Origin of the sequence: Microbacterium sp. LWH13-1.2 (genome assembly GCF_038397735.1) — a bacterium.
In the GTDB taxonomy this organism is placed as follows: domain Bacteria; phylum Actinomycetota; class Actinomycetes; order Actinomycetales; family Microbacteriaceae; genus Microbacterium.
Window position 1 is genome coordinate 3,315,910 of record NZ_CP151635.1, and the last position, 56,398, is coordinate 3,372,307.

Consider the following 56,398-nt stretch of genomic DNA (forward strand, 5'->3'; position numbering starts at 1 on the left):
CTCTTCTCCGAGGCGACGGCTGCGCTGACCGCTCAGGGTGCGACCGTGGTGACCGTGACGCCTCCGGCGGAGTTCGCCGCAGTGCTGAATGAGGGATCCGGATCGACGAACGAGTTCCTGCACGACCTCGACGAGTACATCGCCACGCACCTCGGGCCCGCGGTCGAGGCGCGGACGCTGACCGACATCCTCGCCACGAACAGCTTCGTGACCTCGCGGCGATCGATCTATGAGGCGCGCAACGCCGTCACCGATGCGACGTACGAGGCATGGGCCGGCGAGACCGGCTCGCACACCGTGCAGATCGCAGCGGGCAAGACCCTTGTGACGCAGATGATGGAGGATCTCGACCTCGACGCGATCATCTACCCGAGTACGAACGCATACGGAACCCAGGGCACCAACATGAGGTTGAGCCCGAACACCGGAATGCCGTCCGTCACCGTTCCGATGGGTCAGACGATCGCGGGCGAGAGCGTTCCCGGCAGCGGAGTGAACCTGGAGTTCCTCGGACGCGACTTCGACGAGGGCACGCTGCTCGGTCTGGCCTACGCATTCGAGCAGACGACGGATGCTCGCACGTCGCCGTCGCTCTACGGGCCGCTTCCGTGAGCCAAGGCCGGCGACTGTTCGACGAACTCGGACAGTCGCCGGCCCGCCCGGGCTCGGGCGGAGGGAGATGTCAGACCCCGAAGGTAGGCTGACAGCGTGATTGTGGAACACCTGAGCCTGGTCGATTTCCGCAATTACGCGACCGCTGAACTCGCCCTGCACAAGGGACCGAACGTCCTCGTCGGCCGAAACGGCCAGGGGAAGACGAATCTCGCGGAGGCCGTCGTCTTCCTCGCGACACTGGGTTCGCACCGGGTCTCCTCCGATGCGCCGATGGTCCGCGAGGGACAGGATTTCGCGATCATCCGCGCGCGACTGTCACACGGTGAGCGTCGAGTGCTCGTCGAGGTGCAGCTCAACAAGCAGGGGTCGAACAAGGCCCGCATCAACGGCTCGCCGTCGAAGACCAACGAACTCCCCCGTTACGCGCACGTCGTGCTCTTCGCTCCAGAAGACCTGCAGATCGTCCGCGGCGACCCGTCGGCGCGGCGACGCTTCGTCGACCAGCTGCTCATCCAGCGCACCCCGCGTATGTCGTCGGTGCTCGCGGACTACGACAGAGTGCTCAAGCAGCGCAATGCGCTGCTCAAGTCGGCCCGTGCTCGCGGCATCAAAGGCGAGGGACTCAGCACGCTCGACGTGTGGGACGACAAGCTTGTGTCGCTCGGGGCCGAGATCATCACCGCGCGTCAGCGTCTGGCCGCCGATCTGCAGCAGCCGGTGGCCGAGGCCTATGCGGCTATCGCCGGTGAAGACCACCGCCCGCAGCTCGACTGGGCGCTCTCGGTGCGCGGAGCGGATCCCGAAGAGGGAGTGGATGCTCCGGCCGAGACCTCGGGCGACATCGCCGAGATGTTCCACGCCGCACTGCTCGCGAAGCGGTCGAACGAGCTCGACCGCGGCCTCACTCTCACCGGTCCGCATCGTGACGACCTGGTGCTGCGTGTTCGCGGTCTTCCGGTCAAGGGATACGCCTCCCACGGGGAATCCTGGTCGGTGGCGCTCGCCCTGCGCCTCGCCTCCGCCGAGCTGCTGCGCAGCGAATCCCCGGCCGGCGACCCTGTGCTGATCCTCGACGACGTGTTCGCCGAGCTCGACGCCGATCGCCGGCAGCGCCTCGCGGCGTTGACGGCCGGGTACGAGCAGGTGGTGGTGACCGCGGCGGTGGAGGAGGATATCCCCGAGGTGCTTCACGCCCACGTGGTGCGGATCTCTGCGGGAACCATCAGCGACGAGAGGGAGGTGGACGATGACTGATATCGCAGCCGTTCCGGCCCCCGAGACCCCGGAGACCGTCGCCACGTACCTGCGTCTGCGGGGCCTCGCGCCGAGTTCGAAGTCGTGGAAGCGCAAGCGGCGCATCGTCACGGATGACGACAACGCCCCTTTCACCCCTGGGCGCGATCCCGGAGCCCTCGGCGCAGTGCTCGACAAGCTCAGCCGGGACTCCGGCTGGCAGAAGACTCTGGCCCGCGAAGACCTGGTGCGTCAGTGGGCGGACCTGGCCGGATCCGACACCGCGAAGCACTCCGAGCCGGTCTCGCTCGAGCGCGGAGTGCTCACCGTGAAGTGCGATTCGACGGCGTGGGCGAAGAATCTCCAGTACATGCGCGGAACGATCCTCACCGAGATCGGTCGGCGGTATCCCGACGCCGGTGTCGAGAACCTCCGCTTCATCGGACCGGACGTACCCTCCTGGAAATGGGGCCCCAGAGTCGTTCCAGGACGGGGCCCACGCGATACCTACGGGTAGGACACCACAGATGGGGTCCGAAACGCTCAGAGGGCCACAGGTGGCCGCTGAGCCGCATATCGACACGAAAAGCCGCTAGACTGGGAGTTCGTGATATCGATGTGGAGAATGCCCTCTGATGACGCCTGAATCCCCTGCTGACGAGACGGAATCCACCACCGGGGAGACCCCGGGCACCGAGAACAAGATCTCACCCAAGGTGAAGCAGCCCGGTGAGTACGGTGCCGACTCCATCCAGATCCTCGAGGGTCTCGAAGCAGTCCGCAAGCGCCCGGGTATGTACATCGGATCCACGGGGCCGCGTGGTCTGCACCACCTCGTGTACGAGATCGTCGACAACTCCGTCGACGAGGCCCTTGCCGGGTACGCCGACACGATCTTCGTGACGCTGCTCGAAGACGGCGGCGTCCGCGTGATCGACAACGGCCGCGGCATCCCCGTCGACCCGCACTCCTCCGACCCCACGAAGTCGACCGTCGAGGTCGTGCTGACGATCCTGCACGCCGGGGGAAAGTTCGGCGGCGGCGCCTACGCCGTCTCGGGTGGACTGCACGGCGTCGGCTCCTCGGTCGTGAACGCCCTGTCGACCCGGTTCGACGTCGAGGTCAAGCAGAAGGGCTTCGTCTGGCGGCACAGTTTCGCCGACGGCGGCGCGCCCCAGCAGCAGCTGGAGAAGGGCGAGCCCACCGACGAGACCGGAACGGCGATCACCTTCTGGCCGGATGCCGAGATCTTCACCGAGACCACGGATTTCGACTACGACACGCTGCGCACGCGCTTCCAGCAGATGGCGTTCCTCAACAAGGGACTCCGCATCGAGCTGTCCGACGAGCGCCCTGCCTCGGCCTACGAGGTCGAGGTCGAGGGTCAGGCGACCCTCACGCAGCCGAACGACGTGTTCTTCTACGAGCGCGGTCTCGTCGACTACGTCGAGTACCTCAACAAGGTGCGCCACGCCGAGGTCGTCAACGACGAGATCATCGCGTTCGAGTCCGAGGACACCGAGCGCAAGATCTCGCTCGAGGTCGCGATGCAGTGGACGACCTCGTACACCGAGAACGTCTTCACCTACGCGAACACCATCAACACGCATGAGGGCGGCACGCACGAAGAGGGCTTCCGTGCCGCACTCACCACGCTGGTGAACAAGTACGCCAGGGCGAACAACCTTCTCAAGGAGAAGGACGACAACCTCTCGGGCGACGACGTGCGCGAGGGACTCACCGCCGTCATCTCGATCAAGCTCGGCGAGCCCCAGTTCGAGGGGCAGACCAAGACGAAGCTGGGCAACACCGAGGCGAAGACCTTCGTGCAGAAGGTCGTCGGAGATCAGCTCGGCGACTGGTTCGGTCGCAACCCGATCCAGGCCAAGAACGTGATCCGCAAGGCGATCGACGCCGCGACCGCTCGTCTCGCAGCCCGCAAGGCGCGCGAGACCGCTCGCCGTAAGAGCGTGTTCGAGTCCGCCGCGATGCCCGACAAGCTCAAGGACTGCACCAGCAAGGACCCCTCGATCAGCGAGATCTTCCTCGTCGAGGGTGACTCGGCAGGTGGCTCCGCGGTGCAGGGCCGCGACCCGCACACGCAGGCGATCCTGGCTCTCCGAGGCAAGATCCTCAACGTCGAGCGCGCACGCCTCGACAAGGCCCTCGGCAACAAAGAGGTCCAGGCGATGATCCAGGCCTTCGGCACGGGCATCGGCGAAGAGTTCGACATCGTGAAGGCGCGCTATCACAAGATCGTGCTGATGGCCGATGCCGACGTCGACGGTCAGCACATCACGACGCTGCTGCTGACCCTGCTGTTCCGCTACATGCGCGGGCTCATCGAGGCCGGTTTCGTCTACCTCGCCATGCCGCCGCTGTACCGCCTCAAGTGGACCAACCAGCCCCACGAGTACGTGTTCAGCGACGCCGAGCGCGATGCGCTGCTCAAGCACGGACTCGAGAACGGCAAGCGGATCCCGAAGGACGCCGGCATCCAGCGCTACAAGGGTCTCGGCGAGATGAACGCCAAGGAGCTGTGGGAGACCACGATGGACCACACCACGCGGACGCTCCGCCAGGTGACCATCGAGGACGCCGCCGCCGCGGACGAGATCTTCAGCGTGCTGATGGGTGAAGACGTCGAGTCGCGACGCAGCTTCATCCAGCGCAACGCCAAGGACGTCCGCTTCCTCGACATCTGACGCGTCCCCCGCGCCTGCATTCGTTCGACAACGACCGGAATCGACAACACACATGACTGACGAAGTACGCCCCGAGCCGGCACACGACCACGGCAAGATCGATCAGGTCGACCTGCAGTCGGAGATGCAGCGCAGCTACCTCGATTACGCGATGGCCGTCATCGTCGGCCGCGCGCTGCCCGACGTGCGCGACGGGCTCAAGCCCGTGCACCGCCGCGTGATCTACGGCATGTACGACGGCGGATTCCGCCCCGACAAGTCGTTCTCGAAGTGCGCCCGCGTCGTCGGCGAGGTCATGGGTCAGTATCACCCGCACGGCGACTCGGCGATCTACGACGCCCTGGTCCGCCTGGTGCAGCCGTGGTCGCTGCGCTACCCGCTGGCCCTCGGCCAGGGCAACTTCGGCTCCCCCGGCAACATGGGCGCCGCTGCTCCTCGATACACCGAGACCAAGATGGCCCCGCTCGCGCTCGAGATGGTGCGCGACATCGAAGAGGACACGGTCGACTTCACCGACAACTACGACGGTCAGACCCAGGAGCCGACGGTCCTGCCGGCGCGTTTCCCGAACCTGCTCGTCAACGGATCGGTCGGCATCGCGGTCGGCATGGCGACGAACATCCCCCCGCACAACCTGCGTGAGATATCCGCCGCTGCACTGTGGGCTCTCGACAACCCCGGTCTCCCCCGCGAGGAGCTGCTCGAGGGACTGATCCAGCGCATCCCCGGTCCTGACTTCCCGACCGGTGCGCAGATCCTCGGCACCAAGGGTGTGCAGGAGGCGTACCGCACCGGACGCGGATCGATCACGATGCGCGCGGTCGTCAACGTCGAGGAGATCCAGGGCCGCACGTGCCTCGTGATCACCGAGCTGCCGTATCAGGTGAACCCCGACAACGTCGCGGTGAAGATCGGCGACCTCGCCCGCGACGGCAAAATCACCGGCATCGCCGACATCCGCGACGAGTCGTCCGACCGCACGGGTCAGCGTCTCGTGGTCGTGCTCAAGCGCGATGCGGTCGCGAAGGTCGTGCTGAACAACCTGTACAAGCACACGCAGCTGCAGGAGAACTTCGGCGCGAACATGCTCGCGATCGTCGACGGCGTGCCGCGCACGCTCGCGATCGACGGCTTCGTGACCCACTGGATCACGCATCAGCTCGAGGTGATCGTCCGTCGTACGCGCTTCCGCCTCGCCAAGGCAGAGGCGCGCATGCACATCCTGCGCGCCTACCTCAAGGCGCTCGACGCGCTCGACGAGGTCATCGCTCTCATCCGTCGATCGCAGACCACGCAGGACGCGAACGAGGGACTGCAGAAGCTCCTCGACATCGATGACATCCAGGCCCAGGCGATCCTCGACATGCAGCTGCGCCGACTGGCCGCGCTCGAGCGTCAGAAGATCCTCGACGAGGCTGCGGAGCTCGAGCGCCTCATCGGCGAGTACCAGGCGATCCTCGCCGACGAGTCGCTGCAGCGCGACATCATCCGTGACGAGCTCACCGGCATCGTGGAGCGCTTCGGCGACGACCGTCGCACGCACATCCTGCACGGCTTCGACGGCGACGTCTCGATGGAAGACCTCATCGCCGAAGAGGAGATGGTCGTCACCATCACCCGCGCCGGATACATCAAGCGCACGCGCAGCGACAACTACCGGTCGCAGCACCGCGGTGGCAAGGGCATCAAGGGCGCGCAGCTGCGGGCCGATGACATCGTCGAGCACTTCTTCGTGACGACCACGCACCACTGGCTGCTGTTCTTCACCGACAAGGGCCGGGTCTATCGCTCGAAGACCTACGAGGTCCCCGAGGCCGGCCGAGACGCGAAGGGCACGCACGTCGCGAACCTCCTCGCTCTGCAGCCGGACGAGAACATCGCGCAGGTGCTCGACATCCGCGATTACGCGGTCGCCGACTACCTCGTGCTCGCGACCCGCGACGGACTCGTCAAGAAGACGCGCCTCGACACCTACGACACCAACCGTCAGGGCGGCGTCATCGCGATCCGCCTGAACGACGAGGACGAACTGGTCTCGGCGTTGATGGTCAACGCCGAGGACGACATCCTCCTCATCAGCCGCCGGGGCATGTCGGTGAGGTTCAGCGCGACCGACGATGCGCTGCGCCCGATGGGACGCGCGACCGCCGGAGTGAAGGGCATGAAGTTCCGTGAGGGCGACAGCCTGCTGTCGGCATCCGTCGCGGCTCCCGGTCAGTTCGTGTTCGTCGTGACGGACGGCGGCTACGCGAAGCGCACCGCCGTCGAGGAATATCGCGTCCAGGGACGTGGTGGTTTCGGCATCAAGGTGGCCAAGCTCCACGACGATCGGGGCACTCTCGCGGGTGGTCTGATGGTCTCGGCCGACGACGAGGTCCTTGTGGTTCTGTCCAGCGGCAAGGTGGTACGCTCTGCCGTGGCCGAGGTGCCCGCCAAGGGCCGAGACACCATGGGAGTGGTTTTCGCACGGACGACGGAAGCCGACCGGATCCTCGCCATCGCCCGCAACGGTGAGCGCGGCCTCACCGACGAAGACGAATCGGATGAGGCTGAGGTGGACTCCGAGACCACCGCCCCCGAGACGAACGAGAACCCTGAGGAAGCAGACGCATGAGCACAGTAGCCGACAAGCTGGCGAAGAAGTCCACGCGCAAGACCGGCGGCAAGCAGGTTCGCCTGCGCCTCGTCTACGTCGACTTCTGGTCGGCCGTGAAGCTCTCGTTCCTGGGAGCCGTCGCGCTCGCCATCGTCACGATGGTGTCGTTCTTCCTGATCTACCTCGTGCTGCAGGCGACCGGAATCCTCACGCAGGCCGACGAGTTCATCGGCACGATCACCGACAACTCGGTGCGCATCTCCGAGGTGGCGGGTCTTCCGCAGGTGATGGCCTTCGCGGCTGTCGTCTCGATCCTGAACCTCATCGTGTTCACCGTGCTCGGCGCGGTCATCGCCGGTATCTACAACGTCGCCGTGAAGGTGACGGGCGGACTGCTCGTCGGGTTCATGTCGAACTGATCGACCGGATTCGACGAGGGGCGGATGCGAATCGCATCCGCCCCTCGTCCGTCTATACGACGCCTGTCGTCCCGAGCAGTGTTCCGATCAGCCAGGTCGCGAACAGCGCGAGCCCGCCGCCGATGACGAGTCGGACGGCCGCGCGTACGGGCGGAGATCCGCCGATCTTCGCAGCCACTGTGCCGGTGACGGCCAGTGCGAGCAACACCACGACGAACGTGACCGGCACCCGCCACGCCGGCGGCGGGAGCAGGATGGCGAGCAGCGGGAGCAGAGCGCCGAGGGTGAAGGCGACCGCAGACGAGAGCGCCGCATGCCACGGGTTCACGAGGTCGTCCTGGTCGATGCCGAGCTCGACCTCGAGGTGCGCGGCGAGGGCGTCGTGCGCGGTGAGCTCCTCGGCGACCGTGCGCGCGGTCTCCTCGCTGAGTCCGCGTTCGCGGTAAAGGGTGGTGAGCTCGGTGAGCTCCGTCTCGGGCATCGTGCGCAGCTCCTCGCGCTCCTTCGAGATCAACGCCCGCTCGCTGTCCCGTTGGCTGCTCACCGAGACGTACTCACCGAGCGCCATGGATATGGCCCCGCCGACGAGCCCCGCGAGGCCCGCCGTGAGCAGGGCGGCGTTGTCGGTCGTGGCGCCGGCGACGCCCACGACCAGCGACGCGATCGAGACGATGCCGTCGTTCGCGCCCAGGACCCCGGCGCGCAGCCAGTTCAGCCGCTGTCCGACCCCGGCTCCGTGCGGTTCGCCCTCGTGTGCACTCATGGGCTCAGTGAATCAGATCGGTCGGTATCCGCGCGCCCCCCTCTGGTAGCGCGGCCGCAGCACGTTCGGGAAAACCCGAAGCCGGGTCTCCGGTTGGCTCGGTGTCGGCGCCATCGGGGCCGCCGTACCTTTGAACCATGACGACACAGACTGCCACGCCACCACCGGCGACGGCCTCGAAGCCGCCGCTGCGCATCTTCCTCTCGATCCTGCATCTGGCGGGCATCGGGGTCATCGGCGGCTTCATCTTCGCGACTCTCTCCGGACTCCTCGGCACAGGCCTCGGGCTGCTCTTCGCCGCCGGCGTCGGGGTCGTGCTCCTCGTCGGATTGGTCTACGCCCTCTTCGGCGTCGGCTGGTTCGAGGTGGCACGCGTCGGTGCGCTCTACAAGACGCCGATCGCCCCGCTGCGCTGGCGGCCTCGTGATCGGCCGGGCTTCGCCGGATGGCTGCGCGCACTCGGACGTCAGGCCATCGACGGCCGCATGTGGCGGGCGCTGGCGAACTTCGCGATCACCGCGGTGCTGGGCTGGATCGTGCTGCGTCTCGCCTGGGGCGTCGTCTGGTCGATCGTGATCTGCTTCGCTCCCCTTGCGGGAACGGACGCCGTGATGGGCCCCTTCGGGGGCGGCGGGATCGACGCCGCGTGGGCTCCGCTCATCGGCATCCTCGGCATCGCCGCATCCCTCGGCGGCATGATCGGTCTCGCTCTCCTGCACCGGGTGCTCTCACTGTCCATCGTGATCCGCAGCCGCGAGGCAGAGCTCACGGAGCGTGTGCGCACCAGCACCGCACAGCGGGAGGGGGCGGTGCGCGCCGCCGACGTGGAGCGCACCCGCATCGAACGCGACCTGCACGACGGCGTCCAGCCGAGGCTCGTCTCGGTCGGCATGACGCTGGGACTCGCCCAGCAGAAGATCGACAACGACCCGGATGCCGCGAAGGAGCTGATAGCCGAGGCGCACACGTCGACCAAGGCAGCGATCACTGAGCTGCGACAGCTCGCCCGCGGCATCCACGCCTCCGTGCTCGGCGACCGTGGCCTCGATGCGGCACTTTCTGCGCTGGCGGGTCGGTCGCACATCCCCGTGAACCTCGATGTGCGGATGGATGGACGCTGCAGCCGTGAGGCAGAGGCAGCGGTCTACTTCTCGATCGCCGAGTCGCTCACCAACGCCGCGAAGCACTCTCGTGCCAGTGAGGCCAGGGTGACCGTGCGACTGCGTGACGGCGGGCTGCTGTGGGCCCGCGTCGAAGACAACGGAATGGGCGGCGCTCAGGTGCAGCCCGGTGGCGGTCTCGACGGCATCGCGAACCGCATCCTCGCCGCCGGCGGAACCTTCCGCCTCGAGAGCCCTGTGGGCGGCCCGACCAGTCTGGAAGTGAACGTGCCATGCGCATCCTGATCTGCGAGGACTCGGTCCTGCTGCGCGAGGGTCTCGTGCGACTGCTCGAGGATGCCGGCCACACCGTGGTCGCAGCCCTCCCCGACACCGAGGGCCTGGTCGAGGCGGTCGCCGAGACCGACCCTGAACTCTGCATCCTCGATGTGCGGCTCCCACCGACGTTCACCGACGAGGGGATCCGTGCCGCGCTCGGACTCCGCGCCACGAACCCCGCGCTTGCGCTGCTCGTGCTCTCGCAGTACGTCGAGGAGCGGTACGCCTCGGACCTCATCGCGGCCCAGGGCGGCCCGCTCGGCTACCTGTTGAAGGACCGGGTGGCCGATGTCTCGGAGTTCCTCGGTTCCGTGCAGCGGATCTCCGAGGGCGCGACCGTGCTCGACCCGGAGGTCGTGGCGCAGCTGCTCACGCGACGGAACAAGGACGATCGGATGCAGCGGCTCACCGAACGCGAGCGCACCGTGCTGGCGCTCATCGCCGAAGGCAAATCGAATCAGGCGATCGCCGGACTGCTCTTCCTCTCGGAGGCCAGTGTCGAGAAGCACATCACCGCGATCTTCCAGAAGCTCGGCTTCGAACAGGGCGAATCAGGCAACCGGCGCGTGCTGGCGGCGCTCGCGCACATCGAGAACACGGGCGGCACGACGCCGACCGGACAGACAGGAGTGGGACGATGACCACGAACGACGACTTCCAGGGCGGGCACACCCCGCTCACTCCCCCGCCGGCCTCCGCGCCGGAGGCGCCGGCGCCCCCGCAGGCCCAGGCACCCACAGCTTCCGGAGACGGCGACACAGGTCGCTCGTCGGGGGCGACCGCGGTGATGATCCTCACAGCGGTGGTGGGCGGCATGGCACTGCTCGGCTCGGGAGCGACCGCTGCGGTCGCCGCGACCGGCAGCCTGGTCGCATCCTCGACAGAGGGCACCGACTCGGTGCTGTCCGAGGATGCCTCGGGCATCCAGGACATCGACCTCGACGTGGATGCGGGCAACATGCGCATCGAGTTCGGCGATGTCGATGACGCGGAACTCGCGGTCACCAACAGTCGCGGACCGGCATGGACCCTCGAAAGGGACGGTGACTCGCTGGTCGTGCGCAGCCCCGAGTTCGAGTTCGGCTGGTGGTTCGGCAGTTGGTTCGGCGACGATCAGTCGGCCGTCCTCACCCTCCCCGAGAGCCTGCGGGAGAGTGCGCTCGATGCCGACCTGACCCTCGACGCCGGGAGCCTCGATGTCGTCGGCGACTTCGGTGACCTCGACATCACCGTCAATGCGGGCGCGCTGGATGTCGAAGGTGCCGCGAGCAGCCTGACCATCGACATGAGCGCCGGTCGTGCGGACGCGACACTCGACGGCGTCGACGAGGCCGATCTCACCGTCGCGGCCGGAGATCTCAACGTCGAGCTGACGGGCCCTGCACCATCGCAGACGACCATCGACGTGAGTGCCGGATCCCTCGATCTCACGGTCCCCGACGAGTCGTACTCGATCACCCAGGACGTCAGCGCGGGCTCGCTGGACGCGAAGGTCGACCAGTCCTCGGGCACTCGCCGCGTGATCGACGTGTCGCTCTCCGCGGGCAGCGTGACGATCCGTCCGGGCCGATGATCGCGATCGAGGGCGGGGATCCGTGGGGGTCCCCGCCCTCGATTGGGTAATTCCGGAAATCTCCGGTAAAGTTTCGGAGGTTGACGGGCCCATAGCTCAGGCGGTTAGAGCGCTTCACTGATAATGAAGAGGTCCCAGGTTCAAGTCCTGGTGGGCCCACTCCTCAACTCAATATTTCCCTCACGGGGCCTTAGCTCAGTTGGTAGAGCGCCTGCTTTGCAAGCAGGATGTCAGGAGTTCGAATCTCCTAGGCTCCACACTGTGTTGAGACAGTTCGAGAAGGCCCCGCTTCGTGCGGGGCCTTCTCGTTTCTGCCGAGGTTCTTGTTCGGTCGATCTCGCGGGGCGCACTCTCTTCCACAGGTGTTAACAACCCTGTTAACAACCCCGGATCGCCTCTCGGCACCGGTCATCAGGGGTGTCAATAACGACGCGGCGGCACCGGATCCGTCGACTCCGGGTTCCCTGGATGCGTGACGGTACGATCGCGGCATGAGCTCATCGGTGCGCACGACGGAATCCTCCACCCGCCGAAAGCGGTGGGTCGTGCGTCGCCGCGCCGTGCTGCTCATGAGCCTGTTCGTGATCCCGTTCGCGATCTCGGCGCTGCTCAACAGCTACGGACCGCTCACTGCCGACAGCGCGATCCGGATGGCATTCGCGACCGTCGCTGGGCAGACGGTAGCGATCGGCGGCGCGGTGGCCGCCCTCGTGATCACGGTGGTCTCTCGCCGCAGCATCCCCGGCGTCATCTTCTTCGCCCTCGTCGCGGTCGTCGTGACGATGTACGCACTCACGGTCATGGGCAGCGCCGGCGAGCTGCTGCTCGATCGGCTCGACCTGGTGGCCGAGACCGCGCGACTGAACTGACCCCTGATTCCACAGGTGTGGATGGATCTGTTAACAACTCGGAAGGCCTAAGAAAAGCAAGGGCCCCCGATGTTCAGGGCCGGTATGTCGACCTCTGTGCCATGGCGGCGGCCGGTTCGCAACCCCCCTTCTCAGGTCGGCAGGCCCGGCGTAGCGTGCCCGGCATGAGCGACGCGAAGACGATGATCCAGACAGAGGTGGTCTTCGACGGGACGAGTTATCTGCTCGCCCAGGACCAGGATGTCGGAGACCTCCGACATCGCATCGAAGACGCCGCGAGGATCGGCGGCACCTTCGTGGATGTCGTCGTCGTCGGCAACCGGGCAGTGAGTGTTCTGATCACGCCCACGACCCGAGTCGCCATCAGCGTGTCGACCGTGGCGTACGACCCCCGCGACACGGGGGACATCGACTTCCCCTACAGCGGGTACTACGACGTGCTCTGAGATCCGCGACTCAGGCGTGCCGCGCGGCCGCGAGGGCCTCAGCCGCGTCGTGGAGGCACTCGATGAACGCCGCGCAGATCGTGTTCTCATCTGCGCGGATCGGTCTGGCGGCCATGAGGCTGGTGGTCGGCGACCCGGCGAGTGGGATCACGGCGATCGACGGCGGAACCACCTGTCGCACGGACTCGGGCAGGATGCTCGCGCCGACGCCGGCCGCGACGAAACCGAGCGCCGTCTCCTGATGCACGACCTCCTCGGCGATGCGCATCGCACCCGGGTCGAGACCCAGAACCTCGTGCACCCGGTCGACGTAGCCCGGCATGAGAGATCGGGGATAGGCGACCATCGGCACGTCGAGCACTTCCTCGGCAGTCACCTCCGTGCGCGATGCGAGGGGATGAGAGAACGGCACGCATATGACGAGCCTCTCCTCGAACACGACCTCGGTGACCAGCTCGGATGAGTTCGGGTTCGTTCGCGGGAACGCGTCTCGCACGAGGCCCACGTCGAGAGTCCCGTCGTGCAGGCGGTCGATCTGCTCGCCGGACGTGAGCGGCACGAGAGACAGCGCGACGCGGTCGCGACGCGACCGGAACAGCCTCACCACCTCGGGGAGCACCGTATAGTTCGCCGAGCTCACGAAACCGGCGGTGAGTTGGCCGGCGAAACCGTCGACGTAATCGCGCATCTCGGTACGCACGGCGTCGACCTCGTCGAGGATCCTCCGTGCGCGCTCCTGCAGGTGCCGCCCGGCCGGTGTCAGAGTGACGCGTCGGGTGCTGCGGTCGAAGAGCGGCAGACCGACCTCTCGCTCGAGACGACCGATCTGCACGCTCAGAGGCGGCTGCGACATGTGCAGCCGGCGGGCCGCGCGTCCGAAGTGGAGCTCGTCCGCGACCGCCATGAAGTAGCGCAGCTGACGGAGTTCCATCTCGGAACGATACGTGCGGTGTATTACCGCGGCGTTACGCGCGCATTGCGAGCAAATCGCTATCAATTCGGGGAGGAAAACGTATTTGACCTGGGTTTGTCCTCGGGCGTTATCTGGACGAAGTACGTGATGGAGGGATCAGCACCATGACCGCACCCCGGGTCGCAGCATGAGCGTGCATGTCGCCCTGTTCCACGTGCGCACCCGCCGTCAGGCGCCCGCAGCCGACTACCAGATGCTTCTGGACAGCCTCAACGCCTCAGCCGTCGCGGCGATCGAGCGGTCGGGCTGGACGGCGTCCCTGCACGCCGCCGGCGAAGCGCCGGAAGCGCAGTTGCGGCGGGCATCCCGCGAGGCGGATGTCCTCGTGCTTCTGGGAGGAGACGACATCGAGCCGTTGCTCTACGGTCAGTCCGACCGGCGTCCGCAGCGCACGGCCTACCAGCGTCGCGCCGACCGAACGCAGATAGCTGTCGTCATGGAGGCGGTTCGATCGAGGCGCCCCCTGCTCGGGGTGTGCCGGGGGATGCAGCTGATGAACGTCGCGCTGGGCGGAACGCTCCACCAGCACGTCGGGGGACACCGCAGTGCGGGACCGGACCCTTTCGTCGCGACTGACCTGAACGACCTCCGTGCCGTGTCACCGCGGCTTCGGCAGCCTCTGCTCTGCACCCACCATCAGGCGGTGGACGAGCTCGGGCGAGGGCTGCGCGCCATCGCCCATTCCCGCAACGGCGTCGTCGAGGCGGTCGAGCACGAGTCGCTTCCGTTCCTGGGCGTCCAGTGGCATCCGGAGCATCCGTCCATTCCCTCGGATCAGTTCACCGAGCTGTTGCGGATCGTCCATACGAGAGGGGCGACGCTCGAACCGGTTGCCGCAGCGCACGCTGCCGGGCCCCTGGAGGTCACGCGACCGATCTTGCCGTCCATTCGCAGGCGGGGCGCAGCCGTGCGGCACTGATGACGCTGCGGAGACGATGCTGCGGACGCGTACGGGGGATAGCGCTCAGATCTTCGGTCCGCGGATGATCCGCACCGGTCCGCGGGCCTCGCGGATGCTCACGGGTCGGCCCTTCTGAGTGACCACGATCTCGTCATGGTCGGCGAGCTCGGCCGCCACTCGACGCACGTCAGGCATGAGCGAGCGCCAGATCTCGCCGCCGACGGTGCGGGCGACGTCGCTCGGACAGATCGATGACTGCTCGCGCTTTCGAGTGAGAGATCGGATCGTCGCCGCGATGCGTTCGTCGAACGCGCCGCCCGTGCGGTCCTCCCACCACGGTGCTCCACGCTCGCCGAGCGCCGTCTTCGCGTCATGCACCCGACGCCTCGCGTCGACCTCGGAGGACTTCACCGCTCGTCGCGCCGCCATCAGCTCGTCGACCAACTCCTGACGGAACCCTTCGGGGATCGAGGGATCGGTGGCCCGCCAGCGTCGGCCGTCGATGATGAGGTGGTGACCGTCGGGTGTGCGCTCGGGAGCAGGCTTCTCGTCGGGTGGTGTGCTGCTGTCGGATGCCATGCGAGCAGTCTGCCTCCGCCGACCCGACCGCCCCAGGGTCTTGACGAAGTCGGATGGGGCGGGCAGGTCAGGCGCTGCGGGGCCTGACCGGTGATGGATTCCCGGTCGAGCGCCGCTCGATGAGCCGCATCGGAAGCACGACGTTCTCGACCGGCCGCGAGCGATCGCTCAGTCGGGCGACCGCGAGCCGCGCGGCCTGCCTTCCGAGAGATTCGACATCGCCGGTCACGACGCTGACGCCGAGCACCCGAGCCCACTCGGGTTCGTCGAAGCCGATCACCGAGGGCCGCGGGGCATCGTCACCGGGAGCGACCTCCTCCATCACACCGAGCAGGATGCGGTTGTTCCCCGCGACGACCGCGGTGGGCGGGTCATCGAGCGTCAGAAGCTCACGCATGCACTCGCGTGACGACGGCACGTCGTGCGCATCGGTGCGCAGCAGATCGCGCCATTGCGCCCCTTCGCCGTCGAGCACGTCGCCCATGCCGGCGAGACGCTGTCGGTACGTGGGAAGCCACGCGTAGTCTCCGATGAACGCGATGCGGCGGTGACCGGCGTCGATCAGGTGCCGCGCCGCGAGTCGTCCGCCCTCGCGGTTGTCGAAGACGACGGAGTCGGCCGCGAGATTCTCGGCAGGTCGATCGACGAAGACGACCGGGATTCCCCTCGCCTGCAGCTGCGAGTACTCGGAGTGGTCGGGCATCGCCGAGACGGTGATGACCGCCTTGGTCTGCCTGTCGGCGAGGTCATGGGCGACGCGCTGCTCCTGTTCGGCGGACTCGCGGGAGTTCGCGACCGACAGGTGCATGCCGTGCGTGCGGATCTCGTCTTCGATCGCGTGGGCGAGGGCCGAGTAGAACGGGTTCGTGAAGTCTCCGGTGATGAGCCCGATCGAGTCGGCGAGCCGGCCGCTCGCCAGCAGACTCGCGGCGGCATTGCGCTGGTAGTCGAGTTCGGATGCGGCGGCGAGCACGCTGGCGAGGGTCTTCGCGCTGACGTAGGACTCGCCGCCGAGCGCACGCGACGCCGTCTTCAGGCTCACGCCCGCACGCGCGGCGACCTGAGCGAGGGTCGGGCGGGGCGCGGCGGCGCCTGCGTCGGTTCGGTTCATGCGTCCCCTCATCCCCTTCCCGTTCGGCCGGATAGCTCATTATCGCCGGTACGTCTTCGCCCACGACTCTTCCCTGCATCCCGCACGCTGTGATAGCGTCCTCATCATATGACAGCGATGTCATATCGTCACGCGGTCCGAGACGGCCCGCGACAGACAGACGACACACTGCAGTGGAGTTCAGAGGAGCAACCATGAGGGTCCCCAGCCCCAGGAACGCACGATCCGCCCGCCGCTCGTGGGCGGCAGCCGGCGTCGCCGCCACGGTCGGCCTGGCCATGCTGACGCCGATCTCGGCAACGGCAGCGGCAGGCGAGACGACGTTCGCGTCGTCGTTCGAAGCCGCTGACACGGCTCCCGCTCTCGTGGGTACGGGCGAGGCCCTCAACGTCACCGGAAGCCGCTTCACGCCGGGCAGCGTGCTCGGCAACGTGACCGCCGTGACCGCCTCGGCACAGAACACGCCCAACGAGGCCGCCGCATTCGTCGCAGACGGCAACTCGTCGTCGAAGTGGCTGGCGTTCACGAACACGGCATGGGTGCAGTACCAGCTCGCAGCGCCCCAGCCGATGACGAGCTACACGCTCACCTCGGGCAACGACGAGCCCGACCGCGACCCGAAGGACTTCCGGGTGCAGGGGTCGACGAACGGCACCGACTGGGTGACCGTCGACGAGCGCAGCGGAGAGCTGTTCTCCGGCCGCGGCGAGACGCGCACCTTCACACTTGCGACTCCGAGCACCGAGTACCTCTACTACCGTCTCGACGTGCTCGCCACGAAGACCCCGAGCAAGAACATCGTGCAGCTCGCGGGGTGGGAACCGATCGCCGTGGCCGGTGCGACGCCCGAGGCGTCCGACCTGATGCTGCAGATCGGCAACGGCCCCACGAGCTCCGACACCGCCAAGACCGGTGTGGGCTTCACCGGCACCAAGGCGCTGCAGTACGTCGGCCGGCACCTCGATGCCGGACCCGCATCGTCGACGAGCGTGCTCTACGACGGCGTCGACATCGCGGTCGAGGGCGACAGCGAGCTGTCGTACCTCGTCTTTCCCGTGCTCGACGGCGAGCAGACCTACGCCGCCACCTTCGTCGCTGTCGATCTCACATTCGACGACGGCACCCGGCTCTCGACCAGCGGCGCTGTCGACTCGTACGGCTACGGGGCGAATGCACGGCAGCAGGGCCAGGCCAACGTGCTCTGGCCGAATCAGTGGAACAAGGTCACCGTCGATCTCGGTCAGTTCGCGGGGCGCACCGTCGATGACATCGTCTTCAGCTACGACCACCCGGGCACCGATGTGAAGGGCGTCGAGGTTCCCACGGGCGCCACGGCCTTCAGCGGCTGGCTCGACGACGTCGCGATCGGCGCGGCAGAGCAGCGCGACGACACCGACGGACTCGTGTCGTACGTCGACACGCGCCGAGGCACCAACTCGACCGGTGGTTTCTCGCGCGGCAACAACCTTCCCGCGACCGCCTGGCCGAACGGCTTCAACTTCATCACCCCGATGACCAACGCCGACAACGTCGGGACGATCTACCAGTACCAGCGGGCGAACAACGCGCAGAACCTGCCTGCCCTCAACGGCATCGGATTCTCGCACCAGCCGAGCATCTGGATGGGAGACCGCAACCAGATCGCGGTGCTGCCCGCGGCGAACGGCAACCCCACCTCGTCTCTCAACGATCGCAGGCTCACGTTCCACCACGAGAACGAGACCGCTCGGCCGGACATCTACTCGGTCGACTTCGACAACGGCATCCGGACCGACGTCACGGCAACCGACCACGGCGCGATCTACCGCTTCGAGTTCACCGGCGACACGAGCTCGATCCTCATCGATCAGCTCGTGAACTCGTCGAAGCTGACGATCAGCGGCGACACGGTGTCGGGGTGGGTCGACGGCGGATCCGGATGGCCCGGACGCACGCGCATGTTCGTGTACGGCACGTTCGACAGGGAGCCGGCCACGGCCGGAGCGACCACCCAGGGCGACCGCAACGGCACAGCTCGCTACGCGGCCTTCGACACAACGACCGACCGCACCGTAGAGCTTCGGCTCTCGTCGTCGTTCATCTCGCAGGACCAGGCGGAGAAGAACCACGAGTTCGAGCTCGCCGGAGTCTCGTTCGACCAGGCGCACGCCGCCGTGCGTGACGCATGGAACGACCGCCTCGGTGTGGTGCACGACGTGGTCGGCGCGAGCGACACCCAGCTCGTCACCCTGTACTCGAGCCTCTACCGCCTGAACCTGTACCCGAACTCGCAGTTCGAGAACACCGGAACAGAGGCGAACCCGGTCTACAAGTACGCGAGCCCCGTATCGGCGACGACCGGAGCCGCATCCGACACCCACACGAACGCCAAGATCGTCGACGGCAAGATCTACGTCAACAACGGCTTCTGGGACACCTACCGCACGGCGTGGCCGCTCTATTCGCTGCTGTACCCCGACGTCACGGAAGAACTGGTCGACGGTTTCGTGCAGCAGTATCGCGACGGCGGCTGGGTCGCGCGGTGGTCGTCTCCCGGCTATGCCGATCTGATGACGGGAACGAGTTCCGACGTCGCCTTCGCCGACGCGTACCTCGCGGGTGCGCTCACGACCGACACGGCACTCGAGGCGTACGACGCCGCGGTGAAGAACGCCACGGTGCTCCCGGCATCCAATGCCGTGGGACGAAAGGGCCTCGCGCAGTCGATCTTCCTCGGGTACACCGAGGAGACCACGCACGAGAGTGCATCGTGGGGTCTCGAGGGGTACATCAACGACTTCGGCATCGCCGAGATGGCCAAGGCGCTCTCCGAAGACCCGAACACGCCTGCAGACCGTGTCGAGCAGCTGAAGGAGGAGGCGACGTACTTCGAGGCCCGTGCCGAGCACTACGTCGAGATGTACAACCCCGAGGCAGGTACCTTCACCTCGCGCAACGCCGACGGCTCCTGGACGTCGGGTGCGGACTTCGACAAGAAGGCTTGGGGCGGTGCCTTCACCGAGGCGAGCGCCTGGACCTTCGGCTTCCACGCCCCGCACGACGTCGACGGACTCGCCGCCCTCTACGGAGGACGCCAGGAGCTCGTCGACGTGATGCACGAGTTCCTCACCGTGCGTGAGAAGGCCGACTACTCCGGCATCCACGAGGCGCGCGAGGCGCGAGACGTGCGGCTCGGGATGCTGGGGATGTCGAACCAGATCGCCCACCACATCCCCTACGTGCTCGCCGAAGCCGGCGACCCGTCGGGGGCGCAGGAGCTGATCCGCGACATCCAGGACCGACTCTTCGTCGGATCGGACATCGGACAGGGGTACCCGGGTGACGAGGACAACGGGGAGTTCTCGGCCTGGTACGTGTTCTCGGCACTCGGCTTCTACCCGCTGGAGGTGGGCTCGGGCGACTACACGATCGGCACCCCGCTGTTCGACAGCGCGACGCTGTCGCTCGGCGACTCCGACCTCGTGATCAACGCCGCGGGCGCATCGTCCGGCAAGGACTACGTGGCAGGCGTCAGCATCAACGGCACGCCCATCGACCAGACGACCTTCGACGGAGATCTGCTGCGCTCGGGCGGCACGCTCGACTTCACGATGAGCGCAGACCCCTCGGCGTGGGGCGCGAAGGCCCTCGACGAGGACCTCGAGATCCCGACCACCCTGGTCGATGCGACCAAGCCGGGCCGTGGCACCCTCGCAGCATCCGACGGCACTCCCGTCGGATCGCTCGTCGACGACAACATGAACTCGACCGTGACATTCGCAGGCGACACCGCCGAGCTCGTCTGGACCTCGCAGTCGGGGCCCGTCTCGATCGGCCAGTACACGCTGACGAGTGCGGCGAAGGGCAGCGCGCCGTCGAGCTGGACGCTCTCCGGCTCGATCGACGGCACCACCTGGACCGAGCTCGACAGTCGAGAGGGCGAGACCTTCACGTGGGACTCGCAGACCCGGCCGTTCACGGCGAAGGGCACAGGCGGCTACACGAGCGTCAAGCTGACGGCGAAGACCGGCGGCCCCGCACTGTCGCTGTCGGAGGTCGAGCTGTTCGCCTCCGCGTCCTCGGCGGACGGACTCTCCGTCGCGGCGGGCGCTCCGCAGCGGGTGGCGGTGGACACCGAGTTCACCGGCTCGCTCGCGACGGTCGTCGGCACGGAGACGGATGCATCGGGCTACGACGTCACGGTCGACTACGGCGACGGCGTGGAGGTCACGGACGTGGCGTTGACCCGCGATGCGCTGGGCGGATGGAAGGTGAGCGCTCCGCACACCTTCACCGCTCCCGGCACCTACTCGGCCGTGGTGACGGTGCGCGACTCGAACGGCGCGATGGCGCAGGCCACAGCCACCGTCACGGCCTTCCGCGACGAGACGTTCGTCGGAGCATTCAACAACGTCTGCATCGGCGATCTGGGAGTCACCGCGGCGAACTGCGATTCGCAGGGCCACGGGTACTTCCGCGACAAGATCAACGCCGACGGCTTCGTTCAGGGCGAGACCCTCACCGTGCCGGGCACGACGCTGACGTACGACCTCCCGGCCGTGCCGGCGGGCGCACCGGACAACATCACGGGCGAAGGACAGGACGTGCGTGTGTCGCTCGGCTCCGGTGCGACGCAGATCGCGTTCGTCGGCACCGCGACCGAGAGCAACCGAGACTCCGAGGCGACGCTGCACTTCAGCGACGGCACAGAGCAGAAGGTGATGATCAGCCTGGGCGACTGGGTCGGAGCATCCGGAAACCCCTACAAGGGCAACACCGTGCTCACGGTCTCCGAAGGGCGACTCTCGGGAACCGGCGCCGAGTCGAGCGTGAAGAACACGGCGATCTACGCGACGGCCCCGATCACCCTCGCGGTGGACGGAGCCGGTGCACCGAAGATTGTCGAATCGATCACGATGCCGAAGGAGCCGGGACAGCTCAACGACGGCCGCGTGCACATCTTCGCGCTCGCCTCCGACGGCGACCGCTCGGCGACCGCCGACCTCACGGTCACCGCGGGCACGGTGGGCGGTCAGATCACCGGTGAGGAGTTCGACGCCGATCTGGCGACGATCGCCGGTGGCGCCGGTGAGACGTCGGCGATCGTCAACTGGGGCGACGGATCACCCGTCGCGCATGTCGAGGTCGTCGACGGCGCGATCACCGGAACGCACACCTATGCCAAGGCCGGCACCTACACGGTCACGATCACGGCGGACGACGGTGTGAAGTCCGCCGACGCGCAGCTGCAGATCGCGGTGGTCGATCCCGAGCCCGAGTACGCACCTGAGATCCAGGCACCCGCTCAGGCGGAACCCGGAGAGACGGTCACGATCACGGGCACCGGCTTCGCGGCAGGAGAGAACGTCGCGATCCGCATCGACGCCGAGGAACCCGTGATCGTGGAGGCCGGGCAGGATGGCGAGATCAGCGGCGACATCGTCGTGCCGTCGGATGCCGTCGACGGGGATCACCCCGTGGTCGCCCTCGGTGACGTGTCGAAGGTAGAGGCGAGGGCATCGCTCCTGGTCGTCGGCGATCCGTCTGCTCCGAAGAACACCTCGGTGACGCTGGCCTCGGGGTCGGACGACCCGGTCGCGGGCGAATCGATCCCGTTGATCGCCATCGTGAAGCCCTCGGCTGCCGCCGGCACGGTCGAGTTCCTCGAAGGCGACCAGATCGTCGGATCGGCGAGCGTCTCGGCCGGCACCGCCACGGCCGATGTCACCATCGCGACCTCGGGCGAGCACACCCTCGTCGCACGGTTCGTCCCCTCCGACCCCGGCGCCTTCCGCCCGTCGGAGTCGGCGCCCCTCACGATCGACGTGCGGAGCACGCCGGTGCTCGACGCCGAGCTCGTGCTCGGAGCGAGCAGCGTGGTCCAGGGCGGAAGCCTCGAGATCACGGGTCGCGGGTTCGGTGCGGGCGAGGTCGTCACGATCACGCTCCACTCCGAGCCGATCCGACTGGGTCAGGCGACCGCCGACGGAACGGGCGCCTTCCGCATCCAGGTGACGGTGCCCGCGAACGCGGAGGTGGGTGCCCACACGCTCATCGCCGTCGGCGCAGCATCCGATCTGAGTGCGCAAGCGCCCCTCACGGTCACGGCTGCGGCTTCCGCAGGCGGCGGACTCGCCGGCACCGGAGGCGTCGTCCCGGTCGCCGCGATCGTGGTGCTCCTCCTGCTCCTCGCCGCAGGTGGCGTGCTGGTGATGCGCCGACAGCGCGTGGAGGCGTAGCCCCTGCCCCACTCCCCCAGAAAAAGAGAGGCCGTCCACCCCGTCCCCGGGGGTGGGCGGCCTCTGTCGTCAGAATGCCTCTGTCGTCAGACGGCTCTGAGATCGTGCGGCGCGAGGTTCAGCCGCTCGCATCCGTCAGCGGTCACGACGACGATGTCCTCGATGCGCGCACCCCACTCCCCTGCGAAGTAGATGCCGGGCTCGATGCTGAACGCCATGCCCTCGCGCAGCACGAGGTCGTTGCCCGGTGCGATGTACGGCTCTTCGTGCACCGAGACGCCGATGCCGTGACCGGTGCGGTGCAGGAACGCCTCGCCGAGCCCGGCGTCCGCCAGGACCTGTCGAGCGGCGGCATCCACCTCCTGCGCCGTCGCGCCGGGGCGAGCGGCGTCGACGGCCGCCTGCTGCGCGCGCACGAGCACGGCGATACGCTCGGCGGCGTCAACGTCGGGCGTCCCGACGACGTACGTCCTGGTGCTGTCGGAGTTGTACCCGCTGGGCACCGCTCCCCCGATGTCGACGACCACGATGTCGCCGTCGTCGATCATCCGGTCCGACACCTCGTGATGCGGGTCGGCGCCGTTCGGACCCGAGCCGACGATCACGAACTCGACCGTGCGGTGGCCCTCGGCGACGATCGCCTCGGCGATGTCGGCGGCCACCTCTCGCTCGGTGCGCCCGGCGCGCAGCCACTCCGGGACGCGCCGGTGCACGGCGTCGATCGCCGCGCCGGCCTTTCGCAGCTCGGCGATCTCGTCGGCATCCTTGACCATGCGGCTCTCGCGCAGCACGGGCGTCGCGAGCTCGACGCGCACGCCGATCCGCTCGGCGAGAGGGACGACGTGCAGGGCGGGGAGCGCATCGGAGACCCCGACGCGGGTGACCGTGCCGAGGGCAGCAGCCACGAGGTCGTACGGTTTCTCGCCGTCCACCCAGTCGGACACCGCGATACCGAGCTCACCGACAGCGGTGCTGCGCACCTTCGCGAGCTCCATCCGCGGCACGATGATCCTGGGCGCGAACCCCGGTCCGAGAACGAGTGCGGTCAGTCGCTCGATCGTGTCGCCCTCGACGCCGACCAGATACTGCAGATCGGGGCCAGGGCCCACGATGACGGCGTCGAGGCCGCCGGCAGCGGCGAGGGATGCTGCGCGCTCGAGTCGGGCGGCGTAGACGGAGGCGGGGAACGGCGGTGTGCTCACGGCATCCACGCTACTGCTCGGGCCGCCGCCCGGGATAGGCGACTCAGCTGACGGCGAGGCGGATGCGGTCGGCGAGCACAGCGCGGTTGGCGGCAGTGAGGTCGAGCAGCGCGTACGCGGTCGGCCACATGGTGCCGTCGTCGAGGTTCGAGATCGGCTCGAAGCCGAAGGTGCCGTAACGGACCTTGAACTTGCTCGCCGGCTGGAAGAAGCAGAGCACCTTGCCGTCCTTGCCCCACGCCGGCATGCCGTAATACGTACGCGGCATTAGTTCGGGGGCGACCTCGGTCACGAGGGCGTGCAGCGCCAGCGAGAGCTCGCGATCCTTCTCGTCGGGAAGCTTCGCGACGGCTGCCTCGAGGTCGGCGACTCCCTCGGCACGGGCCTCCTCCGGCGTCTTCTTCGCCCGCGAGCGTGACTTGCGCTTGTCTGCAGCAGCCTCCTTCATGGCTTCTCGTTCTTCGGCACTGAAGTTCTTCTCATTGTCAGCCATGGCCGACTCCTTTCACGGGGTGAACTGCGATGTTGCTCACACTACGGATGCCGCGGTCCGCTGTGCTTCTCGATTCCTGACCGATGTGCGAGCGGCTCGCGGACACAGGTGGCGTGGGCGCATCGGCGTGGCGTTAGTGTGAGGTCATGGACATGCGGGTCGCGGCATACGCGGTCGTCACCGATGACGACGGACGCATACTTCTGGCGCGCTGGATCGAGGGACGCCGGGTCGCGTGGACCATGCCCGGCGGCGGTCTGGAGCCCGGCGAGGCTCCGGAGGACGCGGTCCGACGGGAGCTCCGTGAGGAGACCGGCTACACCGTCAAGGTCGGCGAGCTGCTCGGCATCCATTCGCGAGTGATCCCGGCAGGTCAGCGCGTGACCCCATCAGATCAGCCGCTGCACACGCTTCGCATCGTCTACCGGGCGACGGTCAGCGGAGGAAAGCTGAGCTTCGAGACCGACGGCTCCACCGACATGGCCGAGTGGTTCACGCGCAAGTCGGTCGCCGAGCTGCAGCGCGTCAAGCTCGTCGACATCGCGCTGCGGATGGCCGGAATCCTCTGACGAGAGCGCGCGACGGAGGTCAGTCGCGGGGCTCTTCGGGCACCGAGATGTCGGCGACGGTCGCGCCGTAGGCCGAGATCAGGTCGTCGGCGTCGACGAAGAGGCTGTACCCGTGTGCTCCGGCACCCATCGCGATGCGCTGGCCCACGATGGACTCGTCCGCGAACACGGGCCAGTCGGTGGTGCTGCCGATCGGGACGATCGTGCCGCGCTCGTAGCCGGTCGCCGCGAGGGCGAGATCGGGCTCGGGCAGACGGAGCTTGTTGACACCGACGACCGCACGCAGCTTGGGCCACGAGATCGACCGGCCGCCTGGAACCAGCGCGAACAAGTAGGTGTCGTCGGATCGCTTGACGACGAGCGTCTTCACGATCCCGGAGGGAAGGATGCCGAGCAGCTCCGCGGCCTCGAAGAGACTGCGAGCGGCGGGCCGCTCGCGGATCTCGATGTCGAGGCCGCGTGAAGCCGCGGCATCCCTCACCCGAGCATGGAGATCACCCGGCTCAGCGGCCGGGGACTCCGATGTCGAGGTCACGCGTCGGGAGCGGAGAGCGGGTCGTCTGCGACCCAGAGCTCGTCATCGGCGCGCAGTGCCTGCCAGGCGGCGTAGAGGACGCCTGCGGCCGCGGCGACTCCGAGGATCAGGGCGATGACCGAACCGACGCTCGGACCCTTGGGCTCGGGCTGGGTGGCCTTCTTGACCTTTTTGACGACACCCTCGCGCTTGGCGTTCGCGATGTCCCACGCGGTGAGCGCGGTGCCGACGACACCGCCGACGATCGGGACGACCTTGTCATCGACGACGTGGTGGCCGAAGCGCACCCCGCGGTCGACGACCGGCGCGACGCGACGGTTGTAGGTGTCCTGCACGACAGGACCGACCTGCTCGCGGCCGAAGTGGCCGAGCTGGCGTCCGGCCTCGCGGGCGACGTCGGCGGCGTGGCCGACCAGGACCTGCTGGTTCTCCCACAGCTGGTTAGCGTCGGCCTGAAGACGACGCAGTTCCTTCTTCCGCTTGCGGCTGATGCTCACGATGCTCTCCTGTCGATTGGAGTACGGGTTCCCCATCTTGCCACGCGACCCTGGATGGGGGGAGGGAATCGCCGAACCCTTGCGCCGAGGGCTGAACAGCGATAGTGGCGGGCCAACTCATGGGAAGCTCTGCGAGAATGAGTGCATGGCTCACGCTTCTCATGTCGCAACCCTGCACACCAACCACGGTGACATCGTCATCAACCTCTTCGGCGATCACGCTCCGAAGACGGTCAAGAACTTCGTCGGCCTGGCCGACGGCACCCAGTCCTGGACCGACCCCGCCACCGGCAAGCCGGGCGAGGGCGCGCTCTACTCGGACGTCATCTTCCACCGCATCATCCCGAACTTCATGATCCAGGGCGGCGACCCGCTCGGACAGGGCGTCGGCGGCCCCGGCTACAACTTCGACGACGAGATCAACATGGAGCTCAACTTCAACGAGCCCTACATCCTCGCCATGGCCAACGCGGGCCTGCGTCGCAACGCCATCACCGGCAAGGCCGAAGGCACCAACGGCTCGCAGTTCTTCATCACGACCGATCCCACCCCCTGGCTCCAGGGAAAGCACACGATCTTCGGCGAGGTCGCCGATGACGCCTCCAAGGCCGTCGTCGACGCCATCGCCGCCGTGCCGACCGCAGCGGGCGACCGCCCGATCGAGCCGGTCGTGCTGCAGTCGATCGACATCGTCGCGGCCTGACGCCGACGCTGGCCGATCCGGATGACGACGCCTGAGTTCGCGGACAACCGCGACAACTTCTGCTACCGGCATCCGGATCGGCAGAGCTTCGTGCTCTGCCAGCGGTGCCTGCGCACCATCTGCCCCGAGTGCCAGACCCAGGCAGCCGTCGGGGTCATCTGCCCCGAGTGCATGGCCGCAGAGCGCAAGAACCGCACCCCCGCCCAGAAGAAGGCCGAGCGCCGCTGGGGCGGGCGCAACACCGCGACAGCCACCGTGCGCAGCGGCCGGCCGATGGTCACCTATGTGCTGCTGGCGGTCACGTCGTTCATCGGGCTGCTTCAGCTGATTCCCGGTGTCGGCGATCTCATCACGCAGCAGCTGCTGTTCGCCCCGAGGTACCTGTACCCCGATCTCTCGCTCCTTCCCTTCGAGCCATGGAGACTTCTCACCGCTGTCTTCGCCCACGGCGGGTTCCTGCATCTCGCGCTGAACATGCTCGCCCTGTGGATGCTGGGGCAGAGCCTCGAGCCCATGCTCGGTCGGGTGCGATTCCTGTCGCTCTACCTGATCAGCGGCCTCGGCGGCTCGGTCGCGCTCGCCGTGCTCGACCCGTCGGGCGCCACAGTCGGCGCCTCTGGAGCGGTCTTCGGCCTGATGGCCGCCCTGCTCATCATCGGCCGACACATCGGCGCGAACGTGACCGGGATCCTGGTGATCCTCGGCATCAACTTCGTCATCGGCTTCGTGTTCCAACAGAACATCGCCTGGCAGGCGCACCTCGGCGGTGTGATCGTCGGTGCGCTCGTCGCCTTCATCCTCACCCGCACTCGACGCCGAGAGCAGCGAACACTGCAGATCGTGCTGCTCGCAGCGGTCGTCGTGACACTGGTTCTGATCGTCGCCTTCCTGCCTCCGTTCCTGATCGCGACGGTTTACTCCTGATCAAGGGTTGTTAACAGGGTTGTTAACGGGTGTGAATAACATCTGTGTAATTCTCCCCATGTTGGGGATAACCTGTGGATAACTCTCGGTCGACGGAACAGAGAAGGCCCCTCTCGCCGAGACGAGAGGGGCCTTCTGACGAAGAGGGGCGGGCGTCAGCGCCAGCGCGTGGTCATGAGGAAGCCGATCAGGGCGATGCCCAAGCCGATCGCGAGGTTCCAATTGTCGAGACCCGGAATCGGGAACTGCATGCCCGAGATGTAGAACACGAGGATCCACGCCAGACCCAGCAGCATGAAGCCGACCATCACCGGCTTGAACCACACGGCGTTGGGTGCGGCTTCGCCTTCGCTGCGCGGAGCTTCGGGTTCTTCGGTCTTGCGGTCGCGTGCCATTCCCACAGTGTACCCAAAAGACCTATAACCCACGGAAAATCAGGCGACCACGGCTGGACTTCAGGTCAGCGGGATAGGATCGCGCCATGACTGCATCCGTCGTCTCGGGGGAGCGACGTGCACACCGCCGCCGCCCTCGATCGCGCGCCACTTTCACGAGCGTGCTCGGTGAGCTCCTGCTCACCGCAGGTGTGCTTGTGCTCCTGTTCGTCGCGTGGCAGATGTGGATCGGCGACATCATCATCAGCGCTCAGAAGAACGACGAGGGCGCAGCGGTCTCGCAGGAGTGGGCGAGCGGACCCACGCCCGAGCTGCCCCCCGTCGTCGAGACCGACGACGGAACGACGATCTACGAGCCGGTGATCCCGGCGCCTCCGGCCGACACCCAGCTGCTGGGCCAGATGCACGTGCCTCGATTCGGATCCGAGTACAACGTCGGGATCTACGGCGGCACCAGCCGTGCCCGTACGCTCGACAAGCTCGGCATCGGCGTCTACACGGACTCGAAGATGCCCGGCGAGGTCGGCAACTTCGCCATGGCCGGCCACCGCACCACCTGGGGAAAGCCCTTCAACCAGCTCGACAAGCTGCAGGTCGGCGACGCGATCGTCGTCGAGACACCCGACGGGTGGTTCACCTACCGCTTCCGCACCCTCGAGTATGTCAAGCCGACCCAGACCGAGGTCCTCCTCGACGTCCCGCAGATGCCCGGAGTCGAGACCGGCGAGAAGTACATCACGCTGACCGCCTGCTCCCCGCTCTACTCGCTTGCCGAGCGCATCGTCGCCTACGGGGTGTACGAGAGCTTCCAGCCCCGTGCCGAGGGTCCGCCCGCGGCCCTCACCGACCCGCCCCCTCCGCCGGCTGCGCCGTCGATCTAGCCGAACGGAACGAGACGACCCATGTACGCCGCACTCTGGCGCCTGCTGCCCGGTCCGTGGTGGCTCAAGCTGTTCTTCCTGCTCGTCCTGATCGCTGCTGTGCTCTACGGACTGTTCTGGTTCGTGTTCCCCTGGGTGAGCCCCCTCATCACGCCGGGTGAGGTCGACCTCGAATGATCCGCGTGCTCGTCGTGGACAATCACGACAGCTTCGTGCACACCCTCGTCGGGTACCTCCGCGAGCTCGGCGCCGACGTGACGCTGATAGAAGCGGATGCCACGGACGCCGCCGGACTCGATGAGCTGCTCCCCGGGTTCGACGCCCTCATGCTCTCGCCAGGACCCGGCAGACCCGCGGATGCCGGAGCGTCGCTCGACGCGGTTCGCATCGCAGCGCGACTCCGGATGCCGCTGCTGGGCGTGTGCCTCGGGCACCAGGCGATCGGCGAGGCGTTCGGCACCCCGGTGACGGAGGCCCCCGAGCTGATGCACGGGATGGTCTCGCGGGTCACCCACGACGGGTCGGCGCTGTTCGCCGGCATACCCTCACCGTTCGATGTCGGACGCTACCATTCGCTCGCGGTGGCCGCGTCGGCGCTCCCGGACGACGTGATCGTCACCGCGCGCACCGAGAGCGGAACCGTCATGGCGCTCGCCCATACCGACCTGCCGATCCTCGGCGTGCAGTTCCACCCCGAGAGCGTGCTCACCGAGGGCGGCTACCGGCTGCTCGCGAACTGGCTCGAGCTGTGCGGCGACGAGGACGCCGTGGCGCGCTCCGTCGGCCTGAATCCGCTGTCGCGGCCCGATCAGCCCGCGGCGACGCAGTAGCGCAGCTCGACCGTCGAGCCGATCGCCACGTCACCGGGGGCGGCCGACATCGACGCCACGGTGGGTGGGTTCGTCGGCGCGCAGTCCGTCAGCTCGACGGGGCTCGCGGTCAGACCGATGCGTTCGAGTTCGGCCTGGGCGGCCTCCATCGTCCAGCCGGTGACGTCCGTCAGCGTGACGCGACCGCTCGCGACCACGAGGTTCACGACCGTCTTCGGTGCGACCTCGCTCTCGGCGGTCTCGCTGGCCTCCATGACGGTCTCGGCCGCCAGGCCCTTGTCGTTTCGTTGTATCACGGTGCCGAGTTGGAGCCCGGCGGCGGCCAGAGCATCCTTGGCAGCGGAGAGCGACAGCCCCTCCAACACCGGGACCACAACCGTCTCCTTGCCCGACGACACGTAGACCGTGACCGAATCGCCCTCGCTGACGGCTGTGCCGCCCTCGGGATCGGTGCGGATCACGTTGCCCTCGACGATGTCGCTGCTCGACTCGAGCACGAGCTTGGCTGTGAGGTCGAGTCTGCCGAGGTCTTCCTGAGCGCGCTCGGATGAGACGTTGACGAGATCCGGCACGACACGTGAGCTCGAGGGAATCTCGTCGGGGCGCATGCTGATCGTCCAGACCCAGAACAGCACGGACGCCAGCAGCACGGCCAGCAGCGCGACACCGGCCCAGATCCACGCGACGGGCGGACCGGACTGCGTGCGCGCCATGGTCGTGTCGGTGCTCAGCTGCCGCAGCGAGCGGGCGGTCTCCTGCGCCGCACGCGGGCTGGGGCCGTAGAGCTCGCTCGTGAGAGCACCGAGCTCCTTGCGGCTCGGCGCCTGACCCGAGACCGCGGAGTCCAGCGCGGCGCGGAAGTGCGCAGCATCCGGATACCGCTGGTAAGGGTCCTTCGCGAGTGCGCGCAGCACGATCGGGTCGAGGGCCCCGGGAGAGTCCTCGTTCACCTCGGTCGGCGGGACCGGGGTCTCGCTGACATGCTGGTAGGCGACGGCCACGGGGGATTCGCCGCGGAACGGCTGGCGTCCTGTGAGCAGCTCATAGAGCACGACACCGGTCGAGTAGAGGTCGGCCCGTGCGTCGACGGGCTCGCCCTTGGCCTGCTCGGGCGAGAAGTACGCGGCGGTGCCGATGATCTGCGTGGTCTCGGCGACCGTGGACGACGAGTCGGACACGGCTCGGGCGATGCCGAAGTCCATGACCTTGACCTGGCCCTTGTCGGTGACCATGACGTTGCCCGGCTTGATGTCGCGGTGCACGACGCCCGCGCGGTGCGAGTAGTCGAGGGCCTCGAGGATGCCGTCGACGTAGCGAACGGCGTCTTCGACGGGCACGGGGCCCTTCGCGATGATGTCCTTCAGCAGCGTGCCGCTGATCAGCTCCATCACGATGTACGGAGGCTCATCCGTGCTGCTGTCGGTGGTCGACGGGTCGCCCGCGTCGTATACCCGCACGATCGAGGGGTGGGACATGCGGGAGGCCGACTGCGCCTCCAGACGGAAGCGCGTGCGGAACGCGGTATCGCGGGCGAGCTCGGGGTCGAGGATCTTGATGGCGACGGCGCGGCCGAGGGTCAGGTCGTACCCGCGGTACACCTTCGCCATGCCGCCGTGCCCGATGAGCTCGTCGACGCGGTAGCGACCCGCGAGAACGCGTTGCTCTGTCGACACGTACTGACCCCCTGATACGACCTGATGAATTGTCCCAGACTACGTTGCGCGCGGCGGATCAGCCTTCGTCATCGCCGCCGTCGACCGGAGTGGCGGGCAGGATGATCACGCCCTGCATGGAGTCCGACGGTTCGGACGGCATGTCGCTTCCGCAGAAGACGCGGTACGTGGCTGTGATGCTCTGCCCCGCGGTGCCGGGGATGATCTGCGTCGACAGCACGCTCGGACCGAAGCTGCGGATGGACTCGCCGGGATTGCCGCCCGAGAACGTCGCATTGGTCAGCGTCACCTCGAAGGCGGATCGCGCAGGAGTGCCGGACGGGCACTCGAAGCTCGGCCAGTTGAGCGTGACGGGAACACCCTCGGTCGCGGTGCCCGCGATGGTCGGGGTTCCGGTCGGCTTGCCGACCTGGACCTGCTCCTTGTACGTCGTGAGGGTGAGCAGCGTGCCCTCGGGCACGTTCCCGCCGGGCATGACCGACTCGACGGTCCCGACCTGGTTGGCGCTCGGGGCGACGGTGTTGCCGACGACGCACTCGGCCTGCAGACCTGCGTTGACCGCAGCCGCGCGCGCTGCCTCGCACTGCATGCCCTCGAGGCCCAGGGCATCGACGTCGACCTGCTCGGGCTCCTGCGTCGGCGTCTCGGACGGCGTCGGCTTCGGCGTCTGGCTGGTCGTCGTCGAATCGGTCGGCTTCGGGTCGCCGTCGCCCTGGTTCATCAGCGCGAAGACCGTTCCGCCGAGCACGATGACCAGCAGGGCGATGAGAGCGATGAGCGGCCACGTCCACGGGCTGCGCTTCTTCTTCTCGCCGTCCTCCGGGGCCTCTTCTCCGGTGGGGAGCTGAGCCGTGGTGGGGAGGATGCGCGTCGTGCCGTCGTCGCCCGAGGCCGTGAGCAGCCGGGTGGCGTCGTCGGAGGCGACACCGCCGGTCGCGATGGCAGGGACGGCGATCGCCGCGGAGTTCAGGTCGCCGCGTCGCAGGGCCTGGGCGGCGCGTGCCACCGTGGCGGACGAGGACGGACGATCGGCCGGCTTCTTGGCGATCATCGCCATGACGAGGTTCTGCACCGGGATCGGCACGGTCGGCGGCAGCGGCGGAGGCTGCTCGTTGATCTGAGCCATCGCGATCGCGACCTGCGACTCACCGGTGAACGGACGCTTGCCCGCGAGGCACTCGTACGCGACGATTCCCAGCGAGTAGGTGTCGGTCGCGGGGGAGGCCGGGTGTCCCGACGCCTGCTCCGGCGAGAGGTACTGCACAGTTCCCATGACCTGGCCGGTGGCCGTCAGCGGCACCTGGTCGGCGATGCGGGCGATGCCGAAGTCGGTGATCTTCACGCGTCCGTCGGGCGTGATCAGCAGGTTTCCCGGCTTGATGTCGCGGTGAACGAGACCGGCCGCGTGGGCGGCCTGCAGTGCGGATGCCGTCTGGGCGACGATGTCGAGCGTCTTGTCGGCGCTCAGGGCGCCGTCGCGTTCGAGAACGGTCGACAGGGCCTCGCCGGGCACGAGCTCCATGACGAGGTAGGCGCTGCCGTTCTCCTCGCCGTAGTCGAAGACGCTCGCGATGCCCTCATGGTTGACGAGTGCGGCATGGCGCGCTTCAGCGCGGAACCGCTCGAGGAACCCGGGGTCCCCCATGTACTCGTCCTTGAGGATCTTGATCGCGACGGTGCGTCCGATGACGTGATCCGTCGCCTCCCACACCTCGCCCATGCCGCCGATCGCAATACGCGACTGCAGCTCGTAGCGACCACCGAACGACACACCCTGCGTCGGTCTCATCTGCCCAGCACCGCCTCTATGACCTTCTTTGCAATCGGAGCGGCGATGGTGTCGCCGGATCCTAACTGCCCTTGTCCACCGCCGTCTTCGACGAGGACCGCTACTGCCACCTCGGGGTCGTCCGCCGGCGCGAAGCCGGTGAACCACAACGTGTAAGGCTTGTTCCCGTTCTCGGTCGTGCCGGTCTTTCCCGCCACATCGACCCCGTCTATTCTTGCACCCTGCGCAGCCCCGTTCGAGACGCTGGCGACCATGGATGCCGTGATCTGATCCGCGATCGTCCCATCGAACGCACGACCGAACTCGGAGTCGTCGTCGGCCCTGACCACCGAGAGGTCGTTGCCGATCACGGTGTCGACCAGACGGGGGTTCATGACGACGCCGTCATTGGCGATTCCGGCCGCGACCATCGCGATCTGCAGCGGCGTCGCGGTGACCTGTCCCTGGCCGAATCCGGTGAGCGCGGTCTGTGCGTCGTCGAGTGCCCGAGGGTAGCTCGACGGCGTCGATTCCAGCGGCGTCGAGAAGCTCGTGTTGAAGCCGAACTTCTCGGCCATCGCGCGGATCGCGTCGTCGCCCAGCTCGACGGCGAGCTCGGCCATCGGGATGTTGCAGCTCAGCCGGATCGCCTCGGAGATCGTCACGGTGTCGCCGCTGCCGCATGTGCCGCCCCAGGCGTTCGACACCGTGTTGCTGGATCCGGGGAGTGTGTAGCGCGCGGGGTTCGGCAGGGTCGAGTCGGGCGTCCAGTTGCCGGACTCGTATGCTGCGGCAGCCACGACGAGCTTGAACGTCGACCCCGGAGGGTTGAGGTCGCCGGCGATCGCCCGGTTCGACAGAGGCTTGGCGGGGTCGTCGACGAGTTGATCGTAGGTCGCGTTCGCAGCATCCGCGTCGTGGGTCGCGAGCTGGTTCGTGTCGAACCCGGGGGTCGAGACCATCGCGAGGATGCGTCCGGTCTTCGGCTCGATCGCCACGACCGCGCCGTTGAGTCCGTCGAGGGCCTGGTACGCCGCGGTCTGCGCCGCCGTGTCGAGTGACAGCTCGACGCTGAATCCGCTCTGCGGCTGGCCCGACAGGATCCGCTCGATCTCGGCGAAGAATGCGCTCGACCCGGTACCCGAGAGGTCGGCGTTCATGGCCCGTTCGATGCCGGTGGCCGACTGCAGAGCCGGGTTGAAGTACCCGGTCACGGGCGCCCACACGGAGGCATCCGTGTAGACGCGCTGGAACTGGTACTTGTCATCCGACGGGGTCGACGAGGCGATCGCGACGTCGTCGACGATGATCGATCCACGCTGGATCTCGTAGCTGTCGAGCAGTGTGCGGCGGTTGTTGGGGTTCTGCGCGAGGGAATCGGCTTCGACGACCTGGATCCAGCTGGTCGCCGCGAAGAGCGAGATGAACATGAACAGCATCACGATGCTGAGACGGCGGAGTTCTTTCGTCATGTCAGCCGATCACCGCCCTGGGTTGGCTGCGGACGCCGTCGGAGATGCGCAGCAGGATCGCGACGATCAGCCAGTTCGCCACGAGCGAGGACCCACCGGCGGCGAGGAAGGGGGTGGTCAGACCGGTGAGGGGGATGACCCGGGTCACGCCACCGACCATGATGAACACCTGCAGGGCGATCGTGAACGAGAGGCCGATGCCGAGCAGCTTGCCGAAGTCGTCCTGACCCGCGAGCCCGATCCGCACTCCGCGGCTCACGAACACCATGTAGAGGCAGAGGATGGCGAAGAGCCCGATCAGCCCGATCTCCTCGCCGAGGCTCGTGATGATGTAGTCGCTGTGCGCGAGCGGTGTGACGTCGGGGCGCCCCTGGCCCCACCCGGTGCCGAGCAGGCCGCCGTGCGCGAGACCGAACAGACCCTGCATGGGCTGGAATCCGGCGTTGTCGGGGTCGACCTTGTCGGGGTCGAAGAGGAACAGCCAGTTCGTGAAGCGACCCTGCACGTAGCTGAGGATCTGGGTCGCGACCGCGACGCCGGCGGCGACGAGACCCAGACCGATGAGCACCCAGCTGGTCTTGCCTGTGGCGACGTAGAGCATCGCGACGAACATCCCGAAGATGAGCGTTCCGGTGCCGAGGTCACGCTGGATCACGATGATGCCCAGCGAGATGGCCCACACCACGAGCACCGGCCCGAGCTCGCGCATGCGCGGCCAGGTGATGCCGAGGAACTTCGTGCCGACAGACGTCAGGCTCTCCCTTGTGCGCACCAGATAGCCGGCGAAGAAGATCGCGAGACAGATCTTCGCGAGCTCACCCGGCTGGAAGGCGAACATGCCGCCGAGCGACACCCACACCGCGGCGTTCGCGTCGGGGATGCGGAGTCCCGGCACGAACGGCAGCAGGAGCAGCAGGATGCCGGAGAGACCGAAGATGTACGTGTACCGGAACAGCACACGGTAGTTGCGCAGCATGATCACGACGGTGATCGCGCCGGCCAGCGAGATGGCGGTCCAGGCGAGCTGCTTCGTCGAGTACGCGTTCCAGCCCGTGAGGGACTTCGCGATGTCGATGCGGTAGATCATCGCGATGCCGAGGCCCGTGAGCAGGGTAGCGATGGGCAGCAGGAAAGGGTCGGCGGCTGAGGCGACCGCCCGCAGCACGAAGTGGACGGCGAAGGCGAGAACGGCCAGGCCGCCGCCGATCGCGAGGATCATCGGGTCGATCAGGCCGAGTGCGCCGAGCTGCACGAGGGTGAGGGCCGCGCCGCTGATCGCGACGGCGAAGAGGAGCAGCCAGAACTCGCGGTTGCGCTGCGTCTGCGGCATCCGCATGCGCTTGAGCGCCTTGATGACGCTGGTGTCCGCCGTGACGTCGGTGGTCATCCTGCGTCCTCCGTCGGGGTCGGCAGGGGAGTGGGCAGCGGGGTCTCGCCGATGACGCGGTCCGCGCCGGCCTGCAGCCTCGCGACGATAGCCTCGGCGTCGGAGAACGAACGGGCGGTGATCGTGCGCTCGACCGAATCGCGCTGATACGGAGGCAGGTTCGCGAGCAGGATGTCGGTGTCGCGGAGTGGAGTGGACAGGCTGATCGGGCCGATGTTCTGCTGCACACCCTGGTAGATCACGACGCTGTCCTCGTCGGCGCCGACGAAGTAGCGGGTCTGCGTCCAGCTGTAGGCGGCGAAAGCGGCGAAGGCGAGCATCGCGAGGACGACCAGCATCCCGGCGATCCATCCGAAGCGGCGACGCTTGGCGCGCCGGCGATCCTCTTCGATGAGCTCCTCGAGGTACTCGGGAGCGGGTTCGAAGTGGCTGGGCTCGTTCGCGGCCTGACGCACCGGGTGCAGCCAGTTGCCGCGCGGCGCGCGCACCGGCGGCACCGTGACGTTGGCGGGGTTCGACGCCGAGCCGACGATCGTCGCAGTACCCGAGTGCATGGCGTGCTGGCCGCCCACCTCGACGAGGACGATGGTGACGTTGTCGGGTGCTCCGCCGTCGAGAGCCTGCTTCAGCAGGTTGTCGGCCGTGCGCCCCGGGGCCATGCCCATGCGCATCGCCTTGAGGATGTGCGCCTCGTCGACGACTCCCGAGAGGCCGTCGGAGCAGAGCAGCCAGCGGTCGCCCGGCTGGGTGTGCATGACGAACATGTCGAGCTCCGGATCGGCATCCATGTCGCTGAGCACGCGCATGAGCACCGAACGGCGCGGGTGGTATCGAGCCTCTTCGGGGGTGATGCGCCCCGAGTCGACGAGTCGCTGCACGAAGGTGTGGTCGGCGGTGATCTGTGTCACCGCGTCGTCACGGTAGAGGTAGATGCGCGAGTCGCCGATGTGCCCGATGACCGCGTAGTCGTCGACCATGATGATCGCGCTCAGCGTGGTGCCCAGGCCCGCGAGCTCTGGGCGGTCCTTCGCGGCGCGGATCAGATCGCCGGCAGCCGTGGTCGCCGCGGCCTGCAGTGAGGCCTGCGCGTCTTCGACCGACGTGTACGGCTGATCGAGCGGCTCCATCCGGTGGATCGCGATGCTCGAGGCGACGTCACCGCCGGCGTGACCGCCCATGCCGTCGGCGACGACGAAGAGGTTGGCGCCGGAGTACCCGGAGTCCTGGTTGTTGGAGCGGACCTTCCCGGTGTGGGAGATCGCGGCGCTCGAGCCTTCGAAGACCATGCCGGGGTCAGGCTCGCAGCTCGAAGGTCGTGGCGCCCACCTTGATCGGGGTGCCGAGAGCGAGGCCGACCGGACCGCCGGTCACCCGCTGACCGGCGACGAAGGTGCCGTTGGTCGAGTCGAGGTCCTGGATGGCCCAGCTGTCGCCGCGCAGCAGCAGGCGCGCGTGGTGGCTGGAGGTGTAGTCGTCGCGGATCACGAGGGCGGACTCGCTCGAGCGGCCGATCGTGAGGGTGTCGGTGCCCAGCGGGAGCTCGAGCCCGGCTTTGGGGCCGGACGTGATCACGAGCCGCTTCGCGGTCGCGACGGTCGCAGGACCGGTGCTGGGCTTCGCCGACGAGGGGCGGGATGCCGCGGGGGCGGCTGTCGGAGCCGGTGCCGGAGTCGCCGCAGCGGCCTCGGCCGGGAGCTTTCGCACCTTCATGCCGAACAGATCGGCCCGGAGCGAGTAGACGACCCCGAACACGAAGAACCACAGCAGCAGCAGGAAGCCGATGCGCAGGAGCAGCAGGACGAGTTCGCTGGGAGTGCTCACGAGAGGGCTCCGAACGCGCGGGTCGCGTCGTCGTCACGCGGCCGAGGAGGGCGTGACGGAGAGGCGACGGGAACGATGCGGAACACCAGATCGGTGCGTCCGATGGTGATGGTGGTGTCGGTGGGGAGTGCGGCTTCCCGCACCTTGTCGCCGTTCACCTTGGTGCCGTTGGTCGAGCCGAGGTCGCGCATCATGGCGCGCTCGCCGTCCCAGAGGACTTCGACGTGCTTGCGGCTGGATCCGGCGTCCGCGATCGTGATGTCGGCATCCGTGCCCCGGCCGATGACCGTGCGGGCGCGGGTGAGTGAGTGGCGGCGTCCGTCGACGTCGATCACGGCCTGCCAGTTGACGCGGCCCTCGACCGTGCCTGAGCTGACGTTGATCGTGCCGGTGGCGATCTTGTCGTCGCCCTCGAGGCTGAGGGAGAGCGGACCCGAGAAGCTGTAGCCCTGCGACTTCGCGTGCTTGGTGAGAAGTGCGTGCAGCTCGTCTGTGAGGGCCCCGCCGAGGCTCAGCATGCGGTCGGCGTCGTCGGTGCTCAGGCGCACGACGAAGTTATTGGGCGCGATGATGCGGTCTCTGCTCACCACAGCCGCTTTGGTGTCCGCTTCACGCCGAAGGGCCGAAGCGATCTCCACGGGCTGGATGCCGCTACGGAAGGTCTTCGCGAAGGCGCTGTTCACAGCGCGCTCGAGACCCTTCTCAAAGCTGTCAAGTAGTCCCACTGGGCTCCTCTGGCATGCCGACCGGTAGGGACATCGTAGCCAGGTGTCCTGGGTGAACGCCGTCGCAGGGCGGAAGAACCCCGAGATTCCGGGGGAGTGGGAGAGGGTGCGGGCGTCTGGTGGCGGCGTATCGCGGTGGTCTTTCGTTCGCAGTTCGGGCGGAGATCTGCGTCTGGGGAGGAGGAACTCGGGGAGATCCTCCTCCCGTGGGGCAGAAGTCCTCCGGAGGGGATGCTCAGGTGCGGCCTCGGTTTCTTCGTGGGGCGGATCGCGTGATATCTTTGGGAAGTTGAGTTCTTCGGAGCCCGACAGACTCGCGCGAGTGGCGGAATGGTAGACGCGCTGGCTTCAGGTGCCAGTGTCCTTATGGACGTGGGGGTTCAAGTCCCCCCTCGCGCACAGCGGGCCGTATTCGTAAATACAGCCCAATGCGTTCGTAGATTGAAAGAGCCGGTCAGAGTGGTTTTCTGACCGGCTCTTCGCATCGATGACCGTCATCGACGGCGGGCGTCAGAGCTGGCCGTCGTCCAGTAGCGGCTTCCTTCACATGCGCTCACCGCCGGCGCCACGTCTGTCCGGCCCGTGACGCTATTCGAGGCGCCGCTCGCACTAGTTGGCTTGGGATCACCCTGCAGAATCGTGGAGGGCGGTCGGCCATCCGCTCACGTACTGAGCGACTAGGACATGACTGACCTGATCTACCCGCCGATGATTACTTCAGCCCGTCGCAGCAGAAGCGATACTTCTGCCCGCTTCCGCAGCGGCACTGCCGGTACACACCGAGTCTGGCGTCGCGGTCTTCGTCGATCTCGGGGACGGCGAGCGAGCGCGCATCCATGTCCCAGATTGCCTCCCCTGACGTGACGGCGACACTCATGCCGAGCTCTTGCGGGATACCCCACGGTGTTTCCGTGTTGACGTCGTAGCTTGCGGGGGTGGGGACGACCTGTTCCAACTCGTCTTTCGCGTTGCGGTGGTGCGAGATCAGAGATGACCAGATCCGGATGGGGCCCCGGTCTTTCTTGTGCCGGAGGGCATCGTCGACGAATGTGCCGGCGACCGCAGTCGCCGTCGCCGCTCCGAAGCTGCCGGCCACGAGGTCCGTGGCGAGTGCCGCGGCGATGCCGTACTTGTTGGCGGTCAACGATGCGCCAAGGCGAGAGAGAAAACCGTCCGAGCCTGCGCGCTCGGCCTGCTGGATCAGGGGGCGAAGGAGCGCATCCTCCTGGTCGCGAACATGGGCACCAGCCGTGGTCGGATCATCCAGCGGTGTCCCCTGGTATACCTCGTGCAGTTGAGCTCGGAACTCCCCGAAAGCGGCTTCATCATGTACGGCTCGGATCACAGAGGGGGTCAACCCGTGGAAGACGGGGAGTCCGGATCGCAGGACCGCTTCGACGACAGATGCGGAGGTTCCCGCAACGCGGCTGATTCCTTGCCGGCAGAGGAACTGTTCGTGCGCGAAAGGCGCGGTGTAGGTCACGCCGTAGGTGTCTGAGAGGGTGAACTCGCGAGCGAAGTAGCGGTAGCCGTGGTCGATGGCGTTGCGAATCCCCGGGGACGGGTCGGGTCCAGGTGCGAACACGAACAACCCGCGCATGTTGTCTTCGGAGGCGATCTCATATGCGGCGAACCGCGCGGCGTAATCGACGGGGTCCAGCGTGATGTGGGTCCGAAGGTCGCGCCGCAGACGTTCAATGGTCTGGCGCTGCTGGAGGTATACGGGTTCGGTGGGGACAGGCACGACCAGGCCTGATTCAATCAGTGGCCGCATGCGCATCAGTTGGGGTATCACCGAGTTGAGGAACGCGCGGGTGGTCCGCGTACGGGTCTCCGCGTCATCCTCGGGATGGTGGAAGCCGCGACGAGCGCTCAGCATGTGTTCGTTTCTGTACTGTTCCACCGCGAACCAGTCGGCGATGGGGTCGCGGACAAGCACTTGGCCGCTGTAAAGGAGGCTCGACATGACCATGTCCCCGCCGAGGTGAAGGAAGTTCGCTGATGGCCAGCCTCCGAGGTAGATGGGGTGCAGGGTGGGGTCTATCTCGGGCGTGAAGCTCGTCGAGAACTCGCGCACTCGCTCACCGAAGGCGTCGATGTCTCTCCCGGAGAGGCGCGAGAAGTCTTGGTCCTCCTTGCCGGTGAGGTACCCCTCGATGACGTCGATGGTCGATAGCATCTGCTCATCATCGCGTGCGTGACCGACGTTCGGCGCGAAGTTCTGTCGGTGGGGGATGGGACGATGTGGGCATGAGTGGACCCTCCGGTATGTCACGAGGCGCAGAGGATGCGCCTCTGACGCCTCATCGCACTGTGTGGGAGGGGATTCGGAAACGGGCTCGTTCTCGCGGTACCGCGGCTGGTGCCTTTGACATCGGCGGAGAAGTTCCGACGATGCGTGTCGTGATAGATCCGCTGATCTCGCTGGATGAGGCCACGACTCGGTACGTCGACATCCTTCGCTCCGACGACCCGAACATCACCGTGCTCCGACGATTCGACGACGCGAAGGACCTCCGGAGCGAAGGCGATTACACCGTCATCGAACCACGCGAGCTGAAAACGGAGAACGGGTGGGGTGGCGTCACCGAGATGCGCGACGGGCGAGCGTGGAACCGGGCGATCCCCCATGCCGAGAACAACATTCAGTCGGCGTACAACTGGGCCGCGCACTACGGTCTCGACCCCGAGGAGGCCCGAGCTCGGGAACTCGATGCGCAAGCCGCGATCTCGCTTGACGCGGATCTGTACGTAACTGATAACGCGTTTGCTTTGCACGGCATGCGGATGCGGAGCGCATGTACGGTCGCGGATGCTTTCGCGGTCCTTGGTTTGCATCAGCGCCTACGTAGCCGAATTCTCGTCGGCACGACGCATGCGCGCTTCATCAGCACCTGGATGGCGGAGCATGTTCAGGCGATTGGCATGCTTCCCTCCGTGTCGGCGCAGTTCGCGGACGACGACGATGCGCCTCGGCCGAGCGATGAGGCCCTTGCGCTTCTGCGCGCGATGTTGGTTCGCGTGAAGCGCGCTCTCGCGAGTCGTGACCGGCTGTTGGTGTCCAGCTTGCATCCGGACGGGATCCTGGGTTTTGAAGGGCCTGATGAACTCGTCGAACGAACTGTCGTCAGTCTCCAGGGTCTCTTCGATGCGGCCGCCCGCGCGCTCAACTCGGAGTTGCGGGAGCCGTTTCCTCTCACCCGCGTGTCTTTCGCGCAGAAGGACTTCCGTGCAGCGCTTCCCGATCCAGTGCGCGCTCTGCTGGAACAGCGAGAGAACCGGACGCTTCGCGAGCTGATATCGACGCTCCGCAACACGATCCACAACGAGCCGTTCGGTCGTGCAGCCTTCGAAAAGAGCGGCGAAGTCGAGGCCCTCGCGACGCTCGAGGGAGAACCAGCGACCCGGTTTCGCGCACTTGCCAAGCAGAGCGGGCAGACGCACTGGTGGACCCTCTTCGAGGATGCGCCGTCGATACCCGGGCGGGAGCTCGAAGTCGTACTTCGCCCAATCCCGCTCGTCGACGATCTCGTAGTCCTCTCGGGTCAACTGGCGAACGCGCTCATCGCGGCAGCGCCGTGGGCGACCCGGGCGTTCCAACCGTCGACGTCTCCGGATGACTGGTCGACGTATCCGCCGTATGCGGATGCGGTTCGACGCGGGTACGGCCTGGGCCGGTGACGGGAAATCTCGTAACCCTTGCCATTGGCACGACGGCGTAGGTCGCCGTCGCGTCAAAAAGTGTTTCGGCAGAGGCTGACCCGCGAGACAGCTCGTGGTCGCTCGCGAACGGTACCGCCGACTCAGCCCGTCCAGTTGCCGCAGGGTAGGAGGTAACCGGTGATAGGAACGACGATGCCAACAACGGCTGAATGTGTCGACGCGGTACGCGATGCAGAGGCGCGGGTGGAGGCAGCGCGCCTGGTTCGGGAAGGGTATCGCCGCAGGTCGCCCGAGCTTCTCATCGATGAAGGGCAAGCTGCTGCCGAGGTTGGGGGTCTGCTCGACCTCGATGAAGAACTCCTGGGTCGCCCTTACATACCGCTCGAGGTCGACGACGTTCTCTGGGGCCGGGTCACTCTACTCAGCGAGTTCGTGAACCCTGAGGAGCGCTCGGTCAAGGAACCCCGCTGCTAGTCCAGCTCCCAGGCGTCGGGGTTTTCGCCCTCCTCAAGCGGGTGCCCTAAGAATGAATCTGGCGTGGCTGTCTCCCAGTCAATGCCGCGTTCCTCGCACCAATCGCACGGCCCTTCCCAGCGGAGCGGTCCTTGCGAATGCAGGACGCGGCGGACTCCGGTTCCGGAGACGCTGACTGGGCCGCCGTACCGCCAGCGGACCTCGGGGTGCAGGTGTCCGAACCAGGTGTAGATGCGGGTGCCGATACCGAGGCGAGTGTACCGCTGACCATCCCTCGTATTGTCCGAGGTCGAACGGACTCTGTCCGGATCTGAGTTGATCTCACCGAAGCCGCCGTCGAATAACAATCCTTTTGCGCGCAGTCCGCTTGCTGCGTGCTCGATGGTGAGGGTCTTCTCGGTTCTCCGCGATTCGAAGCGCACGTCAGAGGCAACATACGCGAACCCGTTCAGCACTTCCTCAAGCCGCGGCGCAAACACATCCGCCGCCACGAAGAAGGACACGTCATCGTCATGCCCCCAGACGGAGGCAGCTGCCGCCACCGCTTCAGTAACCCACGCCTCCCTCAGGTGAACGGGGCGGGGGTCGAAGGGATTGATGCGGTCCGCGCGGCGCAACCGCTCATGCTCAGAGAAGAGTGAGGCCAGCGCAACGGCCCGCGCCGCATCGCTGACTGGAGCTTTCATCGAACGAGCGAGTGCCTGGCGATATACAAGTTCTCGAGCGGGACGGCGCCGTCGCGTGAACAGAGTGACGCTCCGCAACTCCCGCTCCGCCCGCCTCACCTTTTCTTCAAACCACCGGGCATCCTGCAGGAGTTGCTCTGGACGCTTCAGCGGAGGCTGTCGAAGGTCGGCGGGCTGGCTGCGTCGGACCGGTTTCTCCACGGATACGAGCGTATCGGTGCAGATCGGACCGAACGTGCGCCTGGTGCAACCATAGCGCGCGGCGAGTCCTCTCCGCCGACTAGGTGATGGTACGCAGATCCCGGGGGAAGTTCGGCAGGGATGTGGGTGCTCAGCCCAAGGGGCGATGTTGGCCGTGGTGGGCACGGGGTCGCGGTGGCCGCACCGGACACCAATGGTGCGCGATGAGCCTTTACGACGCCATGACCGACTCGACGGACCCGTCCCACTGTCCGTTGAGGTGTCCGAACAGCCCGTCTTCCCACAGCGATTCGTCGTCGACCATGAGGTACATTGCCGCTGCGCGCAGCCGGTAGGCGCCGGCAACGAGGTCACGTATGAAATCGACCATGGCCTCCGGGTTAGTGGGTACTGCGTCGGGGACGGAGTCGGCAAGGCGGGCAACAGGCGCAAGTTCCCATTGGGATCTGTCGGCCAGGCTCACGCGCAGAAAGTCATGGACGAACCGATTGCGACGCGAGTAGAGACCGCGGGCGATCTTCACTGCTCGGTGGATTGCGCGGCGTTCCTCCCCAATGAGCGAGGTGTTCTCGCGAATCATCGCCATGCATTCTTTCGCGGTGTCCGAGAAGAAAGGTGGGGCGTCCAGATATGACTCGAAGTCCCGGTGCCCCGCGAGGACCGAATGCAGAAATCGCAGCGCGACTTCCATGCGGACCGCTTCCATCCCGATACGGCCGAGCAACAGTGCTTGCTGGTCGGCGGGTTCCAGCTTGTGCAGGTCCGGGAGGCGCATGCGTCGATGGTGTCAGATCCGCGACCCAACATGTCCGTGTCCGTGGATACCCTTCGGACATGGACGTGACTTCAATCATCACGGCACTTCTGACGACGACTGCTTTGGCGGGCCTGACCCTGGTCGGCCGGTCGCTCGTGCCCTCCGTCCGGTGGGCACGTCAGTTGGAGCGCGACCTCGTCATCCTCGGCGGTCTCGATGATGGGCCAGAAAGAGAGCTGTGGTCCGCGTCTGTTGACCGGCAGGCTGAGCGCTTGCGCCGGTATCGCGAGGAGACCCCTTGGTGGGACAAAGTCATACCGGTTCTCGCGTTCGTGGGTGTGGTCGTATCCGTGGTGACTTTCGGGTTCAATGACCTCGGCCGCGATGTGTTCGTAAAGGACGCGGCGGTCATGATCCCGCTGTCTATCGTCGCTGTCCTCGGGGCGTTGTATTTCGTCATCCTTTTCGTACGCGGGCGGGACTTGTCCGAAGCCGTTCGTTCCCGAGAAGGTCAGGGCGCCCGGGATGTATCGGGAGACCTTCATTCCGGAGTGTCCGAGAGGGATGTAGTCCATGGCTGTTCGAAAGGCGATGGACCCCATGACGGATCCTCATATCCGCCGACGCGCAGCCGGGACTCGAGTCGCGATGATGGCGCTCTGCGCGGGCGCGGATGATCTACTACTCCGACTTCCGTCTGCGTACTTTTTCGCGGGGGCGCATCCACCGGCTCCGAGCCAGTTCCTCCATTGTGGTTTCAGGTAGGGCGTCGCGCACGTACATCAGCCAAGCGTTTACCTGCGCGTCGAGACGCGTGTGCCCCTCCTTACCGAACGCACCAGCGAAGCGAACGAGCAGGTCTGCGACGAGGGGCGCGTCTGCTCGACTCGCCGTCTTGAGTAGCGCCTCAAGGGGCTCGACGAGCGCGGCGACGACAACGGTATTGCGAGGTAGGGTCGCGTAGATCCGAGCCGCTGCACTGCGGGCATGCATGTCAGGTGCTGCCGTGATGGCGTTGGCCGCATCTTCGATAAACCGGGAGTCGATCCCGCGAGATGCGATGGCACGGAGGGTGTTTGCGTCCTCCTCGAGGTCTGCGGCTTCCCGCCACAGGATCGACCTATCCATCTGCGGTGCCCGCTGTGCATACACCTGCCACGCTTGGTCGGGTACCGCTGAGTAGCCTGCACCATCGAACGCTATGCGGAGGTCGTCAACCGTCGGCGCTGTCGCTATCCAGGGCGGGAGAATGTCACCGCCGATAAACGCATAGTGAGGGGAGATTTCGTCGTAGCTCAGGGCCTTCACCTTCCGACGAAGATCGAGGAGCCGTTGCTGCGCGTGGAAGATCATCGCGACGGGTCCCACGCTCGCTGCCTGAACCTGTGGAAGCTGTGCGCGCAGGGTGTCCACGACGGGAACCAACACATCTGCGGGTTGTGCCCTCACCTGACTGAGAGCATGGGTCAGATGAGACTGTTCGCGCTCGTCGGACGTCATGCTCACGAGAAGCGTCGCAGCGAACTCGTGCATGACTTTCGTGAGAGCGGGAAGGCGGCTTAGCGCGTCAGAGACCGAGAGTAGGGTATCGAGTCGTTCAGGCGGGACCTCGCCGGGACTTCGGTACGCACGCTCGAGGATGTCGACAACCGAATCGGCGGGGAAGTCAAATTCCTGCGGCATCAACGCCACAACAGCGGAGATGCCCGACACTACGGGCTTCGGATCTCTCGCATCGTCTTTCGTGACGATCCGGAGCAACGCGCCCAACGCCGGGAGGAGGCGCTTCGTGGACGGTGCGACTCCTTCCACAGGAAGATGCTTCGCGACGGCGGACTTGAACTGCGATGGTGCTTTCGCGGCCAGAGCCTCGAGCATCTCGTCGGCCGCGGCGACTCTGGTGGATTCGTCGCGCAGCCCCGATCCCACGACGCGCAGGTAATTGGGTATGGCCTCGCTGTTGCCGATAGCGCGAATGCGGAACACTTTCGCAAGCCACGCTCTCGTGTTTGTGACTGATAGGGCTTCGTGGAATCGGAGGAGCGAATCGGTTGCTGCTCTGACCTGGTCCAACCGGGCAGTGTCATCGCCGGGGATGTCGTCCGTGCTCAAGAGATCGGCAAGACGCTTCGCGTCTGCAAGTTCGAGACCGGCGCTTTGACCCTGGTCAAGTCGGGATATCAAGCTCTCGAGAACTCTGGGATCCTCGCGCACCACCGAGATAGCGGTGTCGACGAGTTCGTGTCGCGCAGCGTGCAGTGTGGACGCGGGAGCGAGCTCCGTCATCGCGTAGATGGCGGGAGCCATCAGCTGCGGGTTCGGGTAGGTGGTTCGCAGCACACCACCGACCCACTCCTGATCCTTGGTCGGGGCGAGTGCGCGCACGTAGCCGAGAGTCGCGGAGTCGTCGAGTTGCAATACGGCGTCGGCGGCGACGATACGATCCCAGGAACCAGCCACCTGTGGCAGGAGCGCCCGTCGATGGCCCTCGTCGAGGCTCGATAAGAGGGCTCCCGACAGTCCTCGAAGGCTCATCGCTTCCGCGCTTGGTTCCCCTTCGATGCTATTGAGCATCATCTCCACGGCGCGGTATCGGTCGTTCGATGATGCTTTCTCGAGGAGAGCGAGTGTTTCGGTGCGGGGAACTTCGGTGGCGGCTTCCACTGCGGCAAACACCGCCGGGTTCTCGAACTGGAGCATTCGTTCGCCGGTGCCGAGCTGGATGAGGTCGGCCATCGGCAGGGTGACCTGCATGTCTCGCAGCTTCTCGAGGTAGCGCTCGAGTTGTTGCCCCAGAGCGATGGACACCGCATTGTTGGGGGCGGAGGGCGTCGGGCTGCCATCGCTGCCCGACGGCGCCGCTTCCAGTCCCCAGGTGAAAACGGCGTCGTACGCGGCCCTCTTCTCGGTGTACTGCTTGACCAGCGGGGCGATGGTCTCCCCGGGGTCGGTGGTCGCCCGCTTCGCGACATGGGTGAGAAGGCTCGGGTAGTGCTCGAGGTCTGCGTAGAACAGAGGGAACTCTGTCTGCAGCACGGTCAGCACGGCGATCTCGTCTGCTCGTTCCGTCCACGAGTTGCGGAACGAATGCACCATGCGGGCGTTGATGGCGAAGTCGTTCAGGATGACCTTCGTCCGTCGCGGACTCGTGAGGTGAGGCGGCGAGAGGATAGAGATAACGCGGTCGAGCGCTTCCTGCCCATACCGAGTGCGCAGCTCACCCCAGACCCCACCCTGCTTTTCGGCGATGAGGTCTCGCGCGTACTTTCGAAAGCCTTTCCGTGGCTGTGGGGGAAGGGCGATCTGGTACGTGAAGATCTTGTCCAGGTACTCGCCAGCCGTGCTGTAGTACGGGCGTCCTGGGCGGTGCGGGACGGTGCGAAGCATCTCGTCTTCTGCCGTCGCGACGACGCTCTCACGGTCGAAGGCAACCACGAAGATGCAGTTGTCTTCTCCGACGAACCGGCGCAGTCCTTCGAGGGTGCTCATTGTCGCTGCGGGGGCGCACCGGTCGAGCTCGTCCACGAGGATCACCTGCGTGGTCTTTGACCGCTTGAGGATCTCGGTGAAGATCTTGCGGAACTGCGTCACGTGCGCGGGGCCCGATTCCTCGACGGTGACGGACCATAGTTTGGTGACGACGCCGAGGAGAACGACGAGAAGTGTCCCCCCGGCCGCGGCCGTCGTCCATGCGATGAGGGCGGGTACGTACTTCGTCCAGAGATGCTCCCAGGTGAAGGGATCAGCTACTCCGGCGTTGGCCTGGAACCAGGGCACAACGAACACCACGAACGCCAGCACGAGGACGAGAAGAATGTTCAGAAGAACCTTCAACACGGGATGTGTGATTTCGATCCCGAGGGGAAGGTTGACAGACCGGTTTGCTTGGAACAGGCGCTGTTCGATGTTCTTGGGGCTGTGAGGGACGTGGGGTGCGACGGTGGCGAGGAAGTTGGATTCGAAGGTTTCGTCCGCCATCTGCCATGCGTCGAAGTCGACGGGCGTGAACCGGGGCTTCTTGTCCTTAACGTGTGGTTCCAGGAACGGAACCTTCCGCAGTCTTCGTGTGAACCAAGTGGCCCTCTTGTAGGTGTCGAGTTCCTCTTTCAGCAAGCCGAAGAAGGTGGACTTACCGGAACCCCAGGGGCCGTTGACGGCGATGTTGACGCTCGTCTCGCCAGCAGCAATCAGTTGGGCGACGCGCTTGGCGACGATGCGGTGCTGGAACCGGTCAGCGCTCTCGGGTACTGAGCCGTTCTCGTTGGGTCGCAGGGGTGCGTTGCTGATGAGGTCATCGGCGCTCAGTGCGGCGTGCGTGATCTTGTCGGTCGTCACATCAACGTGGTCAGCCATCAGGTTCCTCGGGTCGGCGCAACGATGGCCCCCAGAAGCCAGCTGCTGGGACCGCAGGTCGCAAGACGAAGTCGCAGGGGAAGGCTCAGTGCTCGGCGCGCCCCCTGCCTCATCCTGGCACTCGCAGGTCGCGCGGACCGCAGATGTGGGTGCCGTGTCGACTTCGCGGGCTCGTCAGGGCTTACGTACTCCGATGGTGAGGAGCAGGTTCGCGTGTGCGCGCTGGTCGCCCGACGCGAGGATCACGGCGACCATGTCACCACTCGCCGCGGCATAGAAGTCCTAGAGGCCGTGAGGAATGTGCTCTTTTTGCAGGTAGGTTTCTGACCCAGAAAGAAACGTAGGCGACAAGGATGACGCTACTACAGCGTTGTGGTTTGGTTCTCTTCGACGCCGAGCGCCTGCACGAAGGCCGCGCGGGATCCCAGGCTGTGGAGCAGTCGACCGACGAGGCGGTCAACGACAGCCCACGGATTCTGCTCGATTTCAAACAGATGCGCGGTCGTCGTCATGGAGTAGTCGAGCCGTTCGTACGGGGAGGACTCTCCGTGGTACCGCGTGTGGGCGATCCGTTGGCTGAATTTGTCCTGTAGCCCGTCTGCATGCACACCGAATCCCCAGAGGCCCCGGTAGCCGGTCGCCACCGAGATTTGCTGCGCCAGGAGCATCGCGCGCCAGCAGTACGCGACGATCCCATCATCGTTGACGACGGCAACATGTCCACCGCCAGACGACAGGAAGTCAATCGCGCGCCCCAGCATGATCCGGAAGCCGCCTGTGTCATGGAACTCAAGGTCGACGATGTCGCGCTCTTCGGTGCCGTCAACGAGTTCGGGTCTCCCGGGTGTGAGGTTTGTCCACGCGCTTCCATCTGCACGTCGGTTCCAGTCGTTCGGTGTGTGCAGCGTCATCCGCGGCGTGCGCAACGCGGAGGGAAGAGCCTCCTCCACTCCCTTGATGATGTTCAACGCGGGTCCGGGGTTAGGTGCGCGAGACACGGACTCGAAGACCTGGCGGTGGAGCTGCGTGAGGGGTTCAGCAATCAGATGCACGTGCCCCTCTAGACGCCGGTTCTCCGACACGACGACACGTGAGGACCACGCGGTCAGGAGTTCTTGTACGCGGTCAAGGGGTTCGCGACGCGTCTGATGCAGGCGGACAACTTCAGCGTCCGTGAGCACGCGCTTCGTGCGGTCTCCGCGCGCGGGGTACCGGCCTAGAACCATGTGAGGCGCGAACGGCGACGGGGGTACCTCAACGTAAAGGAATCCGACGCTCGGGTCGTCGTCGGAGGGGATATCCGTGACCCGAATCGGAAGGGGAGGGTCGACCCGGTTCGCGGCGATCTGTTCGAGCTTCTCCGCGGCTCCCGCGAGCGGGAACGGGGTGAGGGTCAGCCCGCCACCCTTCTCTTCAACGCCGATAAGCAGCGCTCCGCCATCGATAGCAAAGCTCGCCAGATCCCGCGCGGTTTCGGCCCGGGCGCCGTCCGAGGATCCGGTCTCGCGTTTGAAATCGAGCCCCGCGTTCTCGCGAAGGTCGCCTGTGTCGAGGGCGAGTGTGAGATCCTGCTCAGTTCTGGGTGGCCACATGGTCCACATCCTGGCATGGCATCACGACACGTTCGTTCGCGGTCTATACGCGCAAGGCCCATCGACGACCGCTCACTTTCGCAATATGACACTTGCGACAACCATAGTGACCCCGGTCGAGGGTACACAGCCGCGCCACGCTAAGTGACGCGGGCGCCCGTCCGGCCGATGTGGCGCCGTCGTCTGCTTCCCGGCTAGTTCATCGGTTACTCAGTCTCTGGCTCAGTAACTGGCCGAGTTTGCACCGGCTCCCACGGCTCAGCGATGTCCGGCAGAAGACGGATCACGACATGTCGGGTGCCTGCTTCGCCGAGAAGTTCGTCATCGAGGCGTCCGATTCTCAGACGTGTGTGGACGTCTAGGCTTCCCAGCGGGACCGTCTGGGATTTCACCGTCAGAGTGGTCTCGTCTTCGAGCTCGGCGACGCCGAGGACATCGTGGAGGTATCCCCGTAGCGCGACGTTTGCGAAGTCGCCGCGGATGGCTTCGATGATCGTTTCGGCGAGAGCGTGGCGTTGCATCTCGGCCGCCTGAGGGGTGGCGTCATCATCCAGCGAGGTGTACGCGAGGGGCGTAGAGATCACCGTCCACACGCTGGGAAAGGACGGAGCGATGGTGCGCAGCCGCCCGGCAAGGTGCTCGGGGTCGCGAAGCCACGGGTGGATCTCAGGCAGCAAGTCGATAAGACGGTTGAGGTGAGCGAGATGGTGTCCTCCGGTCATGAACGACAGTGCCTCGACAGGCAACCGGTGCTCGAACAGGCTGAGGAAGAACCGGGTGATTGCCGGGGCATCCAGCTCGGCCGGGTCAGTCAGGGCGATGGCGTCGTCGACGGCGGTTACGAAAGGCTCGGCGCGAAGCTCGTTGAGGACTTCGGCCGGGACATCGTCAGGAAGCGGAGCGCTCATCAGGAGGCGACCGACGACCTCCACGCGTGCGCGATGCAGCTCTTCGACCGCAGCGAGGGCTTCCGCGTAGGCCACGAGGCTGCCGGTGATGGAGGCGCCGAGGGCAGGGCGAAGCTGTTCGACTCGTTCGGCGGAGAGCATGTCGCCGCGCGCATCCAGGATGGAGTAGCTTCGCGCGTCCCAGTGCAGCACCCACAGATAGCCGCCCGCATAGTATGCGGCTTGAACACGGGTGGGGCGTTTTAAGTACTGCTCCACCGCGCGCTCGACGATGACTGTTTCCGCGACGGCTTCGTGGTTGTCTATTGCTCGCCTCAGGAGGTCGTCGCCGTCCACGATGGTGATTGCGCTCTCACGTTCGCGGAGGTGGTCGAAGCTGCCACGTACGTTCCCGTTGACACCGTTGAGCGCGATGAATACGCCATGCGTGTGCGGCTTATCGAGCCGCGCAAGGAGCATCTTCCCGAGAAAGCGCTGCCACGCAGGTGTCGACACAGCGTCGGCGTAGGCCTTGGCCTCGCCGAGCAGGGGAGTGTGATGCAGGGAGGTGACGACGTCGTCGGAGCGCACAGCGGTGATGTCCAGTTCGTTTCCACCGGCCGTCACGACGTTGGTCCGCACGTCGGCGTACCCCTGGGAGAGGAGCACGGCTTTCACCAGTGATTCAAGCTGCGAGCCCTTGTCATCGGCTGTCACGCCCAAAATCAGCACGAAGTCTCCCCGTATCGGTGTCAGGACATGCGTTCGCGGTTGCGGCGCACGTCACCATGTTCGTCCATAGTCTCTGTAATGCGCAGGAGCCGGCGGCATCTGGGTGGAGATCTGTCAGGTTCACCCTGACCTGGAGAGAACTGATGACCATGGAACTTTCTGAGGCTTAGCGTGGAATCGGCCTGAAAATCGGAAGCCCGGTTCCCCTGAGCCTCAAGGGATCCGGGAATAAACGAACACAGCCACAGCGAGCAGTAGATGTGAAGATGGCCCGGTTCCTTTCAGGAAGCCGGGCCATTTCTCGTTTCGCCCGACGACCGGGTGTGGTGCTCCGCCTCTGTGCGCCCGGAAGCACCCACCGCTGAGCGCTATTCGGACGGCGGGGCGTAGCGCGCGAAATCGCCGACGACGGCCACGCCTGGCGCGAGCTCAGCCCGCAGATCCACGACGAGCTGCTCGCCTTCGGCGATCCACCGGTGACCGATCGCCGGGTCCGGCCACCGCACTTCCGCGACCGGGTCCAGCAGCGTCTCCCACGTGCGGTTCCATGCGCGCAATCGGTCTCTCAGCTCCTGTGGGATCGTCAGCGATTCAGGAACTCGATCTCCGCCGAACCATTCCGGGTATAGAAGGAAGGTGTTCTTCCGCTCGTCGGGATTCATCCCCCGACTCTCCAGGTTCTCCATTCCGGCCACGATAGCCAACACCACAGCGAGCAGAGTTCGTGAAGATGCCCTTTCTGCCGTTCACCCCTGCAGTGCACGCGAAGCGCTCAGGATGGCGGCCCTCAACTCCTCGGGATGCTCGGTGCGGAGCACTCGGGAGCGACCGCCGACCGTGGTCACCCTGACCGCAGCGCCGGCAGACCACAGCAGGAACTGCTCCGAGCCCGCGAGGCGCCAGCCCACGCCACCGGCCTGGGCGACTGTGATCTCGATCACCTCGACCCGATCGACCTCGGAGAGGGGGAGGTGGATGACGCGGAACGGCGTCAGGCGGCCATCGACGTGCGTATCGCTCACCGCGATCGTGATGCGTCGGGTGATCCCCAGGAGTCCGGCGCCGAGGATGAGGATGAAGCCCACGACGAGCAGAGTGATCGTCCACGCGCCGACCTCATCTGCGCGGCCGATCAGGACGGGCGCTGAGATCGCGGTGACGACCACGAGGAAGACGAGTGTCATCGCACCGGCGACCGCCAGCCAGCGCGGTCCGATGAGGGTTTCACGGAACGGCTCGGCGGATCTCATCGCTCCAGTCTCTCCCGCGGCGAGATCTAGCCTGCAACTTCGTGCGATGCGTCCGCGATCGATGCGAGGCGTCGAAGCTCCGCGACGTGCTCCCGAAAGGCGTGGCGTCCTGCGGGCGTGAGCGACAGCAGAGTGCGCTGACGGGCGTTGCGCGTGACCTTGTCGATGCGGAGATAGTCGACCTGTTCCAGAGCCTTCGCGTGCTTGGAGAGCACGGAGTCGGAGACGTTCAGCCGCTCACGCAGGAACGAGAACTCCGCGTCGTCGACGGGGGCGAGCAGTCCGCACAGCTCGAGCCGGGTGACAGCGTGGATGGCAGGATCGAGTCCGCTCATGCCGCCTCCTGCGTCCGGAGTCGGCGACGCCAGACGCGCATCCAGACGAAGCCGGACGCGGAGACAACGAGGCACGCGGTCAGCCCGGCAGCGATGCTGGACCAGATGTCCGTGCTCAGATACGACCAGAACCCGCTCGCGACGAGAGCCACCAGCATCAGTGCCGTCACCCACCGGGTCGCGCCGCCGTTATACCCCGAGACCCACCAGCCGTGGGTTCGCCGCCACCAGGCGATGAACGCGGGCATGACGAGGATGAACGCCACGGCGACGAGGAGCGCCCACGGTTGGGGAAGGCCCTGAGAAGCGATGAAGACCCCTGCGCCGAGGCCCAGGACAAGGTGGTACCAGCCTTCACCGCGAGGCGCGTCGGTGTATGTCGTCGCCACGGCGTCGAGGCGGGCCAGGGTGGCGCGAGGATCATCCCGTTCACTTTCCATATTGGAAAGCTAGCCCTCACTTTCCAAAATGGCAAGTCTCTCTCGGATCAGGGAGCTGTCGACCCGCCCTCGGGGAGCGCCCATGCGGTCACCGACACCGTCGCGCCCTCGACCACGTCGCTCTCGATGGGCTTGGAGCCCCGCACCTCACCCTCCAGAACGGCTGCCCAGACGGTCCGCGCCACGAGCGCGCCCTGCGTCGGGTTCGCATCCCACCCGAGGTACGCGACCGCCGACGAACCGGCCGGGATCTCGATCAGCGCCTGTCCGGGATCGGGTGCCATGAACGAGCCGCCCCGCTCGATCGTGACGTCGAGGAGGTGGTCGTTCTGATCGCCGAAGGCGACGTCGGGATAACCGTCGATGGTGCAGGGGGCGTCGGAGAAGTTCATCAGCTCCAGCCTCAGGCCGCGGTGCCCGGTCGCCCCACTGACATCCCCGATGAGCACCATCGCTCGCTCGGGGGTGCAGGCGCCATCGCCGATGACCCCGCCGCCCTCGACGAGTTCGGGAACCGGGTCACCGGGTGCATCCGGATCGGGCCGGACGGAGCCATCTGCCGGGCCGGGGTCGCTTGCGGCGGACTCGGCGCGCAGTTGCACCTGGGTGGCTTCGTCTCCGAGCACCTGTGCCCCGCCGAGCAGCACGAGTCCGGCGAGGGCTGCCGCTGCGTAGATCGGCCACCCCCGACGACTCGGGGACTCGACTGCTCCGCGCGCATCATCACGACGAGCCAGGCGTCGGGCGATCAGAGCGGGTACCCAGCCGTAGATCAGACCCCAGTACGCGCCGACGGCCGCACGGGAGCCCAGCTCGAGCGCCCACATCGCCCAGCCGTCGGTGACGAGGCTTGCGAACACGAGCACGACGTCTACCGTGAGGCCGGCCGCCGCACCCGCGACCACTGTGGCCAACCACACGGTGGCGACGGAACGTTCCGAACCGCGAACGGTCTGAAGGATCGCGGCGTGCACGAGGGTGACCGCGATCGCCCCGGCGATCGGAAGCAGCACAGGCCAGGGGAATGCCCACGACCAGATGTACGGCGTGACGCCGGCCGGGAGCACCACCTCCTGAACACGGGCGAACCGTGTCACCGACACCGCCGCCGACAGTGCCACGACGACGAGCCACAGAGCACCGACCGTCGCGCTGATCAGCCAGACGCGCTTCTTGGATCCGACCACGCTCGAATGCACCCCCACCATGCGGTGAGCCTATCGAGGTGCCGACAGCGCGGATGCCGCGGATCCGCCGCTGACCACCGACAGAGAAAAGTCTGTAAGGAATCCGCCCGAGCCGCATACGCGCGCGAGAACGCCCCACTCGTCCGCGCCGGATACTGATCCTTCGGAGTCTGCGCCGCACCACCCGAGCGGCACACCCCACAGGCACCGTCGCACCCGAAGTGGGAGGGGGCACCGATGAAGAGGCACTTCGCGGCTGTTGCCGCACTGGCAGTCGGCCTGCTGCTGATCCCGCAGGCCGCGGAATCTGCAGTCGTCTCAGCCTCCGACGACACCGAGACCTCCGACATCGAGTACGCGCTCGAGGCCGTGCCGGGCGGTATCGCGCTCTCGGACAGCTACGCGGTGTGGCCGGCCCTCGGGATGACGCTGACCGCCGGATCACCGGCGGCGAGATCCGTCGGCTCCTGCGCCACCGGAACGTTCTGCGCCTATACGGGCACTGGACTGAGCGGCACGAAGCTCGCATTCACCGTCTGCACGAACGTCAGCACGGCTGCTCTCCGCGTGGTGGCATCGATCGCCAACGGACGTACCTCGGGCAAGGTGCACGCCAAGAACTCCTCCGGCACGGTGCTCGGCACTGCGGTCGCGAACGGCTCAGCGAACGTCCCGCACGGCACCGCCAGCCTGCTCTGCACGCTCTAGGTGATCGATAGCCTGGCAATGAGAGAGATGAGTGGTCTGGTGCTGCAGCTGTGGGGGGTGGAGAGCCTGCGCATCTCGTATGCCGGATCCGATCTTCCCGACCTGGAGCTTCCCGCACCGGTGCGAAGCGCGCCCACGAGCGGCTCGCCGAGCAGAGAGGTGCTCTACCGCACCCTGTTCGACGAGTACTGGCCCCGGGTGCGACGGCACGTGGCCTGCTTCGTCGACAACCCGGAGGAGGTCGACGAGATCGCGGCCGAGGTCTTCGTCGTCGCCTGGCGGAAGCTGAATCCCGCGAAGCCGATGGGGCTGCGCTGGTTCCTCCGGGTCGCCGACAACAAGCTGCGCGACGTGATGCGCCGAGGTCAGTCCCGCACCCGGGCGATCGAGGCGATGACGCGGGGAATGCAGGCGAGTGAGGAGCTGCATCCGCTGGAGGCGCTGGCTCTGCGTCAGGCGCTCCAGAGCCTCAACGCCCGAGAGCGTCAGGTCGTCGTGCTCACCTACTGGGACGGACTCAGCGCGGGCGAGGTCTCCGAGGTCCTGCGCTGCAGCCAGGCGGCGGTGTGGACGACTCTCACCCGTGCGCGACAGAAGCTGCGCGGCCAGCTCGAGGCGAAGGAGGTGGGCGGATGAGCATCTCCGACGACGATCTCGACCGGCTGTTCCGTGCCGCGAACCCCGCGCCCCCGGAGGAGTTCGCGTCATTGCGCGCGAAGGACATCTCCCTGCGCGAGAACATCATCCGCGGCACGGCGACGCCCGCGCGCACACGACGCCGCAGCTGGGCCTGGGCCGGCGCGACCACCGCCGTGGCC

At 66.6% G+C, this 56,398-nt stretch carries 52 protein-coding genes and 3 tRNA genes (2 of these 55 running past the window's edge); 27 read left to right on the plus strand and 28 right to left on the minus strand.

Features of this window, described 5'->3' with window-relative positions; translation table 11 throughout:
• From MRBLWH13_RS15985 to MRBLWH13_RS16010, 6 genes are all read left to right on the plus strand, one after another.
• On the plus strand, positions 1-612 hold the 3' portion of the coding sequence (locus tag MRBLWH13_RS15985; RefSeq protein ID WP_341955910.1) for an amidase family protein. The gene continues 1,203 nt to the left of window position 1, outside the view; 612 of the gene's 1,815 nt are visible here — the last part of the coding sequence; its start codon lies off the left edge, out of view; its stop codon occupies positions 610-612.
• Positions 613-708: 96 nt separating this feature from the next.
• Entirely contained in the window at positions 709-1,869 is a 1,161-nt protein-coding gene (gene recF, locus MRBLWH13_RS15990) for a DNA replication/repair protein RecF (protein ID WP_341955911.1), read from the plus strand.
• The gene (locus MRBLWH13_RS15995; RefSeq protein ID WP_056511574.1) at positions 1,862-2,365 is read left to right on the plus strand and encodes a DciA family protein; all 504 of its coding nucleotides are present in this window, start codon (positions 1,862-1,864) and stop codon (positions 2,363-2,365) included. The genes recF and MRBLWH13_RS15995 overlap by 8 nt, the downstream gene beginning before the upstream one ends.
• A 118-nt stretch (positions 2,366-2,483) precedes the next feature.
• On the plus strand, positions 2,484-4,553 hold the full coding sequence (gyrB, locus tag MRBLWH13_RS16000) for a DNA topoisomerase (ATP-hydrolyzing) subunit B (protein ID WP_341955912.1): 2,070 nt from the start codon (positions 2,484-2,486) through the stop codon (positions 4,551-4,553).
• A 52-nt stretch (positions 4,554-4,605) separates the two neighbouring features.
• Positions 4,606-7,167 carry a DNA gyrase subunit A gene (gene gyrA, locus MRBLWH13_RS16005; protein ID WP_341955913.1) on the plus strand — a complete coding sequence of 854 codons (2,562 nt, stop codon included), beginning with the start codon at positions 4,606-4,608 and terminating at the stop codon, positions 7,165-7,167.
• Entirely contained in the window at positions 7,164-7,568 is a 405-nt protein-coding gene (locus tag MRBLWH13_RS16010; RefSeq protein ID WP_056310959.1) for a DUF3566 domain-containing protein, read from the plus strand. Before gyrA ends, MRBLWH13_RS16010 begins: the two co-directional genes overlap by 4 nt.
• 52 nt (positions 7,569-7,620) lie before the next feature.
• Here MRBLWH13_RS16010 and MRBLWH13_RS16015 read toward each other — a convergent pair whose 3' ends face one another.
• Entirely contained in the window at positions 7,621-8,331 is a 711-nt protein-coding gene (locus MRBLWH13_RS16015) for a VIT family protein (protein WP_341955914.1), read from the minus strand.
• Positions 8,332-8,468: 137 nt separating this feature from the next.
• Here MRBLWH13_RS16015 and MRBLWH13_RS16020 point away from each other — a divergent pair, with 137 nt between their 5' ends.
• The 7 genes from MRBLWH13_RS16020 to MRBLWH13_RS16050 all read left to right on the plus strand — a co-directional run bounded on the left by MRBLWH13_RS16020 (position 8,469) and on the right by MRBLWH13_RS16050 (position 12,658).
• Positions 8,469-9,737 carry a histidine kinase gene (locus MRBLWH13_RS16020; protein ID WP_341955915.1) on the plus strand — a complete coding sequence of 423 codons (1,269 nt, stop codon included), beginning with the start codon at positions 8,469-8,471 and terminating at the stop codon, positions 9,735-9,737.
• Positions 9,725-10,411: a response regulator transcription factor gene (locus tag MRBLWH13_RS16025; RefSeq protein WP_341955916.1), complete on the plus strand. Its 687-nt coding sequence runs from the start codon at positions 9,725-9,727 to the stop codon at positions 10,409-10,411. The genes MRBLWH13_RS16020 and MRBLWH13_RS16025 overlap by 13 nt, the downstream gene beginning before the upstream one ends.
• Positions 10,408-11,343 carry a DUF4097 family beta strand repeat-containing protein gene (locus MRBLWH13_RS16030; RefSeq protein ID WP_341955917.1) on the plus strand — a complete coding sequence of 312 codons (936 nt, stop codon included), beginning with the start codon at positions 10,408-10,410 and terminating at the stop codon, positions 11,341-11,343. Before MRBLWH13_RS16025 ends, MRBLWH13_RS16030 begins: the two co-directional genes overlap by 4 nt.
• 85 nt (positions 11,344-11,428) lie before the next feature.
• A tRNA-Ile gene (locus tag MRBLWH13_RS16035) sits at positions 11,429-11,502 on the plus strand.
• A 25-nt stretch (positions 11,503-11,527) separates the two neighbouring features.
• A tRNA-Ala gene (locus MRBLWH13_RS16040) sits at positions 11,528-11,600 on the plus strand.
• A 234-nt stretch (positions 11,601-11,834) separates the two neighbouring features.
• Positions 11,835-12,212, plus strand: coding sequence for a hypothetical protein (locus tag MRBLWH13_RS16045; protein WP_341955918.1), 378 nt, complete (start codon positions 11,835-11,837; stop codon positions 12,210-12,212).
• A gap of 164 nt (positions 12,213-12,376) precedes the next feature.
• Positions 12,377-12,658, plus strand: a complete 282-nt coding sequence (locus MRBLWH13_RS16050; RefSeq protein WP_056310949.1) for a hypothetical protein — start codon at positions 12,377-12,379, stop codon at positions 12,656-12,658.
• 10 nt (positions 12,659-12,668) lie between these two features.
• Here the strand turns inward: MRBLWH13_RS16050 and MRBLWH13_RS16055 are convergent, their stop codons facing one another.
• Complete coding sequence (locus MRBLWH13_RS16055) at positions 12,669-13,589, minus strand: LysR substrate-binding domain-containing protein (protein ID WP_341955919.1); 921 nt, start codon at positions 13,587-13,589, stop codon at positions 12,669-12,671.
• A gap of 169 nt (positions 13,590-13,758) precedes the next feature.
• Between MRBLWH13_RS16055 and MRBLWH13_RS16060 the strand changes: the two genes are divergently transcribed.
• On the plus strand, positions 13,759-14,550 hold the full coding sequence (locus MRBLWH13_RS16060) for a gamma-glutamyl-gamma-aminobutyrate hydrolase family protein (protein WP_341955920.1): 792 nt from the start codon (positions 13,759-13,761) through the stop codon (positions 14,548-14,550).
• Between the two features lie 45 nt (positions 14,551-14,595).
• On the opposite strand, the gene MRBLWH13_RS16065 is transcribed toward MRBLWH13_RS16060, so the two are convergent.
• Together MRBLWH13_RS16065 and MRBLWH13_RS16070 are read right to left on the minus strand one after the other, a co-directional pair.
• Positions 14,596-15,111: a DUF3253 domain-containing protein gene (locus MRBLWH13_RS16065; RefSeq protein WP_341955921.1), complete on the minus strand. Its 516-nt coding sequence runs from the start codon at positions 15,109-15,111 to the stop codon at positions 14,596-14,598.
• A 67-nt stretch (positions 15,112-15,178) separates the two neighbouring features.
• Entirely contained in the window at positions 15,179-16,222 is a 1,044-nt protein-coding gene (locus MRBLWH13_RS16070) for a LacI family DNA-binding transcriptional regulator (protein WP_341955922.1), read from the minus strand.
• Between the two features lie 194 nt (positions 16,223-16,416).
• On the opposite strand from MRBLWH13_RS16070, the gene MRBLWH13_RS16075 reads away from it, so the two are divergent.
• Positions 16,417-22,440, plus strand: a complete 6,024-nt coding sequence (locus tag MRBLWH13_RS16075) for a GH92 family glycosyl hydrolase (RefSeq protein ID WP_341955923.1) — start codon at positions 16,417-16,419, stop codon at positions 22,438-22,440.
• An 86-nt stretch (positions 22,441-22,526) separates the two neighbouring features.
• Here the strand turns inward: MRBLWH13_RS16075 and MRBLWH13_RS16080 are convergent, their stop codons facing one another.
• Both MRBLWH13_RS16080 and MRBLWH13_RS16085 read right to left on the minus strand, forming a co-directional pair.
• Complete coding sequence (locus tag MRBLWH13_RS16080; protein ID WP_341955924.1) at positions 22,527-23,642, minus strand: Xaa-Pro peptidase family protein; 1,116 nt, start codon at positions 23,640-23,642, stop codon at positions 22,527-22,529.
• A 43-nt stretch (positions 23,643-23,685) separates the two neighbouring features.
• Entirely contained in the window at positions 23,686-24,135 is a 450-nt protein-coding gene (locus MRBLWH13_RS16085; RefSeq protein WP_341955925.1) for a DUF1801 domain-containing protein, read from the minus strand.
• A 146-nt stretch (positions 24,136-24,281) separates the two neighbouring features.
• Here MRBLWH13_RS16085 and MRBLWH13_RS16090 point away from each other — a divergent pair, with 146 nt between their 5' ends.
• Positions 24,282-24,704, plus strand: a complete 423-nt coding sequence (locus tag MRBLWH13_RS16090; protein ID WP_341955926.1) for an NUDIX hydrolase — start codon at positions 24,282-24,284, stop codon at positions 24,702-24,704.
• A gap of 19 nt (positions 24,705-24,723) precedes the next feature.
• Here MRBLWH13_RS16090 and MRBLWH13_RS16095 read toward each other — a convergent pair whose 3' ends face one another.
• Both MRBLWH13_RS16095 and MRBLWH13_RS16100 read right to left on the minus strand, forming a co-directional pair.
• Positions 24,724-25,185, minus strand: a complete 462-nt coding sequence (locus MRBLWH13_RS16095; protein WP_200934001.1) for a YbaK/EbsC family protein — start codon at positions 25,183-25,185, stop codon at positions 24,724-24,726.
• A gap of 50 nt (positions 25,186-25,235) precedes the next feature.
• Positions 25,236-25,736: a DNA helicase gene (locus tag MRBLWH13_RS16100; RefSeq protein WP_341955927.1), complete on the minus strand. Its 501-nt coding sequence runs from the start codon at positions 25,734-25,736 to the stop codon at positions 25,236-25,238.
• 145 nt (positions 25,737-25,881) lie between these two features.
• Here MRBLWH13_RS16100 and MRBLWH13_RS16105 point away from each other — a divergent pair, with 145 nt between their 5' ends.
• On the plus strand, positions 25,882-26,439 hold the full coding sequence (locus MRBLWH13_RS16105) for a peptidylprolyl isomerase (protein WP_056511528.1): 558 nt from the start codon (positions 25,882-25,884) through the stop codon (positions 26,437-26,439).
• Positions 26,440-26,460: 21 nt separating this feature from the next.
• Positions 26,461-27,363, plus strand: a complete 903-nt coding sequence (locus tag MRBLWH13_RS16110) for a rhomboid family intramembrane serine protease (protein ID WP_341955928.1) — start codon at positions 26,461-26,463, stop codon at positions 27,361-27,363.
• Positions 27,364-27,518: 155 nt separating this feature from the next.
• On the opposite strand, the gene MRBLWH13_RS16115 is transcribed toward MRBLWH13_RS16110, so the two are convergent.
• Complete coding sequence (locus tag MRBLWH13_RS16115; protein WP_056310927.1) at positions 27,519-27,758, minus strand: cell division protein CrgA; 240 nt, start codon at positions 27,756-27,758, stop codon at positions 27,519-27,521.
• Between the two features lie 86 nt (positions 27,759-27,844).
• Between MRBLWH13_RS16115 and MRBLWH13_RS16120 the strand changes: the two genes are divergently transcribed.
• The 3 genes from MRBLWH13_RS16120 to MRBLWH13_RS16130 are packed head-to-tail and all read left to right on the plus strand — an operon-like array spanning position 27,845 to position 29,469.
• Positions 27,845-28,639 carry a class E sortase gene (locus MRBLWH13_RS16120; protein WP_341955929.1) on the plus strand — a complete coding sequence of 265 codons (795 nt, stop codon included), beginning with the start codon at positions 27,845-27,847 and terminating at the stop codon, positions 28,637-28,639.
• Between the two features lie 21 nt (positions 28,640-28,660).
• Positions 28,661-28,816 carry a hypothetical protein gene (locus MRBLWH13_RS16125; protein WP_042541024.1) on the plus strand — a complete coding sequence of 52 codons (156 nt, stop codon included), beginning with the start codon at positions 28,661-28,663 and terminating at the stop codon, positions 28,814-28,816.
• The gene (locus MRBLWH13_RS16130) at positions 28,813-29,469 is read left to right on the plus strand and encodes an aminodeoxychorismate/anthranilate synthase component II (RefSeq protein ID WP_341955930.1); all 657 of its coding nucleotides are present in this window, start codon (positions 28,813-28,815) and stop codon (positions 29,467-29,469) included. The genes MRBLWH13_RS16125 and MRBLWH13_RS16130 overlap by 4 nt, the downstream gene beginning before the upstream one ends.
• Here the strand turns inward: MRBLWH13_RS16130 and pknB are convergent.
• The 7 genes from pknB to MRBLWH13_RS16165 form a co-directional block, all read right to left on the minus strand.
• On the minus strand, positions 29,448-31,076 hold the full coding sequence (gene pknB, locus MRBLWH13_RS16135; RefSeq protein ID WP_341958340.1) for a Stk1 family PASTA domain-containing Ser/Thr kinase: 1,629 nt from the start codon (positions 31,074-31,076) through the stop codon (positions 29,448-29,450). The genes MRBLWH13_RS16130 and pknB overlap by 22 nt on opposite strands.
• Before the next feature lie 124 nt (positions 31,077-31,200).
• Entirely contained in the window at positions 31,201-32,931 is a 1,731-nt protein-coding gene (locus MRBLWH13_RS16140) for a protein kinase (protein ID WP_341955931.1), read from the minus strand.
• Positions 32,928-34,382 carry a penicillin-binding transpeptidase domain-containing protein gene (locus MRBLWH13_RS16145; protein WP_341955932.1) on the minus strand — a complete coding sequence of 485 codons (1,455 nt, stop codon included), beginning with the start codon at positions 34,380-34,382 and terminating at the stop codon, positions 32,928-32,930. Before MRBLWH13_RS16145 ends, MRBLWH13_RS16140 begins: the two co-directional genes overlap by 4 nt.
• Position 34,383: 1 nt before the next feature.
• Positions 34,384-35,769, minus strand: coding sequence for an FtsW/RodA/SpoVE family cell cycle protein (locus tag MRBLWH13_RS16150; protein WP_341955933.1), 1,386 nt, complete (start codon positions 35,767-35,769; stop codon positions 34,384-34,386).
• Positions 35,766-37,055, minus strand: coding sequence for a PP2C family serine/threonine-protein phosphatase (locus tag MRBLWH13_RS16155; RefSeq protein WP_341955934.1), 1,290 nt, complete (start codon positions 37,053-37,055; stop codon positions 35,766-35,768). The genes MRBLWH13_RS16150 and MRBLWH13_RS16155 overlap by 4 nt, the downstream gene beginning before the upstream one ends.
• A 7-nt stretch (positions 37,056-37,062) precedes the next feature.
• Positions 37,063-37,590, minus strand: coding sequence for an FHA domain-containing protein (locus MRBLWH13_RS16160; protein WP_341955935.1), 528 nt, complete (start codon positions 37,588-37,590; stop codon positions 37,063-37,065).
• Positions 37,587-38,315 (minus strand): DUF3662 and FHA domain-containing protein, encoded by a 729-nt coding sequence (locus MRBLWH13_RS16165; RefSeq protein ID WP_341955936.1) that lies wholly within the window; start codon positions 38,313-38,315, stop codon positions 37,587-37,589. Before MRBLWH13_RS16165 ends, MRBLWH13_RS16160 begins: the two co-directional genes overlap by 4 nt.
• Before the next feature lie 316 nt (positions 38,316-38,631).
• Here MRBLWH13_RS16165 and MRBLWH13_RS16170 point away from each other — a divergent pair.
• Positions 38,632-38,714 (plus strand) — tRNA-Leu (locus MRBLWH13_RS16170).
• A 313-nt stretch (positions 38,715-39,027) separates the two neighbouring features.
• Here MRBLWH13_RS16170 and MRBLWH13_RS16175 read toward each other — a convergent pair.
• Positions 39,028-40,494, minus strand: a complete 1,467-nt coding sequence (locus MRBLWH13_RS16175; protein ID WP_341955937.1) for a hypothetical protein — start codon at positions 40,492-40,494, stop codon at positions 39,028-39,030.
• Between the two features lie 224 nt (positions 40,495-40,718).
• Here MRBLWH13_RS16175 and MRBLWH13_RS16180 point away from each other — a divergent pair, with 224 nt between their 5' ends.
• On the plus strand, positions 40,719-41,996 hold the full coding sequence (locus tag MRBLWH13_RS16180) for a hypothetical protein (RefSeq protein ID WP_341955938.1): 1,278 nt from the start codon (positions 40,719-40,721) through the stop codon (positions 41,994-41,996).
• A 174-nt stretch (positions 41,997-42,170) separates the two neighbouring features.
• Entirely contained in the window at positions 42,171-42,452 is a 282-nt protein-coding gene (locus MRBLWH13_RS16185; RefSeq protein ID WP_341955939.1) for a hypothetical protein, read from the plus strand.
• On the opposite strand, the gene MRBLWH13_RS16190 is transcribed toward MRBLWH13_RS16185, so the two are convergent.
• The 11 genes from MRBLWH13_RS16190 to MRBLWH13_RS16240 form a co-directional block, all read right to left on the minus strand.
• Positions 42,449-43,339: a hypothetical protein gene (locus tag MRBLWH13_RS16190; protein WP_341955940.1), complete on the minus strand. Its 891-nt coding sequence runs from the start codon at positions 43,337-43,339 to the stop codon at positions 42,449-42,451. The two genes, MRBLWH13_RS16185 and MRBLWH13_RS16190, sit on opposite strands and share 4 nt — an antisense overlap.
• A gap of 211 nt (positions 43,340-43,550) precedes the next feature.
• A complete protein-coding gene (locus MRBLWH13_RS16195; protein ID WP_341955941.1) occupies positions 43,551-44,114 on the minus strand; it encodes a hypothetical protein in 564 nt (187 codons plus the stop codon).
• Between the two features lie 71 nt (positions 44,115-44,185).
• Positions 44,186-44,698: a hypothetical protein gene (locus MRBLWH13_RS16200; protein WP_341955942.1), complete on the minus strand. Its 513-nt coding sequence runs from the start codon at positions 44,696-44,698 to the stop codon at positions 44,186-44,188.
• Between the two features lie 79 nt (positions 44,699-44,777).
• Positions 44,778-48,449: a P-loop NTPase fold protein gene (locus tag MRBLWH13_RS16205; protein ID WP_341955943.1), complete on the minus strand. Its 3,672-nt coding sequence runs from the start codon at positions 48,447-48,449 to the stop codon at positions 44,778-44,780.
• Between the two features lie 362 nt (positions 48,450-48,811).
• Positions 48,812-50,041, minus strand: a complete 1,230-nt coding sequence (locus MRBLWH13_RS16210) for an ATP-binding protein (protein WP_341955944.1) — start codon at positions 50,039-50,041, stop codon at positions 48,812-48,814.
• Positions 50,042-50,247: 206 nt separating this feature from the next.
• Positions 50,248-51,660, minus strand: coding sequence for a restriction endonuclease (locus tag MRBLWH13_RS16215; RefSeq protein WP_341955945.1), 1,413 nt, complete (start codon positions 51,658-51,660; stop codon positions 50,248-50,250).
• A 368-nt stretch (positions 51,661-52,028) separates the two neighbouring features.
• Positions 52,029-52,346, minus strand: coding sequence for a hypothetical protein (locus tag MRBLWH13_RS16220; RefSeq protein WP_341955946.1), 318 nt, complete (start codon positions 52,344-52,346; stop codon positions 52,029-52,031).
• Positions 52,347-52,406: 60 nt separating this feature from the next.
• Positions 52,407-52,910, minus strand: coding sequence for a hypothetical protein (locus tag MRBLWH13_RS16225; RefSeq protein ID WP_341955947.1), 504 nt, complete (start codon positions 52,908-52,910; stop codon positions 52,407-52,409).
• A 26-nt stretch (positions 52,911-52,936) separates the two neighbouring features.
• A complete protein-coding gene (locus MRBLWH13_RS16230) occupies positions 52,937-53,245 on the minus strand; it encodes a transcriptional regulator (protein WP_341955948.1) in 309 nt (102 codons plus the stop codon).
• Positions 53,242-53,685: a hypothetical protein gene (locus MRBLWH13_RS16235; RefSeq protein WP_341955949.1), complete on the minus strand. Its 444-nt coding sequence runs from the start codon at positions 53,683-53,685 to the stop codon at positions 53,242-53,244. Before MRBLWH13_RS16235 ends, MRBLWH13_RS16230 begins: the two co-directional genes overlap by 4 nt.
• 47 nt (positions 53,686-53,732) lie before the next feature.
• On the minus strand, positions 53,733-54,893 hold the full coding sequence (locus MRBLWH13_RS16240; RefSeq protein ID WP_341955950.1) for a DUF4232 domain-containing protein: 1,161 nt from the start codon (positions 54,891-54,893) through the stop codon (positions 53,733-53,735).
• Positions 54,894-55,109: 216 nt separating this feature from the next.
• Between MRBLWH13_RS16240 and MRBLWH13_RS16245 the strand changes: the two genes are divergently transcribed.
• The 3 genes in view from MRBLWH13_RS16245 to MRBLWH13_RS16255 are tightly spaced (at most 27 nt apart) and all read left to right on the plus strand, a layout consistent with a single transcriptional unit that may run on beyond the window.
• Positions 55,110-55,580 (plus strand): hypothetical protein, encoded by a 471-nt coding sequence (locus tag MRBLWH13_RS16245; protein WP_341955951.1) that lies wholly within the window; start codon positions 55,110-55,112, stop codon positions 55,578-55,580.
• Positions 55,581-55,607: 27 nt separating this feature from the next.
• Positions 55,608-56,216: a sigma-70 family RNA polymerase sigma factor gene (locus tag MRBLWH13_RS16250; RefSeq protein ID WP_341955952.1), complete on the plus strand. Its 609-nt coding sequence runs from the start codon at positions 55,608-55,610 to the stop codon at positions 56,214-56,216.
• On the plus strand, positions 56,213-56,398 hold the 5' portion of the coding sequence (locus MRBLWH13_RS16255; protein ID WP_341955953.1) for a hypothetical protein. 801 nt of this gene lie beyond the right edge of the window; 186 of the gene's 987 nt are visible here — the first part of the coding sequence; its start codon is at positions 56,213-56,215; the stop codon falls past the right edge of the window. The genes MRBLWH13_RS16250 and MRBLWH13_RS16255 overlap by 4 nt, the downstream gene beginning before the upstream one ends.

Bases quoted from the DNA above. Each gene is read 5' to 3' on its own strand.
- MRBLWH13_RS15995 (WP_056511574.1), top strand. From the start codon at position 1,862: ATGACTGATATCGCAGCCGTTCCGGCCCCCGAGACCCCGGAGACCGTC.
- gyrB (WP_341955912.1), top strand. From the start codon at position 2,484: ATGACGCCTGAATCCCCTGCTGACGAGACGGAATCCACCACCGGGGAG.
- gyrA (WP_341955913.1), top strand. From the start codon at position 4,606: ATGACTGACGAAGTACGCCCCGAGCCGGCACACGACCACGGCAAGATC.
- MRBLWH13_RS16010 (WP_056310959.1), top strand. From the start codon at position 7,164: ATGAGCACAGTAGCCGACAAGCTGGCGAAGAAGTCCACGCGCAAGACC.
- MRBLWH13_RS16015 (WP_341955914.1), bottom strand. From the start codon at position 8,331: ATGAGTGCACACGAGGGCGAACCGCACGGAGCCGGGGTCGGACAGCGG.
- MRBLWH13_RS16020 (WP_341955915.1), top strand. From the start codon at position 8,469: ATGACGACACAGACTGCCACGCCACCACCGGCGACGGCCTCGAAGCCG.
- MRBLWH13_RS16025 (WP_341955916.1), top strand. From the start codon at position 9,725: ATGCGCATCCTGATCTGCGAGGACTCGGTCCTGCTGCGCGAGGGTCTC.
- MRBLWH13_RS16030 (WP_341955917.1), top strand. From the start codon at position 10,408: ATGACCACGAACGACGACTTCCAGGGCGGGCACACCCCGCTCACTCCC.
- MRBLWH13_RS16045 (WP_341955918.1), top strand. From the start codon at position 11,835: ATGAGCTCATCGGTGCGCACGACGGAATCCTCCACCCGCCGAAAGCGG.
- MRBLWH13_RS16050 (WP_056310949.1), top strand. From the start codon at position 12,377: ATGAGCGACGCGAAGACGATGATCCAGACAGAGGTGGTCTTCGACGGG.
- MRBLWH13_RS16055 (WP_341955919.1), bottom strand. From the start codon at position 13,589: ATGGAACTCCGTCAGCTGCGCTACTTCATGGCGGTCGCGGACGAGCTC.
- MRBLWH13_RS16060 (WP_341955920.1), top strand. From the start codon at position 13,759: ATGAGCGTGCATGTCGCCCTGTTCCACGTGCGCACCCGCCGTCAGGCG.
- MRBLWH13_RS16065 (WP_341955921.1), bottom strand. From the start codon at position 15,111: ATGGCATCCGACAGCAGCACACCACCCGACGAGAAGCCTGCTCCCGAG.
- MRBLWH13_RS16070 (WP_341955922.1), bottom strand. From the start codon at position 16,222: ATGAACCGAACCGACGCAGGCGCCGCCGCGCCCCGCCCGACCCTCGCT.
- MRBLWH13_RS16075 (WP_341955923.1), top strand. From the start codon at position 16,417: ATGAGGGTCCCCAGCCCCAGGAACGCACGATCCGCCCGCCGCTCGTGG.
- MRBLWH13_RS16085 (WP_341955925.1), bottom strand. From the start codon at position 24,135: ATGGCTGACAATGAGAAGAACTTCAGTGCCGAAGAACGAGAAGCCATG.
- MRBLWH13_RS16090 (WP_341955926.1), top strand. From the start codon at position 24,282: ATGGACATGCGGGTCGCGGCATACGCGGTCGTCACCGATGACGACGGA.
- MRBLWH13_RS16105 (WP_056511528.1), top strand. From the start codon at position 25,882: ATGGCTCACGCTTCTCATGTCGCAACCCTGCACACCAACCACGGTGAC.
- MRBLWH13_RS16110 (WP_341955928.1), top strand. From the start codon at position 26,461: ATGACGACGCCTGAGTTCGCGGACAACCGCGACAACTTCTGCTACCGG.
- MRBLWH13_RS16115 (WP_056310927.1), bottom strand. From the start codon at position 27,758: ATGGCACGCGACCGCAAGACCGAAGAACCCGAAGCTCCGCGCAGCGAA.
- MRBLWH13_RS16120 (WP_341955929.1), top strand. From the start codon at position 27,845: ATGACTGCATCCGTCGTCTCGGGGGAGCGACGTGCACACCGCCGCCGC.
- MRBLWH13_RS16125 (WP_042541024.1), top strand. From the start codon at position 28,661: ATGTACGCCGCACTCTGGCGCCTGCTGCCCGGTCCGTGGTGGCTCAAG.
- MRBLWH13_RS16130 (WP_341955930.1), top strand. From the start codon at position 28,813: ATGATCCGCGTGCTCGTCGTGGACAATCACGACAGCTTCGTGCACACC.
- pknB (WP_341958340.1), bottom strand. From the start codon at position 31,076: ATGGCGAAGGTGTACCGCGGGTACGACCTGACCCTCGGCCGCGCCGTC.
- MRBLWH13_RS16140 (WP_341955931.1), bottom strand. From the start codon at position 32,931: ATGAGACCGACGCAGGGTGTGTCGTTCGGTGGTCGCTACGAGCTGCAG.
- MRBLWH13_RS16145 (WP_341955932.1), bottom strand. From the start codon at position 34,382: ATGACGAAAGAACTCCGCCGTCTCAGCATCGTGATGCTGTTCATGTTC.
- MRBLWH13_RS16150 (WP_341955933.1), bottom strand. From the start codon at position 35,769: ATGACCACCGACGTCACGGCGGACACCAGCGTCATCAAGGCGCTCAAG.
- MRBLWH13_RS16155 (WP_341955934.1), bottom strand. From the start codon at position 37,055: ATGGTCTTCGAAGGCTCGAGCGCCGCGATCTCCCACACCGGGAAGGTC.
- MRBLWH13_RS16175 (WP_341955937.1), bottom strand. From the start codon at position 40,494: ATGCTATCGACCATCGACGTCATCGAGGGGTACCTCACCGGCAAGGAG.
- MRBLWH13_RS16185 (WP_341955939.1), top strand. From the start codon at position 42,171: ATGCCAACAACGGCTGAATGTGTCGACGCGGTACGCGATGCAGAGGCG.
- MRBLWH13_RS16195 (WP_341955941.1), bottom strand. From the start codon at position 44,114: ATGCGCCTCCCGGACCTGCACAAGCTGGAACCCGCCGACCAGCAAGCA.
- MRBLWH13_RS16200 (WP_341955942.1), bottom strand. From the start codon at position 44,698: ATGGGGTCCATCGCCTTTCGAACAGCCATGGACTACATCCCTCTCGGA.
- MRBLWH13_RS16205 (WP_341955943.1), bottom strand. From the start codon at position 48,449: ATGGCTGACCACGTTGATGTGACGACCGACAAGATCACGCACGCCGCA.
- MRBLWH13_RS16210 (WP_341955944.1), bottom strand. From the start codon at position 50,041: ATGTGGCCACCCAGAACTGAGCAGGATCTCACACTCGCCCTCGACACA.
- MRBLWH13_RS16220 (WP_341955946.1), bottom strand. From the start codon at position 52,346: ATGGAGAACCTGGAGAGTCGGGGGATGAATCCCGACGAGCGGAAGAAC.
- MRBLWH13_RS16225 (WP_341955947.1), bottom strand. From the start codon at position 52,910: ATGAGATCCGCCGAGCCGTTCCGTGAAACCCTCATCGGACCGCGCTGG.
- MRBLWH13_RS16230 (WP_341955948.1), bottom strand. From the start codon at position 53,245: ATGAGCGGACTCGATCCTGCCATCCACGCTGTCACCCGGCTCGAGCTG.
- MRBLWH13_RS16235 (WP_341955949.1), bottom strand. From the start codon at position 53,685: ATGGAAAGTGAACGGGATGATCCTCGCGCCACCCTGGCCCGCCTCGAC.
- MRBLWH13_RS16240 (WP_341955950.1), bottom strand. From the start codon at position 54,893: ATGGTGGGGGTGCATTCGAGCGTGGTCGGATCCAAGAAGCGCGTCTGG.
- MRBLWH13_RS16245 (WP_341955951.1), top strand. From the start codon at position 55,110: ATGAAGAGGCACTTCGCGGCTGTTGCCGCACTGGCAGTCGGCCTGCTG.
- MRBLWH13_RS16250 (WP_341955952.1), top strand. From the start codon at position 55,608: ATGAGTGGTCTGGTGCTGCAGCTGTGGGGGGTGGAGAGCCTGCGCATC.